Raw genomic sequence first — 45,625 nt, 5'->3', positions numbered from 1 at the left:
CGCCCCGGTCCGTCGCCGCGCCCGGCCCGCGCGTCCGCCGCGGGACTATCCGTCGAGCGCCTCGCCGATCCGTTCCAGATCGCGCAGCCAGACCGCCGCGTTGCCGTCGGACGGCGCGCGCCAGTCGCCGCGCGGCGAGAGCGAACCCCCCGCCGAGACCTTCGGCCCGTTCGGCATGGCGGACCGCTTGAACTGGGCGAAGGCGAAGAAGCGGCGGCAGAAGACCTCCAGCCAGCCCCGGATCTCCGCCAGGTCGTAGGCGACCCGCTTGGCCGCGGGGAAGCCCGGCGGCCAGGCCCCGCCGTCCGCCGCGTGCCAGGCGTGCCACGCCAGGAACGCGATCTTCGACGGCCGCATGCCGTACCGCAGGACGTGGAACAGCGTGAAGTCGTGCAGCGCGTACGGGCCGATCCTGGACTCCGTCGACTGCATCTCCTCGCCCGGCACCAGCTCCGGGCTGATCTCGGTGTCGAGGATCGCCGCGAGCGTCCGGCCGGTCTCCTCGTCGAACTGGCCGCTGCCGATGACCCAGCGGATCAGGTGCTGCATCAGCGTCTTGGGCACCCCGCCGTTGACGTTGTAGTGGCTCATCTGGTCGCCGACGCCGTACGTGGACCAGCCGAGCGCCAGCTCCGAGAGGTCACCGGTGCCGAGCACGATGCCGCCGCGCTGGTTGGCCAGCCGGAACAGGTAGTCGGTGCGCAGGCCCGCCTGGACGTTCTCGAAGGTGACGTCGTACACCGGCTCGCCGGAGGCGAACGGGTGGCCCATCTCCTCCAGCATCAGCCGCGCGGTCGGCGTGATGTCCAGCTCGGCGGCGGTGACCCCCAGCGAGCTCATCAGCCGGTGCGCGTTGCCCTTGGTGTGGTCGCTGGTCGCGAAGCCCGGCAGGGTGAAGGCGAGGATGTCGCTGCGCGGCCGGCCCGCGCGGTCCATCGCGCGCGCGGCGACGATCAGCGCGTGCGTGGAGTCCAGGCCGCCCGACACCCCGATGACCACCTTGGGGCCGCCGATCGCGGCCAGCCGCTGCTGGAGCCCCGCGACCTGGATGTTGTACGCCTCATAGCAGTCCTGGGCCAGGCGGCCGGCGTCGGCCGGCACGAACGGGAAGCGCTCCACCCGGCGCTTGAGGCCGAGGTCCGCCGACGGCGGCTCCAGCAGGAAGGGCACCCGCCGGAAGTCACCGGTGCGGGCGCCGTGGGTACGGCGGTTGTCGTCGAACGTCCCCGTCCGGTGCCGCTCCTGGCGCAGCAGGTCCAGGTCCACGTCGGCCACCGCGTACTGGTCGTCGAGCGGGAAGCGGTCCGACTCGGCCAGCAGCGCGCCGTTCTCGTAGATCATGGTCTGGCCGTCCCACGCCAGGTCGGTCGTGGACTCGCCGAGTCCGGCCGCCGAGTAGACGTACGCCGCCAGGCAGCGCGAGGACGCCGCCCGGCACAGCAGCCGCCGGTCCTCGGCCCTGCCGACCGTGATCGGGCTGCCGGAGAGGTTGGCGAGCACGGTCGCGCCCGCCAGCGCCGCCTCCGCGCTCGGCGGCACCGGCACCCACATGTCCTCGCAGATCTCCGCGTGCAGCACGAGGCCCGGCACGTCCCGCGCCTCGAACAGCAGGTCCACGCCGAACGGGACCTCCTCGCCGCCGACCAGGATCGTCCCGCCGCGCTCGCCGTCGCCGGAGGCGATCTGCCGCTGCTCGTAGAACTCGCGGTAGTTCGGCGGGTACGACTTCGGCGCCACGCCGAGGACGCGGCCCCGGTGCACGACCACCGCGCAGTTGTAGATCCGGTGGCGGTGGCGCAGCGGGGCGCCGACGACCAGCACCGGCAGCAGCTCGGCCGACCCGGCCACCACCGTGCGCAGCGCCCGCTCCACGTCGTCGAGGACCGCGTCCTGGAGCAGCAGGTCCTCGATCGAGTAGCCGGTCAGGCCCAGCTCGGGGAAGACGGCGACCGCCACTCCCTCCTGCGCGCACGCGCGCGCCTGGCGCAGCACGGTCCCGGCGTTGGCGTGCGGATCGGCGATGACGGTGTGGCCCGTGCACGCGGCGACCCGCGCGAAGCCGTGCTGGTAGATCGACCAGAAGTTCAATGGACCGCGGCTTTCTGCTGTGGCTTTCTCCGGCGTGGCAGGCATCTCCACCACCGTCTCCTCCGCCACCGAGCATAGATCCCCTGCTCAGGACGGCCGCTCCCCGTCCGTCGCGGACGGCGCGGCGATCCTGGAGTTGTCGCGGACGGTGCCGAGCGGTGCCGCCGGAGCCCGGGAATCCGCGGTGTCCGGCACGGGGCGGGGTGTGAAGCCCGGTTCTGGGCGGCGTAGTCGACGAAGTCGTGCCACGCGGTGGGGGAGAGGGCGGGTTCGGGCCCCGCCGGTCCTTGGAGTCCCGGACGTGGATCGCCCGTCGCGCGCGCCGTCACCCCGTACCGCTTCTGACGCGCCCCATGGTCACTCTCGGCGACATGTACTGTCCGCTGTCCGCTGTCCGCTGTCCGCTGTCCGCTGTCCGCTGTCCGCTGTCCGCTGTCCGCTGTCCGTGCGCGGACGCTGACTCGGCGTACGCGGCGCGTGGCTGGTGAACGGCCCGGACCGGCGCCGGACCGGGCGCATGGCGCGACCGCCCGGCCCGAGCCCGTCACCGTACGTGTGTTCCCCAGCGGTTGGGCTCCGCCCCGTGCGGGGCCCGCCGTCGCGCGTGACGGTGCCGCGTGGGCTGACACGGTGCCGTCAGCGCGGGGTGTCACCCGCCAGGATCTTCGCGAGGTGTTCCAGCGTCGTGTGGGTGTCGTGCTGGAGGCGGTTCAGGTCCAGGCCGTCGTCGCCCAGGATGGTGAGCAGGGCCCGGTCGTTGATCGCCTGGACGACCACGTGCCGGTCCGCGCTGCGGGTGGTGACGTCCCGCAGGCCGGTACCGCCAGCCTCGTGGGCCATGCGGAGCGCGAGGCTGTGAGTGGCGGCCGACAGGGCCGCGATGGACTCCGCGTGCACGGCGTCGACGTCGGCGGCGACCAGGAGTCCGTCGACGGTGGAGACGACTGTCTCGCTGACCCCCATCACGCCTTCACGCAGTGCCGTGAGCACCTCGACGAGCGGTTCGGGCTGGTGGATCTCAGGCATGGGCTTCCCCGGTTTGTGGGCGGTGGCGTGGTCCAGCGTGGTTCAGAGCAGTCCTGCGAGACCCGCGCGGACGCGCAGGAGGAGGTCTGTCTCGGGTTGATCGGTGGGATTCGTCGCGAGGGGCGGTCGGTCGAGTGCCGTGCCGGGTCGGCGCGTGGGCAGCGGCGCCGGCGGTGGGTCGGCGCCTGGTCGGTGCGCGGGTGGCGGTGGGCCGGCGCCGGGTCGGTGCGCGGGTGGCGGTGGGCCGGCGCCGGGTCGGTGCGCGGGTGGCGGTGGGCCGGCGCCGGGTCGGTGCGTGGGCGGCGGTGTCAGCGGTGGGCGCGGACCCGCACGGGTGCGGGCGAGCCTCAGCCGCCGGGCCAGGGCGAGGTTGCGCCGCTTGGAGGCCCTGCGCCGCCGCGGGTTCACGCGGTGGCCGATCGGGGCGGCTGGTGCGTTCCGGGTGAGCGCTGCGGAAGCGGTGCCGGGGCCGCCGGCTCCGGGGACTCCGTCCGCGCGTCGGGCACGCGCGGGGCGGTGCTGGGCCGCCCCGGCGGCGGCGGTGGCGCGTCCTGGCCGACCAGCCCGAGGGAGCGCAGATGGGCGAGGTCGAGCATCACGGCGTACGTGCCGCGTCCCAGGGCGAAGGCGATGTCACGGGGGGTGCGGCGGCCGTTCGCGGCCTCCAGGACGGCCGCGTGCCTCGGGAGGAGGCGCGCCGCGGGGGCCTTGGTCCTGCGGACGCGGGTGCGGGCCAGGTCCGTGGCCGATCCCCAGAGTTCGTTGACGACGGCGAGGCGGCGGGTGGTCTCGGAGGTGACGAGGTGCGGGGGGAACGCGCGGGCCGCGACGAGGAGCCGGGACGGCTCGCGTACCTCCCACTCGGCCGCGGCGCCCAGGGCGAGTGCGAAGGCGCCGTCGAACAGGGCCGCCGTACAGCTGACCTCGAACTCCTCCTGGCTCAACAGGCCGCGCCGGCTCACCTCTTCGGACAGCGTGCCGCCGCCGGAGCCGACCGCCGCGCATGCCGCCGCCCAGGCACTGTCCTCGACTCGCCCTGATTTCAGCAGAGTCGACTCCGCGCTGGGAGCGCCGGGGGTGTCCACCGCGACGACCCCGCCGCGGCGCAGGTGGATGACGCCGCCCGGGGTGCCCTCGACGGTGACCGCCGCGTCGCGCTCCTCCTCGTGCAGTGCGGCGAGGAGCGCGGGGAGATTGCGCGGGACGGTGTTCGCGGCCTTCATCCGGTCACCTCGGCGGCGTAGTTGTTCAGACGGCGCAGGACCAGGGCCAGATTCGCCCGCCCGCGCTCCAGCACCGCGGTCAGCAGCAGGGGATCGCCCTGCCGGGGCACGGTGGCGATGACGAGCTGGCGGTCGGACCCCGTGATGACGATGCTCTCCAACTCACCTTGCGCGCCCGCCGCGTTCAGCCCGTTGCCGACGACGGCCGTGATGCGGCCGCACTCGACGGGATCCGGGGCGTTCGTCCCGGCGCCGCCGTAGGTCAGTCCCGTGACCGAGTCGATGAGCATGACTCCGGTCACGCCCGGCAACTCCAGCAGGCCGCCCAGGGAGGTCTCAACTGATGACAACAGGACTCACCTTCACCAATGCTTCACAGGACAACAAAAAGCACAGTACTTTAAGCCGAAAGGATCAGGACAGGGTGCAGGTCGCTCAAATTCTGAACTTTCCATGAAATTGCGCCATCGCACGAACGAAGGGCTTGACCATGAACATCGAGACCGCGCTCAAGGAAGCCATGGCTATCGAGGGCGCCCTCGGCGTCACGCTGGTCGACTACGAGAGCGGCATGTCGCTGGGCGTTCTCGGCGGTGGCCAGGGGCTGGACCTGGAAGTGGCGGCGGCGGGCAACACCGAGGTGGTCCGCGCCAAGACCCGTACGCTCGAACTGCTCGGGATGGAGGACTCGATCGAGGACATGCTCATCACCCTCGGCGCGCAGTACCACGTGATCCGCCCCCTGAGCAGCAGCGAGGGAAGCTTCTTCCTCTACCTCGCGCTGGACCGTTCGCGCGGCAACCTGGCGCTGGCCCGGCACGCGCTCAAGCGCATAGAGGGCGCGCTGGAGATCTGAGCGGAGCCGCCCCCTGTGACGTGCCGCCGGGATTCGCCCGTACCGTGCTCAGGGTCGCGCGCGGCCACGTTCCCCGCGCGGCGGCGGACACCCGACGAGCGGTTCCGCCAGGGCGTGTCGAGCGGGTCCGACGCGGTGTCCGGCACGGCGAGAGCGCAACGCCGGACACCGCGGGACTCGCGCGTCCTCCCTAGTGCGGTGGCCGGCAGGGCGAGCCGGTGAACCCTCCCGGCCACAGCCCTAGGCCAGGCTGTCGCGCCACGCGCGGTGCAGGTCGGCGAATCTGCCCGTGCCCGCGACGAGTTCGGCCGGGGGGCCGTCCTCGACGATCCGGCCGTGCTCCATCACCAGCACCCGGTCCGCGATCTCCACGGTCGACAGCCGGTGCGCGATGACCACGGCCGTACGCCCGTGCAGGACCGTCGACATCGCGCGCTGCACGGCCCGCTCGCCGGGGATGTCCAGCGAACTGGTCGCCTCGTCGAGGATCAGCACCGCCGGATCGGCGAGCAGCGCCCGCGCGAACGCGACCAACTGGCGCTGCCCCGCGGAGATCCGGCCGCCCCGCTTGCGCACGTCGGTGTCGTAGCCGTCGGGCAGCGCGCTGATGAAGTCGTGCGCGCCGATGGCCTTCGCCGCCGACTCGACCTCCGTGCGGGTCGCGTCGGGGCGCCCGAGGGCGATGTTGTCGGCGACCGTGCCGGAGAACAGGAACGCCTCCTGCGTCACCATCACCACCCCGCGCCGCAGTTCCGGCACGGCCAGCTCGCGCAGGTCGGCCCCGTCCAGCAGGACCCGCCCGTCGGTCGGGTCGTAGAACCGGGCGAGCAGCTTGGCCAGCGTCGACTTGCCGGCGCCCGTGGAGCCGACCACCGCGACCGTCTGCCCGGCCGGCAGCGTGAGGTCGAAGCGCGGCAGCACCTCCCCGCCGGTGCGGTACGCGAAGCGGACACCGTCGAAGACCACCTCGCGCCCGGGGTGCTCGCCCTCCCGCTCCGGGAGCCGCCGCGGCCGCGCCGGCTCGGGCACGGACGGCGTCTGGGCGAGCAGCCCGGCGATCTTCTCCAGGGAGGCCGCCGCCGACTGGTAGGAGTTGAGGAACATGCCGAGCCGGTCGATCGGGTCGTACAGCCGCCGCAGGTACAGCACGGCCGCCGCCAGCACACCGAGCGCCAGCGTGCCGCCCGCGACCCGGTAGGCGCCCCAGAGCACGATCGCGGCGACGGCCGTGTTGGCGACCAGCCGCGAGCCCACGACGTAGCGGGCCATCTCCAGCAGGGCGTCGCCGTTGGTGCGCTCGTGCCGGGAGTTCAGGACGCGGAACCCGGCGTCGTTGGCGGCCTCGCGGCGGAACGCGCGCACCGGCCGGATGCCGTTCATCGTCTCGACGAACTTCACGATCACCGCGGCGATCGCCGTGGAGCGCAGTGTGTACACGCGCCCGGCCCGCCGCCGGTAGAGCCGCACCAGGAGGTACAGCGGCACGAACGACGCCACGGCGACCGCGCCGAGCCCCAGGTCGAGCCACAGCAGCAGCGCCGCGATGTAGACGAACGACAGGACGACGGTGACCAGTTCCTGGAGGCCCTCGTCGAGGAGTTCGCGCAGCGACTCCACGTCCGTGGTGGAGCGCGAGATCAGCCGCCCCGAGGTGTAGCGCTCGTGGAAGTCGACGCTGAGGGCCTGCGCGTGCCGGAAGATGCGGCCGCGCAGGTCGAGCAGCACGTCCTGGTTGACCCGGGCGGAGGCCAGGATGAACGCGTACTGCAGTGCGCCCGAGGCCAGCGCGCACACGAGGTAGCCGATCGCGACCGCGAGCAGCGGACCCATGTCGTCGCGGCGGAACGCGGGGACGGCCGCGTCGATGGCGTACGCCACCAGCAGCGGGCCCGACTGCACGGCCGCCTGCTGGAGCAGCAGCAGCAGGACGGTCAGGGCGACGCGTGCCTTCATCGGCGCCAGCAGCGAGCGCAGCAGCGCGCCCGTGGCGCCCGGGGGAGTGGGCAGGACGTCGTGGTCGAACGGGTCCTGCGGTCCGCGGGGCTCCTCGGCCGGCTGTTCCCGGTCCGGTGCGGTGGCGGTCGTCGCCGTCATCGGTGGGCCTCCTCGGTCCCGGCCATGAGATGGGCGTACTCGGTGCTGGTGCGCAGCAGTTCGCGGTGGGTGCCCACCGCGGTGATACGGCCCCCGGACAGCAGGGCGACCCGGTCCGCGAGCAGGACCGTGGACGGGCGGTGGGCGACGATCAGGGCGGTGGTCTCCGCGAGCACGTCCCGCAGGGCGGCCTCGACCGCGGCCTCGGTGTGCACGTCGAGCGCGGACAGCGGGTCGTCCAGGACGAGGAACCGGGGGCGGCCCACGACCGCCCGCGCGAGCGCGAGCCGCTGGCGCTGGCCGCCGGAGAGGCTGAGGCCCTGCTCGCCGACCTGGGTCGCGGCGCCCTCGGGCAGGTCGTGGACGAAGGCGGCCTGTGCGACGCCGAGCGCGCGCTCCAAATCCGCCTCCCCGGCGCCCTCGGCGGCCCCCATGAGAACGTTGTCCGCCACGCCGGCCGAGAACAGGGTGGGCTCCTCGAACGCGACCGCCACCAGGGTCCGCAGCTCCTCGCGGGGCATGGCGGCGATGTCCCGGCCGTCCAGGGTGATCCGCCCGGAGGTCACCTCGTGCAGGCGGGGGACCAGCGCCGTGAGCGTCGTCTTGCCGCTGCCGGTGGCGCCGACCAGGGCCATCGACTCGCCGGGACGGATGTGGAGGTCGACCCGCTCCAGCAGCGGCGCGGAGTCGCCGGGCGCGTCCGGGTAGCGGAACGCCACGTCGTGGAAGCGCAGTCCGAGGTGCCCGCCGTCCCCGCCGTCCGCGCGCTCCTCGCCGTCCGCGCGCGCGGGCTGGTGCCCGTCGCTCTCCGGCGCGGCGTCCATGACCTCGAAGTACCGCTCGGTGGCCGTCGCCGCCTCCTGGCTCATCGCCAGCAGGAACCCGATCGAGTCCACCGGCCAGCGCAGCGCGAGCGCCGTCGACAGGAACGCCACCAGGGTGCCCGCCGACAGCTCGCCGTCCGCGACCCGCACCGTGCCGAGCACCAGGGCCGCGCCGATGGCCAGCTCCGGCAGCGTCACGATGACGCCCCAGATCGCCGCGAGCAGCCGGGCCTTGCGCAGCTCCGTCCCGCGCAGCGTCCGCGACAGCTCCCGGAACGCCCGCGCCTGACTGCGGTGGCGCCCGAAGCCCTTGATGACGCGGATGCCGAGGACGCTCTCCTCGACCACCGTCGTCAGATCGCCGACCTGGTCCTGCGCGCGGCGCGCCACCGACGCGTACCGCCGCTCGAAGATCACGCAGGTCACGATCACCGGTACCGCCGGGACCAGGATCACCAGACCCAGCGTCCAGTCCTGGATCAGCATGATGATCACACCGACGAGGATCGTCACACTGTTGACCAGCAGGAAGGTCAGCGGGAACGCCAGGAACATGCGCAGCAGCATCAGATCGGTCGTCGCCCGCGACAGCAGCTGCCCCGACGCCCAGCGGTCGTGGAACGCCACCGGCAGCCGCTGCAGACGCGCGTAGAGCGCGGCCCGCATCGACGCCTCGACCCCCGCCAGCGGCCGGGCGACCAGCCAGCGCCGCAGCCCGAACAGCAGCGCCTCGACGATGCCGAGCAGCAGCAGGTACAGCGCCCCCAGCCACACGCCGGCCGGGTCGCGGTCGGCGACCGGCCCGTCCACCATCCACTTCAGCACGAGCGGGATGACGAGCGCCAGGCAGGAGGCGACGACGGCCACCGCCGCCGCGCACACCATCCGCGCGCGCACGGGCCGTACGTAGGGCCACAGCCGCAGCAGCGTGCGCACGGCGGACCGGTCGGGGCTGTCCTCGGGGGTCGCATGTGTCGTCACCATCAGCAGCGAGCCTACGGACCGCCACTGACACTGCCCACCGAGTTTCGGCCGGGCCGCACTCGGCCGCTGGTCCTACGACCTGCGTGTTCGAGCGCGTGTACGACCGCGGGGGCCGGGCCCGGCCCGGTTCACGGGCCCGCCGCGCCCCGCTCCAGCACCCTCAGCAGCACCACCGCCCGCGCCGGCACGGTCACCGTCACACCCGCCGGGTGCTCCACGCCCGGCGCCCGGTCCTGCTCCTCCCGGGAGGTGTCCACGACCACCTCGTACGCGTGCGCCCACGGCGGACCCGGCAGGACGAAACCCACCGGCCCGTCACCGGTGTGCAGCACCGCGAGGAAGCTGTCGTCGACGACCGGCGCCCCCCGTTCGTCCCGGCCCGGGATGTCCCGGCCGGACAGATACATGCCGAGCGTGGCCGCGGGCGCGTACCAGTCCCGCTCGGTCATCTCCGCGCCCTCCGCCGTGAACCAGGCCAGATCCCGCAGACCGTCCGCCGAGTGCGCCCGCCCCGAGAAGAACGCCCGCCGCCTGAGCACCGGATGGCGGTGGCGCAGCCCGATCAGCCGCGCCGTCAGGTCGAACAGCGCCCGCCAGCCCGGCTCCTCCAGCAGCCCCCAGTCCAGCCAGCTGACCTCGTTGTCCTGGCAGTAGGCGTTGTTGTTGCCCCGCTGGGTGCGCCCGAGCTCGTCGCCCGCGACCAGCATCGGCACCCCCGTCGACAGCAGCAGCGTCGTCAGCAGGTTCCGCAGCTGCCGCCGCCTGAGCGCCAGCACCTCCTCGTCCGCGGTGCCGCCCTCGGCCCCGCAGTTCCAGGAGCGGTTGTCGTGGGTGCCGTCCCGGTCGCCCTCGCCGTTGGCCTCGTTGTGCTTGCGCTCGTACGACACCAGGTCGCGCAGCGTGAAGCCGTCGTGCGCGGTGACGAAGTTGACCGAGGCGTACGGCCGCCGCCCGCCCCACGCGTACAGGTCGCTCGACCCCGACAGCCGGTACCCGAGGTCGCGCACATCGGGCAGCGCGCCGCGCCAGAAGTCCCGCACGGCGTCCCGGTAGCGGTCGTTCCACTCCGTCCACAGCGGCGGGAAGGCGCCCACCTGGTAGCCGCCCGAGCCCACGTCCCACGGCTCGGCGATCAGCTTCACCCGGCGCAGCACCGGGTCCTGCGCGATCACCGCCAGGAACGGCGACAGCATGTCGACGTCGTGCAGGGAGCGGGCCAGCGCCGCCGCCAGGTCGAAGCGGAAGCCGTCCACCCCCATCTCGGTCACCCAGTACCGCAGCGAGTCCGTGATGAGCCGCAGCACCTGCGGCTGCACGACGTGCAGGGTGTTGCCGCAGCCCGTGTAGTCGGCGTACCGGCGGGCGTCCGGCTGGAGCCGGTAGTACCCCCGGTTGTCGATGCCCTTCAGCGACAGCGTCGGGCCCAGCTCGCCCGCCTCCGCCGTGTGGTTGTAGACCACGTCGAGGATGACCTCGATCCCGGCCGCGTGCAGGGCCCGCACCATGCGCCGGAACTCGCCGACCTGCTGGCCGGCCGTCCCGGAGGCGGCGTAGCCGGCGTGCGGGGCGAAGTAGCCGATGGAGTTGTAGCCCCAGTAGTTGCGCAGGCCCCGGCGCAGCAGGTGGTCCTCGTGCGCGAACTGATGGACCGGCAGCAGCTCCACCGCCGTCACGCCCAGCTTCACCAGGTGCGCGACCGCCGCCGGATGCGCCAGACCCGCGTAGGTCCCCCGCAGCTCCTCGGGGATGCCCGGGTGCAGCTTGGTGAACCCCCGCACATGCACCTCGTAGATCACGGAGTCGGCCCACGGCGTCTTGGGCCGGCGGTCCTCCCGCCACTCGTCGCCCGGCGCCTCGTCGTGCACGACCACGCCCTTGGGGACGTACGGGGCCGAGTCCCGCTCGTCGCGCACGGTGTCCGCGACCTGCTGCTGCGGCCAGTCGCGCACATGCCCGTAGACCTCCGGGGGCAGCCCGAAGTCGCCGTCCACCGCCCGCGCGTACGGGTCGAGCAGCAGCTTCGCCGGGTTCCAGCGGGCCCCGGTCCACGGGTCCCAGCGGCCGTGCACCCGGTAGCCGTAGCGCTGCCCCGGCATGACACCCGGCACGAACCCATGCCAGATCTCGTGCGTCAGCTCGCCCAGCCGGGCCCGGGTCTCCCTGCCCCGCTCGTCGAACAGGCACAGGTCGACCGCCTCGGCCCCACCCGCCCACAGCGCGAAGTTGGTGCCCGCCACGCCGTCCGGCCCGACCCGGAAGCGGGCGCCCAGCGGCGTCTGCGCACCCGGCCACACGGGCATCGCGGGCACCCTGCGCCGCGCCCCGTTCACCGCGGCGGCCGGGCGCTCCTGATCGGCGGCGACCGCCCCGGCCACCGCCTCCTGCTCGGCTGCGCTCGACACCTGACGGCCTCCCACGGCTCAGGGACCCCACACGAAGGGCGGGAAGCAGCGGTCGTCCCTGGCCGCGGCTCCCCGTCGCGTCGTCCTCCCCCATGTTCTGCCCACCGCGTGGCTCGCACTCACGTTTCCCCGGGGCCGCCCCGGTCGTTGGGGTCCCCGTGAGGCATGCACAAGGGCGCGCGCGGCGCGCGGGGGCCGTACTGGCCGCCGTACTGACATGGGCGGCACTGCTGGCCGGCTGCACGGCGGACGGCGGCGGCGCCGGGCTCGGCCGGATGCTGGGCGGGGCCCCGGCCCCCGAGGACGTCATCCGGGTCACCCCCGGCGACGGCGCGAAGGGCGTCCGCCCCGGCGACCCCCTGCGCGTCCGGGTCGCCGGCGGACGCCTGGAGTCGGTGCGGGTGTCCAGGTCGCAGGACGCCCGGGAGACCCCGGTCCCCGGGCGGCTGTCCGCGGACGGCCTGCGCTGGGAACCCGACGGCTCCGCGCTGGCGCTGGCCGCCCGGTACACCGTCGACGTGGTGGCCCTCGACGGCCGGGGGCGGCGCAGCGCCCGGCACACCACGTTCACCACGTACGTCCCCGACGAGCGGTTCATCGGCTACGTCACCCCCGAGAACCGCTCCACCGTCGGCACCGGCATGATCGTCTCCCTGGGGTTCAACCGGGAGATCGCGAACCGGGCCGCCGTGGAGCGCGCGGTGCGCGTCACCGCCGAACCGGCCGTGGAGATCCGCCCGCACTGGTTCGGCCGGACCCGCCTCGACTTCCGCCCCCGGACGTACTGGAGACCCGGCACCCGGGTCACCGTCGCCCTCGGCCTGCGCGACGTCGAGGGCGCGCCCGGGGTGTACGGGGCGCAGTCCAGGACGTTCTCCTTCACCGTCGGCCGCCACCAGGTCTCCGTCGTCGACGCGGCACGGCGCACCATGGAGGTCCGCCGCGAGGGCGAACTGCTGACGACCGTGCCGGTGACCGCGGGAGCGCCGAGCACGACCACGTACAACGGCAAGATGGTGATCAGCGAGATGCTGGAGCTGACCCGGATGAACGGCGCCACCGTCGGCTTCAAGAAGGCCGACGGCAAGGGCGAGTACGACATCCCCGACGTTCCGCACGCCATGCGCCTGACCGACTCCGGCACCTTCCTGCACGGCAACTACTGGGCGGACGCCTCCGTGTTCGGCCGCAGCAACGTCAGCCACGGGTGCGTGGGCCTCCGGGACGTCAAGGGCGGCGCCTCGGACACCCCCGCCGGCTGGTTCTTCGACCGCAGCCTCGTAGGCGACGTGGTCGAGGTCGTGCGCAGCAAGGACAAGAAGGTCGCTCCCGACAACGGCCTCGGGGGCTGGAACATGGGCTGGACGCGGTGGAAGGCGGGAAGCGCGGTGAAGTAGCCGCACGGGCGGGCGCGTTGCGCGCTCGCCCGACCCCCCGTGGATGTTGGAACGGAACGGTGACAAACGCGCCGCGCCGGACGCGTCCGACCTGTGCTTAATATGCGCCGACGAGCGCGGCTCACGCGCGGGGGAGCGGGTCGGAGCGGCCCGGGGAGGGGTGTGCGACGTGAACGTGCGGCCGATATCGGGGGCGTCGGTTGACGCGCGCGGGAGGCGTGGACGGCAAGGGAGGGCGCTGCTCGCCGGGGTGCTGCTGCTCGCCGTCACGGCCTGTGGCGGGGGCGGCGGTTCGGACGCGCCGGGCGGCGACAAGGACGGCGACTCCTCCGCGGCGCGGGCCGAGGCGCCCCGCGCGGTGGTGTCCATAGCGCCGGAGGACGGCGCGAAGTCGGTCGGCACCAGCGGCGCGCTGAAGGTCACGGCCGCCCGCGGCCGGCTGACCGAGGTCCAGGTCGAGGACGGCAAGGGCAGGGCGATAGCCGGGAAGATATCCGGCGACGGCGCCACCTGGACGCCGTCCACGCACCTGGCCGCCGCGGCCGCGTACACCGTGCGCGCGGTGGCCGAGAACGCCGACGGCACACGGACCGCCGAGAAGTCCGGCTTCACGACCCTCACCCCGAAGAGCACCTTCACCGGCCGGTTCACCCCCGAGGACGGAGCGAAGGTCGGCGTGGGAATGCCGTTCTCCGTCCGCTTCGACCGGGGCATCACCAACCGCGAGGACGTCGCCGCGGCGATCACCGTCAAGACCGACCCGCCCGTCGAGGTCGCGGGCCGCTGGTTCGGCGACGACCGGCTGGACCTGCGCCCCGAGAAGTACTGGAAGCCCGGGACCAAGGTCACGGTCGACCTCAACCTCGACGGCGTCGAGGGCCGCCCCGGCGTCTACGGCGAGCAGGCCAGGAAGACCACCTTCACCGTCGGCCGCAGCCAGGTCTCCGTGGTCGACGTGAAGACCAAGAAGATGAAGGTCACGCGCGACGGCAAGGTCATCAGGACCATCCCGATCTCCGCGGGCGCGCCCGGGTACGACACCTGGAGCGGCCAGATGGTGATGACGGAGAAGCTCCTCGAGACCCGGATGAACGGCGCGACGGTCGGCTACGCGGGCCAGTACGACATCCCGGACGTGCCGCACGCGATCCGCCTGACCGAGTCCGGCACCTTCATCCACGGCAACTACTGGGGCGGCGACGCCTTCGGGAAGACCAACGCCAGCCACGGCTGCGTGGGCCTGCGTGACGTCAAGGGCAGAGGGGACCCGAAGACCCCGGCCGCGTGGTTCTTCCGGAACTCGATCATCGGCGACGTGGTGGTCGTGAAGAACAGCAAGGAGCGCACGGTCGCCCCGGACAACGGCCTGAACGGCTGGAACATCCCCTGGAAGCAGTGGAAGTCGTAGCCCGCGACAGCCCTGCCCCCGCGAACGGCCCCGGCGCCCTCCTCACCGCGAGGCGGGCGCCGGGGCCGTTCGCGCGGACGCCGCCCGCCCTGTGACGGACCGCACCCCGGCCGACCCCGTTAGCCCCCGTTAACCTGCTCGCATGACCGTGAATCTCGAAGTCGCCGACGGCGTCGGAACCCTCCGCCTCGACCGCCCGCCCATGAACGCCCTGGACGTCGCCACCCAGGACCGGCTCAGGGAGCTCGCCGAGGAGGCGACCCGGCGCGAGGACGTACGGGCCGTGGTGATCTACGGCGGGGAGAAGGTGTTCGCCGCGGGCGCGGACATCAAGGAGATGCAGGCGATGGACCACACGGCGATGGTCCTGCGCGCGCGGGGACTTCAGGAGTCGTTCACCGCCGTGGCCCGCATCCCGAAGCCGGTGGTGGCGGCCGTCACGGGCTACGCGCTCGGCGGCGGCTGCGAGTTGGCGCTGTGCGCGGACTTCCGGATCGCCGCGGACAACGCCAAGCTGGGCCAGCCGGAGATCCTGCTCGGCCTGATCCCGGGCGCCGGCGGCACCCAGCGGCTGGCCCGGCTGATCGGCCCCTCCAAGGCGAAGGACCTGATCTTCACCGGCCGGATGGTGAAGGCGGCCGAGGCCCGTGAACTCGGCCTGGTGGACCGGGTGGTGGCGCCGGAGGAGGTCTACACCGAGGCGCACGCCTGGGCGGCGAGGCTCGCGCGGGGACCGGCGCTCGCGCTGCGCGCCGCGAAGGAGTCGGTCGACACCGGTCTGGAGACGGACATCGAGACGGGCCTCGCCGTGGAACGCGGCTGGTTCGCGGGCCTGTTCGCGACCGAGGACCGTGAGCGGGGCATGCGCAGCTTCGTCGAGGAGGGGCCCGGGAAGGCGACGTTCCGCTGAGGTCCGGCGTCGCGGGGCCGCGGTCGCGGGGGCGCGGGGGCACGGGGCTGAGCGGCTGAGGTCCCGTGCCCCGCGCGCGGGGCCGCTGGGCGGGGGATCGCTGGGTGCGGGGCGCTGGGCGGGTGATCGCTCGGCGGGGTGGGACGGCGGCGGACGGGCCGTACCCCGGACCGGTGAAATGTCATCCCGGAAAGTCGGCCGGACCCCCTTGCAATTGACGGCGTGTATGACCCGGGCCCGGCGGCGCGGCGACTTATGGCAGCCTTAACGCAACCTTAAGCGTCGTAGGTCAGGGACTTCGCCGATGGCGGTGAACGGCCCCTTCGCCGCAGGTCGGACGGGTTGTCCCGTCCTCCGAACTGCCTCTGTCATATGCCAGAGGGTCGCCGCGGAATGACCGCTTCCGGGGGGTGTATTCCCCCGGAACGGCCCCGCGGCCCGGTGCGGGCGGCCATGATGGGGGCATGGCGGGGCTGGAGGATATCGAACAGCCGCGGGGACACAGCCGTGCTGCCGCGGCGCGCTGGTCGCCCGCGGTCGAGGACGAAACGGCCGCGAAGGCGCTGGAACTGTTCGGCAATCCCACGGAGGCGGAGGTTCCGCTGCCGTCCCGCCCCGAGTCCGCGGCCACCGCCCGCCGGCTGGCCCAGGTGGTCGTGCTGCGCCACTGGGGCCTGTCCCCCAGGATGACCGAGGACGTCGTCCTGCTCGTCTCCGAACTCGTCGGCAACGCCGTCCGGCACACCGGGGCCCGGGTGTTCGGCCTGCGGATGCGCCGCCGCCGCGGCTGGATCCGCGTCGAGGTCCGGGACCCCTCCCGCGGTCTGCCCTGCCTGATGCCGGTCCAGGAGACGGATGTCAGCGGCCGGGGCCTGTACCTGGTCGACAAGCTGGCCGACCGCTGGGGCGTCGACCTGCTGCCGCGCGGCAAGACCACCTGGTTCGAGATGAGGGTCTCGGACCGCTGACCGACCGCCGGCCGACCGCCGGCCGACCCGCCGGCCGACCCGCCGTGCGCGCCGCCGTGCGCGCCGCTCGGCGGGACGGGCGCCGCACCGGCCGGATCGGCGGGCGGTTAATCTGACCTGCGGCAGTGAGCCGGCACCGCACGACGGACCGGCACGACAGACCAGCACGACACGACAGACGCGAGCAGACGCGAGTAAAGGGGCGGACCGGTGGCGCACATCGACATCGAGGAAGCACGCAAGCAGTTCGAGCGCATCGATGCGGACGGTGACGGCACCATCACCGCCGCCGAGTTCAAGACGGCCCTCGCGCAGGGCGGCGACTGGAACGTCACCGAGTCCGTGGCGGAGGCGATCATCCGCAGCCGCGACCTCGACGGCGACCAGCTGCTGTCGTTCGACGAGTTCTGGGCGTTCCTGAACAAGTGACGGCCCGCGAAGGGGCTGTTCTCCGGCCGGGAGGACAGCCCCTTCGCCGTGCGCGGCCTCACGCGCTGCGCGCCCACTCCCGCAGCGCGTCCTTGCCGCCGAAGTCGGCTACGTTCTTGTCCAGCGGGTCGTCGGTGTACTGGTGGAAGCGCCACTTGGCCTTGATCCGGGGCTTGCCCGCCGGGACGTAGTCGGCGATCCAGAGACCGTCGCCGGCATAGGACGTGGTGTCGACGTTGAGCCAGTAGTTGCGGTTGCAGTACAGCAGGACCGGGTTGTCCGGCCGCTTCTCCTTGAGCGTGCGGATGAAGCGGTCCTTCTCCGCGTTGCTCGCGCGCGTGCCCTCGCCCGTCGTCTCCCAGTCGACGGCCAGCATGTCGCCCGCCCGCTCCGGGGCCCTGCCGACGAAGTGGTCCGCCTGGGCCGAGAGGTTGCCCGGCCACAGGAAGTGGTAGAAGCCGACGACCAGTCCGGCTTCACGGGCCCGCTTGGTCTGGGCGGCGAGCTTGGGGTTCACGTAGGAACGGCCCTCGGTCGCCTTGATGAAGACGAACGACAGGCCCTCGGTGCTGTAGGACGAGGACTGGTACGCGCTGACGTCGATGCCGCGGAGCATGGGGGGACTCCCTGGAGTGCCGGTGGGGGGAGAGGAGTGGGACCTCCTGTATGCCCCACCGCGGCACGGCTGACGCGCGCCTGACGGGGAATTGTCACCTTCCGGTGACACCGCGAGGCTCGCGGGCGGCGCACACCCCGGCACTTCCTCACCCCGCGCACGCGGTCCTGCTCGCCCGGCGCACGGCCCGCGAAAAGGACCGGTGTTCGCCTGCTCTGGCGGACGCCCCTACGCCAGGGGCGGAGCGCGGTGGAAGCCTGCGTGGAGTCGTCCTCATGGTGGAGCAAGGACATCCCAGGGACATCCCAGGGACATGCCAGGGGCCTTCGCAACTGCCCGGGGATTCCAGGTACTTTCCGCCGCGTGAGCACGCAAGGCCCTGACAGCGCCGAAAGTGAACGCGCTGGTCAGGGCCTATGCCGTCAGCACTCGATGATGTTCACCGCGAGCCCCCCGCGCGCCGTCTCCTTGTACTTGACCGACATGTCGGCGCCCGTGTCCTTCATGGTCTTGATGACCTTGTCCAGGGACACCTTGTGGGAGCCGTCGCCGCGCAGGGCCATCCGCGCGGCCGTGACCGCCTTCACCGCGGCCATGCCGTTGCGCTCGATGCAGGGGATCTGGACGAGGCCGCCCACGGGGTCGCAGGTCAGGCCGAGGTTGTGCTCCATGCCGATCTCGGCGGCGTTCTCCACCTGCTCGGGGGAGCCGCCCATCACCTCCGCCAGCGCGCCCGCCGCCATCGAGCAGGCCGAGCCGACCTCGCCCTGGCAGCCGACCTCCGCCCCGGAGATCGAGGCGTTCTCCTTGAAGAGCATCCCGATCGCGCCGGCGGCCAGCAGGAAGCGGACCACGCCCTCCTCGTCGGCGCCGGGCACGAAGTTGACGTAGTAGTGCAGGACCGCGGGGATGATGCCCGCCGCCCCGTTCGTCGGCGCGGTGACGACCCGGCCGCCGGCCGCGTTCTCCTCGTTCACCGCCATCGCGTAGAGCGTGATCCACTCCATGGACAGGGCCTGCGCGTCGCCCTCGGAGCGCAGCTTGCGGGCCGTGGTCGCGGCCCTGCGGCGCACCTTCAGCCCGCCGGGCAGGATGCCCTCGCGCGACATCCCGCGCGCCACGCACGCGCGCATCACCTGCCAGATCTCCAGCAGGCCCGCGCGGATCTCCTCCTCGGTGCACCAGGCCCGCTCGTTCTCCAGCATCAGCGACGCGATCGACAGGCCCGTCTCCCGGGTCAGCCGCAGCAGCTCGTCACCCGTGCGGAAGGGGTACTTCAGCACCGTGTCGTCGAGCTTGATCCGGTCCTCGCCGACGGCGTCCTCGTCGACGACGAAACCGCCGCCGACCGAGTAGTACGTCTTCGACAGCAGCTCTGCGCCCTGGGCGTCGTACGCCCACAGGGTCATGCCGTTGGCGTGGTACGGGAGCGTCTTGCGGCGGTGCAGGACCAGGTCGTCGTCGAAGGAGAAGGCGATCTCGTGGTCGCCGAGCAGCCGCAGCCGGCCGGCCGCCCTGATCGCCTCCACCCGCTCGTCCGCGCCCTCCACGTCCACCGTGCGCGGTGAGTCGCCCTCCAGGCCCAGCAGCACGGCCTTGGGGGTGCCGTGGCCGTGCCCGGTGGCGCCGAGGGAGCCGTACAGCTCCGCCCGTACGGAGCCGACCGACTCCAGCAGGGCCTCGTTGCGCAGCCTGCGGGCGAACATGCGGGCAGCTCGCATCGGGCCGACCGTGTGGGAGCTGGACGGGCCGATGCCGATCGAGAACAGGTCGAAGACCGAAATGGCCACGGGGAACTCCTCGAATGCGGGGTGGTGCAGGGGGCTTCTCGTGGGGTGTCCCGCCTCCTTCGAGTGTGCGGGACACCCCACGAAAAGGAACTACGCGTCTCTGCGACCGGGCGTCAGCCCGACGTCGCCAGACCGGTGTACAGCGGGTGCCGCTCGGCGAGTGCCTTGACCCGGGCGCGGAGCGCGACCGCGTCGTGGACCGGCTTCAGCGTCTGCGCGATCACGTCGGCGACCTCGGTGAAGTCCTCCGCGGTGAAGCCGCGGGTGGCCAGCGCCGGGGTGCCGATGCGCAGACCCGAGGTGACCATCGGCGGCCGCGGGTCGTTCGGTACGGCGTTGCGGTTGACGGTGATCCCGACCTCGTGGAGACGGTCCTCGGCCTGCTGGCCGTCGAGCTCCGACTCCCGCAGGTCGACCAGGATCAGGTGCACGTCGGTGCCGCCCGACAGGACGTTGACCCCGGCCTCCCGCGCGTCCGGCGCGGTCAGGCGCTCGGCGAGGATGCGGGCCCCCTCCACCGTACGGCGCTGGCGCTCTCGGAACTCCTCCGTGGCGGCGATCTTGAACGAGACCGCCTTGGCCGCGATCACGTGCTCCAGCGGACCGCCCTGGAAGCCGGGGAAGACCGAGGAGTTCAGCTTCTTCGCGAACTCCTTGCCGCGCGCGAGGATGATCCCGCCGCGCGGTCCGCCCAGCGTCTTGTGGGTGGTGGAGGTCACCACGTCCGCGTACGGCACCGGGTTGGGGTGCAGCCCGGCCGCGACCAGGCCCGCGAAGTGGGCCATGTCGACCCACAGGTAGGCGCCCGTCTCGTCGGCGATCCGGCGGAACTCCGCGAAGTCCAGCTGCCGCGGGTACGCGGACCAGCCGGCGATGATCACCTTCGGCCGGTGCTCCTTGGCCAGCCGCTCCACCTCGGCCATGTCGACCAGGCCCGAGCCCTCGTCCACGTGGTAGGCGACGACCTCGAACTGCTTGCCGGAGAAGTTCAGCCGCATCCCGTGGGTGAGGTGGCCGCCGTGGGCCAGGTCCAGGCCGAGGATCGTGTCCCCGGGCCGGGCCAGCGCGAACAGCGCGGCCTGGTTGGCCGAGGCGCCCGAGTGCGGCTGCACATTGGCGTACTCCGCGCCGAACAGCTCCTTGACCCGGTCGATCGCGATCTGCTCGGCCACGTCCACGTGCTCGCAGCCGCCGTAGTAGCGGCGGCCCGGGTAGCCCTCGGCGTACTTGTTCGTCAGGACCGAGCCCTGCGCCTCCATGACGGCGACCGGGGCGAAGTTCTCCGACGCGATCATCTCCAGCGTCGACTGCTGGCGCTCCAGCTCGGCGTCCAGGGCCGCGGCCACCGCCGGGTCCAGCTCGTGCAGGGGGGTGTTCAGAAGAGAGTTGTCAGACATGGGGATCACGGCTCCTCAGCCGGCGGTGTGGGCGGCGTACTCGTCGGCGGAGAGCAGGTCGGCCGGCTCCTGCGTGATCCGGACCTTGAAGAGCCAGCCGCCCTCGAAGGGGGCCGAGTTCACGAGCGCCGGGTCGTTCACCACGTCCTCGTTGATCTCGGTGATCTCGCCGGAGACCGGGGAGTACAGGTCGGAGACGGACTTCGTCGACTCCAGCTCGCCGCAGGTGTCACCCGCGGCCACGGTCGAGCCGACCTCGGGGAGCTGGGCGTAGACGACGTCACCGAGCGCGTTGGCCGCGAACTCCGTGATGCCGACCGTCGCGACGCCGTCCTCGGCGCTCGACAGCCACTCGTGCTCCTTGCTGTAACGCAGCTGCTGGGGGTTGTTCATGGCCTGGATTCTCCTGTACGCGCGGGAGTGGTGGGGAAAGGGGGACCGGAGGACGGGCGGGTGAGCGGCGCACACGTGCGCGGCGTCACACGCCGCCCGCTGCCAGTCTGTACGCGCGGCACTGCGCGTGCCGCTCGTGCCGGCACCGCGGCGGGCGGCGTTCGCCCGGCCGCGGTACGGGCTACTTCTGCCGCTTGTAGAACGGCAGAGCGACGACCTCGTACGGCTCGTGGCTGCCACGGATGTCCACGCCGACCCCGGCCGTGCCCGGAGCGGCGTGCGCGGCGTCGACGTACGCCATGGCGATCGGCCTGCCCAGGGTGGGGGAGGGCGCGCCGGAGGTGACCTCGCCGACGACCTCGCCGCCGGCCACGACCGGGTACCCGGCGCGCGGCACCCGGCGCCCCTCGGCGACCAGGCCGACCAGGACGCGCGGCGGGGCGGTCTGCGCGCGGGCGGCGGCCTCCCGCAGCGCCTCGCGCCCGACGAAGTCGCCCTCCTTCTCGAACTTCACCACCCGGCCGAGCCCGGCGTCGAAGGGGGTGAGCGAGGTCGACAGCTCGTTGCCGTACAGCGGCATGCCCGCCTCCAGCCGCAGCGTGTCCCGGCAGGACAGCCCGCAGGGGACGAGGCCGACGCCCGCGCCCGCCTCGGTGAGCGCCTGCCACAGCGCGACGGCGTGCTCCGGCTTCACGAACAGCTCGAAGCCGTCCTCGCCGGTGTAGCCGGTGCGCGCGATGAGGGCGGGCACGCCGGCGACGGTGCCGGGCAGCCCGGCGTAGTACTTCAGGCCGTCGAGGTCGGCGTCGGTCAGCGCCTTCAGGATGCCCGGCGACTCGGGGCCCTGGACGGCGATGAGCGCGTAGGCGTCCCGGTCGTCGCGGACCTCGGCGTCGAACCCGGCCGCCCGCTCGGTCAGCGCGTCCAGCACCACCTGGGCGTTGGAGGCGTTGGCCACGACCAGGTACTCGGTCTCGGCGAGCCGGTAGACGATCAGGTCGTCCAGGATGCCGCCGTCGGCCCGGCAGATCATGGTGTACCGGGCGCGGCCGACGCCCACCGAGGCGATGTTGCCGACGAGCGCGTGGTTCAGCAGCGCGGCGGCCTGCGGTCCGGTGACGGCGATCTCGCCCATGTGGGAGAGGTCGAACAGGCCGGCCCGGCCGCGGACGGCGTTGTGCTCGTCGCGCTCGGAGCCGTAGCGCAGGGGCATGTCCCAGCCGGCGAAGTCGGTCATCGTCGCGCCGAGCGCGCGGTGCAGCGCGTCGAGCGCGGTGTGGCGCGGACCCGTGGGTTCGGTACTGCTCATCGGTCGGTCTTCTCCAGAGGCAGACGGGCGAGGAACGTTCCTCCCCATCTGTCATCGGAACCTGAGAGGTTCGCCGCGAGCCCCGGACGGGGGCGGTCACGGCTTGCACCTTGGGTGGGGCCGCCGGAGGGCGGCCCGCTTTTCAGATGTGCCTCGCCCGCGCGGTAACGGGGGCCTGAGAGATTCAAGGGAGGGACTTGCTCCTTCGGCGCCCCGGCGCTGTGCTGCCGGGGACTCTCCCGCGCGGATTCAAACGGCCGGTATGCAGTTGGCGCCGCCATCATTGCACGCCCGGCCGCCCGGCGGCAGGGCCGAGTCTGTAACCGGGCTGTGGCAGGAAACGAACGAAAACAATGGAGATCGTCCATTACCTTCTCTTTACGCTCAGTGGGCATGGGGAACCCTGTACCCGGAGGAGGACGATGACGGTGAAGCGCACCACGGCGTACGCCACGACGTCTGGCATCGCGCTGCCCGAGCAGCCCGCGGCCCCCGTGGTCAAAGCCCGCGCCACCTGCCCCGGTGCCGTGGTCCGCGACCTGCGGGACCGCTCCGGGCACAGCCCGCACGCCCTGGTCTTCGGCCCCCGGGACCTCGTCGTGATCACCGGCCTGCCCGGCAGCGGCAAGTCGACCCTGATGCGGCGGACCGTCACGGGCCCGCGCATCGACTCCCAGGACACCCGGGACCGCTGGGACGCGCGCATGCCGCGCTTCGTGCCCTACGGCGTCTACCGCCCCCTGGTGCGGCTCGCGCACTACGCCGGACTGCGCCGCGCCCTGCGCACCGGCGAGGGCGTCGTCGTGCACGACTGCGGCACCCAGACCTGGGTGCGCGGCTGGCTGGCCCGCGAGGCCCGCCGCCGCGGCGGCACCCTGCACCTCCTGCTGCTCGACGTCGCCCCGGGTACGGCCCTTGAGGGCCAGCGCGAGCGCGGCCGGGGCGTCTCCCGGTACGCGTTCCTGCGGCACCGCGGAGCCGCGGCCCGGCTGGTCGGCTCGGTCGCCGGGGGCGTGCTGCCGCGCGGCTGCGGCTCGGCCGTGCTGCTCGACCGCCCGGCCGCCGACGTGCTGCGCCGGATCGGCTTCACCGCCTGAGCGGCCGGCCGCCGCGGCCCGGAGTCCGGTCCGCGGCCCCGGCCGGACCGCGGACCGGCTAGCCTCTTGGGCCTCAGAGATGGTTCCCAGCAGGCGGTCAGACAGATGGACTTCGCAGCGGATCCCCCCGCGGACTACCCGGCACCCGCACAGCTCCACGCACACGGCGGCTGGCCGGGCAACGAACTGGAGGAGGTGCTCTCGGCCTCCCTCGGCGTACCCGGGGCCGGCGGCCGGATCGTCGAGGTACTGGCGCGCAGCTTCCTCTGGGTGCCCCTGCCCGGCGGCGGCGGCCCGCACAGCGGCCCCCTCGACCTGCCCACGCTGGAGATCGACGGACAGGGGTACGTCCCCGTCTTCAGCTCCGAGGAGCAGTTCCGGCAGGTCGTCGGCGCGCACCTGTCGTACACCGTGGCGCCCGCCGTGGAGTTCGCGCGCGGACTGCCCTCGCACGTGGGCATCGCGGTCAACCCCGACGGGGTGGTCGGCGTCCCGCTGCCGCCGGAGGCGGTGGCCGACCTGTGCGCCGCGGGCCGCACCCCGCTGGACGGCCCCGCGTCCGGGGGCCGCGTCCGCCTCTACGAACCGGACTGGCAGGACGACCCCGTCGACTTCCTGGCCGCCGCCGGCGCGGAGTTCGCCGCGACCGGCGTGGTCAGCACGGCCCGCCGCTGCCTCGCCACGATCGAGACGGCCGCGCCGGTGATGTTCGTCGGCGTGGAACTCTCCCACTGGGACGGCGACCTGAGCGCGGTGCCCTCCGACGCCCTGGCCCGCGCCCTGGGCCGCGTCCCCGCCCCGTGGCCGGTCAACCTCGTGCTCATGGACGTCGCCCAGGACCCGGTGATCGAGTGGATGAGGACGAGGGTGCGGCCCTTCTACGCCCGTGAGCCCTGAGAGGCGGCCCCGGCGGCCCGCGGGAGCGCAGCGGACCGGTGCCCGCGGGCCGTGCGCAGGCGCCGAGCGCTCCCCGGCCTTCCCGGTGGAGCGCCTAAGCTGGGCGCACAACCATGTTTCCCGAAGGGGCGGTAAAAGGTGAGCGCGAGCGGCACCACCTCGACCGGACAGGTCGAGCACATGCTGCGCCAGGTGACCCCCGGGCGCTACGACGCCTACGAGGCACTCCTGCGCGCGCTCGCGGCGCCCTCGACCGGCCAGGTCTGGATGCTGCTGTGGCACGGCCAGGCGGGCGCCCCGGACGCCCGGTACGGCAAGATGGACGTCGGCGGCTACGGCTACGCCCCGTGCGTCACCTCGGCCCAGGAACTGTCGGCCAGCGGCTGGAACCGCGGTTACGAGGTCGTCGACGGGCTCGACGTGGCCCGCACCCTCTACCCCGACCACTACGGCCTCTGGCTCAACCCGCACGTCCCGGGGGGCGGCGTCGGCATCCCCTGGCTCGATCTGCGGCGCGTCGCCACGGGCCTGGACCGCCAGCCCGCGGGCCCGCTGCGGCTGTCGGAGCCCGCGGTCGAGATCCCGCAGTTCTACGCCCTGCTCACGCAGAACGCCCACCGCACGCCGGCCCTGCGCGCGCTGCGCCGCGCCTGGGTCCAGCCGGCCCTCGGCGCCCCGTACCTGGCTATCGGACTCGACGTCTACGAGGCCAGCCCGCCGGCCGTGGACTCGGTGCGCTCCATGATGACGCAGTCCATCTCCGCGGTCCCCGACGGGCTGCCGGTCTCGACCGTGGCGATGTCCGACGAGGACGACCCGGTGGCGATGTGGATGCGGGCCAACACCCGCCCCTTCTACGACCGCGAGGCCCACGGTCCGTCACCCGCGGCGGGGTACGGCTACCCACCGGTACCAGGTCGTCACTGATCACACACGGGATGACACGAGGTCAGGTCCGCATCCCCGATGTCGCAGGCGGCGGCGGTCGATGACTGCGGTTTCGTAGGCCAATCTTCGCGCGTAGATGCGATCGGAAGGTCCCGGTCCGCCCTCATACGCCCCAACTCACCCCTGTCCGGGGTCCGTTACCCACTGTTCGGATAACGGAACACCTCAAACAGCATCACGGTTGCGCATCCTTTCCCCGTCAGCTCTGGCAACAGATCGCCGAAGCGTTGAAGACTCCCGCTCCAGGGGTTTGTCGCCCCTGTGTACGACGGACTATGACGCCGCCACCGCGGCAAGTGCGGGCCGGCCACCGCCGGTCGAGAAGAGGGGTCCCTGCCAGATGACGGCACCATTGCACGAGCCGACTGCGGAAGCGGCCCCGAGCGCGGCTGAGGAAGCGGCGATAGCCACGACCGGTGAGAAGGCCGTTCAAGGACGCTCGCTCGGCCGGATCGCCTGGGAGCGTCTCAAGCGGGACAAGCTCGCCCTGTCGGGCGGCGTCGTCGTACTCGTGCTCATCGTGGTGGCCCTGCTCGCGCCGGTGATCACCAACCTGGTCGGCCAGGACCCCGAGGCGTACAACGAGAGCCTGATCGACCCGCTGTTCGGCACCCCCAAGGGCGCGTTCGGCGGCATCAGCGGCGAGCACCTGCTCGGCGTCGAGCCGGTCAACGGCCGCGACATCTTCGCGCGCATCGTCTACGGCGCCCAGATCTCCCTGCTGGTGGGCTTCCTGTCGGCCCTCGTCGCCGTCGTCCTCGGCACCTTCCTCGGTGTGCTCGCCGGCTTCTTCGGCGGCTGGGTCGACGCCGTCGTCAGCCGCGTCATGGACGGCCTGCTCGCCTTCCCGCAGCTGCTGTTCATCATCGCCCTGGTCTCCGTGATGCCCAACGAGATGCTCGGTCTGAGCGGCACCGGTGTGCGCCTCTTCGTGATGATCCTGGTGATCGGCTTCTTCGGCTGGCCCTACATCGGCCGCGTGGTGCGCGGTCAGACGCTCTCCCTGCGCGAGCGCGAGTACGTCGAGGCGGCACGCTCCCTCGGCGCCGGGCGGTTCTACATCCTCTTCAAGGAACTGCTGCCCAACCTCATCGCGCCGATCATCGTCTACACCACGATGATGATCCCCACCAACATCCTCACCGAGGCGGCGCTCAGCTTCCTGGGCGTGGGCGTCAAGCCGCCCACCGCCTCCTGGGGGCAGATGCTCTCGAGCGCGATCGACTACTACGACTCGGACCCCATGTACATGGTGATCCCGGGTGTGGCGATCTTCGTCACCGTTCTTGCCTTCAACCTCTTCGGCGACGGCGTGCGTGACGCGCTCGACCCGAAGGGCTCCCGCTGACATGCCGTTCCCACGGCGACCCGTGGCACCAGGCACGGTGTCTCTCATCTATCCCGGAGGATCCGAGATCGTGACTACCCAACGCACCTCAGGGCGGCGCAAGCAGGCCGCGGCCGCTGCCGCGGTGGTCGCCGCGCTGCTGACCACCGCTGCGTGCGGCGGCGGCGGCAACGACGACAAGGGGTCGAAGGCCGGCGCGCCCGGCTACGACGCCGCGAACAACAAGGTCGCCCAGGCGTCCCTCGCCAAGAAGGGCGGCACGCTGAAGTTCGCCGGCGCCCAGGACGCCGACTCGTGGGACACCACGCGTGGCTACTACGGCTTCATGTGGAACTTCTCCCGCTACTACAGCCGTCAGCTCGTCACGAGCAAGACGGCCCCGGGTCAGGACGGCACGACGCTGACGCCCGACCTCGCCGGCGGCCTCGCCAAGATCTCGGACGACGGCAAGACCTACACGTACACCCTGCGCGACGGGATCACGTGGGAGGACGGCAAGCCGATCACGTCCAAGGACGTCAAGTACGGCATCGAGCGCGTGTGGGCGCAGGACGTGCTGTCCGGCGGTCCGGTCTACCTGAAGGACGTGCTCGACCCCAAGGGCGAGTACGCGGGTCCCTACAAGGACAAGTCGGCCGACAAGCTGGGTCTGAAGGCCATCCAGACGCCGGACGACAAGACCATCGTCTTCAAGCTCCCGACGGCCAACTCGGACTTCGAGGAGATGCTGGCCCTGACGTCGGCCTCGCCGGTCCGCCAGGACAAGGACACCAAGTCCAAGTACGGCCTGAAGCCGTTCTCCTCGGGCCCGTACAAGTTCGACTCGTACAACCCCGGCAAGGACCTGACGCTCGTCCGCAACACCGAGTGGAAGCAGGCTTCCGACCCGGTCCGCAAGGCGTACCCGGACAAGATCACGGTCAAGTTCTTCTCCAACGCCAACGACATGGACGCGCGTCTGATCGCGGGCGACTACGACCTGGACCTCAACCAGACCGGCATGTCGCCGCAGGGCCGCACCACGGCGCTGAAGAAGTACAAGGCCAACCTGGACAACCCGGTCTCCGGCTACATCCGCTACGCGGTCTTCCCGCAGAGCGTCAAGCCGTTCGACAACATCGAGTGCCGCAAGGCCGTCATCTACGGCGCCGACCACGTCTCGCTGCAGAACGCGCGCGGTGGCCCCGTCGCCGGCGGTGACATCGGCACCAACATGCTGCCCCCGGCCGTCCCGGGCGCCGAGGGTCAGAAGTACGACCCGTACGAGCTCGCGGGTGCCAACAAGAACGGCAACGCGGCCAAGGCCAAGGAAGCGCTGAAGGCCTGCGGTCAGCCGAACGGCTTCAAGACCACCATCGCCGTCCGCAACAACAAGCCGTCCGAGGTCGCCACCGCCCAGTCGCTGCAGGCGTCGCTGAAGAAGGTCGGCATCACCGCCGACATCGACCAGTACGACGGCTCGCAGACCGCCGGCATCATCGGCAGCCCCTCGAACGTCAAGAAGAAGAACTACGGCATCATCGTCATGGGCTGGGGTCCCGACTTCCCGTCCGTGCAGGGCTACGGCCTGCCGCTGTGGAACAGCAAGTACATCCTGCAGAGCGGTAACAACAACTACGCCCTGATCAAGGACAAGTCGATCGACGGCCTGTTCGACAAGTACACCACCACGCTGGACGACAGCGGCAAGACCGACATCGCCAAGCAGATCAACCGGAAGGTCATGGAGGGCGGCTACTACCTGCCCTTCGTCTTCGAGAAGTTCATCAACTGGCGTGGCAGCAACCTGGCCAACGTGTACACGACGGACGCGTACAGCGGTATGTACGACTTCGTCAACCTCGGCCTGAAGAACGCGAAGTAGATCCGGCGCACCAGCCGAACGGCACGAAAGGCAGGTGAAGGCCGGCGTGGCGTGACCGCGGGCCACCGGAAGACCTCCGGTGGCCCGCGTCCCGCGGCGGGCCGAGAGCTGTGCTCGCATACCTCATCAGGCGGCTGTTCGCCGCCGTAGTGATGCTGGTGGTCATCGTCATGGTGGTCTTCGGCATCTTCTTCCTCGTCCCCAAGTGGGCGGGGGTCGACATCGCCACCAGCTTCGTCGGCAAGCAGGCCGACCCCGCCGCGGTCGAGGCCGTACGACAGAAGCTGGGCCTCGCTGAGCCGATCTACGTTCAGGTCTGGGAGTTCTTCAAGGGCATCTTCGTCGGCCGCACCTACGCGGGCGGAGGCGACGTCACCCAGTGCGCCGCGCCCTGCTTCGGATACTCCTTCCGCAGCGAGCAGGCCATCTGGCCGGTGCTGACCGACCGCTTCCCGGTCACCCTGTCCCTGGCGCTCGGCGCCGCCGTGCTGTGGCTGCTCTTCGGGGTCGCGGCGGGCGTGCTCTCCGCGCTCAAGCGGGGCACGCTGTGGGACCGCGGCGCGATGCTCGTCGCGCTCGCCGGCGTCTCGCTGCCGATCTACTTCACCGGTCTGCTCAGCCTGGCGGTGTTCTCGTACGGCCTCGGCTGGCTGGACGCGGAGTACGTGCCGTTCAGCGACGGCATCGGCACCTGGTTCGGCGGCATGATCCTTCCCTGGGTCACCCTCGCGTTCCTCTACGCGGCCATGTACGCCCGGATCACCCGCGCCACCATGATGGAGATCCTCGGCGAGGACTACATACGCACCGCCCGCGCCAAGGGCCTGCGTGAGGGCGTCGTCATTCGCAAGCACGCGATGCGTTCGACGATGACGCCCCTCCTCACCATGCTCGGCATGGACCTCGGCGCCCTCATCGGCGGCGCCATCCTGACCGAGACCACGTTCAGCCTGCCCGGCCTCGGCCAGGCGGTGCTCAACGCCATCAAGAACCAGGACCTGCCCATCATCCTGGGCGTCACCCTGATCACCTCCGTCGCGGTGCTCATCGCCAACCTCGTGGTGGACGTGCTGTATGCCGTGATCGACCCCCGAGTGAGGCTCACATGACCGAACTCAGCAAGACCGGAGCTGCCGTGGGCGAACCCACGGGAACCTCGCCGGCCCCGACCTCCTTCCTCGAAGTGCGCGACCTGCGCGTGCACTTCCCCACCGACGACGGTCTCGTCAAGTCCGTCGACGGGCTGAGCTTCCAGCTGGAGAAGGGCCAGACCCTCGGCATCGTGGGCGAGTCGGGCTCCGGCAAGTCGGTGACCTCGCTCGGCATCATGGGCCTGCACACCGCCGGCCAGTACGGCAAGCGCAAGGCCCGGATATCCGGCGAGATATGGCTCGACGGCACCGAACTGCTGACCGCGGACCCGGACCACGTGCGCAAGCTGCGCGGCCGGAACATGGCGATGATCTTCCAGGATCCGCTGTCGGCGCTGCACCCGTACTACACGATCGGCCAGCAGATCGTGGAGGCGTACCGCGTCCACCACGACGTCGACAAGAAGACCGCCCGCCGCCGGGCGGTCGAGATGCTGGACCGGGTGGGCATCCCCCAGCCGGACAAGCGCGTCGACAGCTATCCGCACGAGTTCTCCGGCGGTATGCGCCAGCGCGCCATGATCGCGATGTCGCTGGTGAACAACCCCGAACTGCTCATCGCCGACGAGCCGACCACGGCCCTGGACGTGACGGTCCAGGCGCAGATCCTGGACCTCATCCGCGATCTGCAGAAGGAGTTCGGCTCCGCGGTCGTCATCATCACCCACGACCTGGGCGTCGTCGCCGAACTGGCCGACAACATCCTGGTGATGTACGGAGGCCGCTGCATCGAGCGCGGACCGGCCGAGAAGGTGTTCTACGAGCCGCGTCACCCCTACACCTGGGGCCTGCTCGGCTCGATGCCGCGTCTGGACCGTGAGCAGCAGGACCGCCTGATCCCGGTCAAGGGCTCCCCGCCCTCGCTGATCAACGTCCCGTCCGGCTGTGCCTTCCACCCCCGCTGCCCGTACGCGGACCTCCCGAAGGACAACGCCACCCGCACCGTCCGCCCCGAGCTGGAGCTGACCGAGGCCGGCAGCCGGCACTGGGCCGCCTGCCATCTCACCACGGAGCAGCGGGAGCGTATCTGGACCGAAGAGATTGCGCCGAAGCTGTGAGCGAAGACAAAGCCGTGACGACCCCCGCGAAGAGCGGCGGTGCCACCCTCACCCGTGACACCGCCCCCGGCGAGGTCCTGCTGAAGGTCACCGGGCTGCAGAAGCACTTCCCGATCAGGAAGGGCCTGCTGCAGCGCCAGGTCGGCGCGGTGCACGCGGTCGACGGCATCGACTTCGAGGTCAGGTCCGGCGAGACGCTGGGCGTGGTGGGCGAGTCGGGCTGCGGCAAGTCCACCATGGGACGGCTGATCACCCGGCTGCTCGAACCGACCGCGGGCAAGGTCGAGTTCGAGGGCCAGGACATCACGCACCTCGGTGTCGGCGGGATGCGCCCGCTGCGCCGCGACGTGCAGATGATCTTCCAGGACCCGTACTCGTCGCTGAACCCGCGCCACACCATCGGCACGATCGTCGGCGCCCCCTTCCGCCTCCAGGACGTCACGCCCGCCGGCGGCATCAAGAAGGAGGTGCAGCGGCTGCTGGGGGTCGTGGGCCTCAACCCCGAGCACTACAACCGCTACCCGCACGAGTTCTCCGGCGGTCAGCGCCAGCGCATCGGCATCGCCCGCGCACTGGCCCTCAACCCCAAGCTCGTGGTGGCGGACGAGCCGGTCTCGGCGCTGGACGTCTCCATCCAGGCGCAGGTCGTCAACCTCCTCGACGACCTCCAGCAGGAGCTGGGCCTGACGTACGTGATCATCGCGCACGACCTCTCGGTCGTCCGGCACGTCTCGGACCGCATCGCGGTGATGTACCTGGGCAAGATCGTGGAGCTGGCCGACCGCGACCAGCTCTACAAGTCGCCGATGCACCCGTACACCAAGGCCCTGCTGTCGGCGGTGCCGATCCCGGACCCGAGGCGCAAGGAGGCCAAGAGCGAGCGCATTCTGCTCAAGGGCGACGTGCCCTCGCCGATCGCCCCGCCCAGCGGCTGCCGCTTCCACACCCGGTGCTGGAAGGCGACGCAGATCTGCACGACGGCCGAGCCGCCGCTGGTCGAGCTGCGGCCGGGCCAGCAGGTCGCCTGCCACCACCCGGAGAACTTCGAGGACCAGCAGCCGCAGGACACCGTGCTCCTGACCGTCGCCAAGGAGGCGGCGGAGCTGGTGGCCGACGAGGTGCTGGCCGAGTCCGCGCAGACGTCGGCCGCGCTGGCCGCGGAGGTGCGGACCGACGAGGACGCCGCGGGCAGCGGGACCGGGGAGGCGGCCGAGCCGGCCGCGGCCGCGGACGACGCCACCGGGCCGGCCGGGTCCACCGAGTCGGCCGGGTCCACCGGGCCGGCCGAGGAGCCCGACGAGCCCGCCAAGGGCGACGCCAAGGGCGACGACAAGTAACCGCGCTCCGGCCCCCGCCTTGTATTGCAAGGCGGGGGCCTTTCGTTGCGTAAGAATGTGCGGGTGCTTCAGCAACTGTTCAGCCCGTCCGTCCAGCACACGCTCGACCTGATCGGCATCTTCGTCTTCGCCATCTCCGGCGCCCTTCTGGCGGTGCGCAAGAACTTCGACGTCTTCGGCATCGCCGTGCTCGCCGAGGTCACCGCGCTGGGGGGCGGGCTGTTCCGGGACGTGGTCATCGGCGCCGTGCCCCCGGCCGCCTTCACCGATCTCGGCTACTTCCTCACCCCGCTGCTCGCCACCGCCCTCGTCTTCTTCCTCCACCCGCACGTCGAGCGCATCCAGACCGGGGTGAACGTCTTCGACGCGGCGGGCCTCGGGCTGTTCTGCGTCGCCGGGACCACGAAGGCGTACGACTACGGCCTGAACCTCACCGCGTCGGCCACCCTGGGCCTCGCGACCGCCGTCGGCGGCGGTGTGCTGCGCGACGTCCTCGCCAACGAGGTGCCCTCGCTGCTGCGCTGGGACCGCGACCTGTACGCGGTGCCGGCGATCGTCGGCGCCACGATGGTCGTCCTGTTCATCCGCTACGACGCCCTGACGCCGTTCACCAGCGCGCTCGCCGTCGTCACCGCCTTCGTGCTGCGGCTGCTCGCGATGCGCTATCACTGGCGGGCTCCGCGTGCGTGGAACCGGCGGTCGACGGTCCGCGAGGAATAGCCCCGGGACCGGAACCCGCCCCCGCGACGTCCCCGCCCGTGTCCGGGCCCGCGGGAGCCCCGCCCCGCGGGCCCATCACCCCGCTCAGCCAGCGGAAGGCCGGAAGCACCTGCGGCTTCCAGAGCGCCATGGTGTGGCCGCCCGCGGACTTCGGGACGAACACCGGGTCCACGCGCGTGGGCGCCGTCGCGATCCGGTCCAGGTCGAGCGCCGCCTCGTACCCGTCGCCCGGCTGCCCCGACAGGTACAGCGCGACGCGCGGCGGCGCGGCGGCCGCCTTCAGCAGCACGTACGGGTTGTTCGCGGCCCGCAGGGCGGGGGTCCTCGCGGCGATGGAACCGGCCTGGGCGATCGGGTCGTTGTAGCCGGACAGGCCGACCGCGGCCCGGTAGCGGTCGGGGTGGGCGACGGCCAGCTTCGCCGCGCAGTGCGCGCCGGCCGAGTACCCGGCGACCGCCCAGCCGTCCGGTGCGGCCTGCGCGCGGAAGTTGTCCCGGACCATCCTCGGCACGTCGACGCTGAGCCAGGTGTCGGCGTTCACCCGGCCGGGGACGTTGGCGCAGCCGGTGTCCGCGCCCGGCAGCAGATTGGTGCGCGGCGAGACCAGGATGAACGGCCGGATCCGCCCGCTGCGCATCAGCGGCGCCAGCCGCTCGGTGACGTCCAGGGACCCGAACCACGCCTTCGACGAGCCCGGATAGCCCGGCAGCAGCTCGACCACCGGGAACCGGCGGTCCCGCCAGGCCGGGTCGTCGTACTGCGGCGGCAGCCAGACGTTGACCTCGGCCCGCACCCCGGAGACCCGCCCGGTGAGCCGGGTCACCCGCACACCGCCCTCCGCGCGCATCCCCGGTCCCTTGGCCTGCCTGAAGGTCTGGCGGACCGCGGGCAGGCTCTCCGGCACCACCCCGCCGGTGCCGCTCGCCCCGAGGTCGGCCGCGGTGCGCACATGGTTGCCCGTGCCGAGCAGATCGCCCCAGTTGTCGTAGAGCTGGTTGGAGTTGTTGACCATGGTGAAGACCAGGGCGACCGCGGTGACCTGCGCGAAGAGCAGCATCAGCATCCTGGCGGCGCCCCGCGCCATCCGCGGTCCGCGCACCCGCGACCAGAGCAGCAGCGGCAGCGCGGCCGCGGCGACGCACAGCGCGACGAGCGTGGCGAGGAACGGGGTCCCGGTGAGACTCATGCCCTCCAAGAGGGGATCGGCGGCCCCCGGGTTTCGGGCGAGCCGGGACACGTGCCGAAAGTCGCCCTTGTCCCGGTGTGCGGAGCGTGCGGGCCGGGGGTCGTCAGCCATGAAAAGCTACCGCTTAGTAGTCGTCTGTTGTACCGTTCACGCATGCCAGAAGCAGCCCCCGCCCCGACGGCCCCGCGGGCCACCGTCGGCGACAGCGAGTTCGACCGCGACACCGCGCTCACCCGGCGCGCGCCCGGCGTCTACGACATCGACCTCTCCGCCGGCTGGACCATCATCAGCGCCGTCAACGGCGGCTATCTGCTGGCCGTCCTCGGCCGTGCCCTCGCGGACGCCCTGCCGCACGGTGACCCGTTCACGGTCTCGGCGCACTACCTCACCGCCTCCCGGCCGGGCCCCGCGGTCGTCCGCACGGAGGTCGTGCGCACCGGCCGCACCCTCTCCACCGGCCAGGCGTCGCTCCTGCAGTACGACGAGCGGGGAGGCGAGGTCGAGCGCATCCGCGTCCTCGCCTCCTACGGCGACCTCGACGCCCTCCCGGACGACGTCCGCACGACGGCCGAGCCCCCGGCGCTGCCGCCCATGGAGCACTGCTTCGGCCCCGGCGACGGCCCCGCCCCCGTCTCCGGCAGCTCGGCCATCGCCGACCGCCTGATGCTGAAGCTGGACCCGGCCACCCTCGGCTGGGCGCTGGGCCGGCCGTCCGGCAAGGGGGAGATGCGGGCCTGGTTCGGCCTCGCCGACGGCCGTGACGCCGACCCGCTCTCCCTGCTCCTCGCGGTGGACGCGCTGCCGCCCACGGCCTTCGAGATCGGCGTCTCCGGCTGGGTGCCCACGGTCGAGCTGACCGTCCATGTGCGCTGCCGCCCGGCCCCCGGCCCGCTGCGGGTGTCGATCACCACCCGCAACCTCGCGGGCGGCTTCCTGGAGGAGGACGCCGAGGTCTGGGACAGCGCGGACCGCCTGGTCGCCCAGTCGAGGCAGCTCGCGCGGGTGCGGCTCGGGGGCTGAACCACCCGGCCCGGCGGGCGCGTGCGCGGCTGGACGCCGCAGGGGTTTGTGACGGTACTGCACCCGGCCCGGCGGGCGCGTACGCGACGGCCCGACGCCGCCACCCCTCGCCCGCCGGACGGGGCCTCAGTCCAGCCAGTGCTCCCGTCCGATGCCGATCAGCCGCATCCGGCGGGTCGCGGCCCGCGTCACCCGCTGCCGCTCCTCCTCGGACGCCTCCAGGGCGTCCAGGAACAGCGAGGCGGTGATGAGCATCTGGTCCACGTAGAGATGGGCCAGCATCAGCAGGTCGTCGTCGCTCCAGCCGGCCGAGACCTGGTCCTTCGCGAGCGCGGCCCGCACCTCGTCGGCGAAGAGGTCCAACTGCTCCCGGATCGCCTCGCGCACCGGCTGCACGCCGCCGTGCCGCTCCCGGGCGACGAAGCGCACATGGGCGGGGTGCGCCGCCACGTGTCCGGCGATCAGCTCCACCGCCCGCGCTGTGCGCAGGTCACTGTCGCCGACCGACGAGACGATCGTGCGGATCGTCGGGTGCAGACTGCCGAGCGCCTCCTCGACGAGGGCGGCCCCGAGGTCGGCGGTGGAGCGGAAGTGCCGGTAGAAGGCGGTCGGCGCGACACCGACGGCGCGGGTGACCTCGCGCAGGCCCAGGCTGCTCAGGCTCTGCTCCTCCAGCAGTCCCAGCGCCGCGTCCAGCAGGGCCTGCCGGGTCTTCCGCTTCCGGGCCTGCCGTACGCCGGGGGTGTGACTCATGCCATGCAGTTAACAACTGTTCTCCGGAATTGAAAAGCCGTGCGCCGCGCTAGACTCAGAGTCAGTGAACGACTGTTGCCACAACTGTTCACCGAACTGGACATGAGAGACCGACACCGGAGATCTCGGAGGGGGATCCGACCATGATGTTCCTCGTTGCCGCGCTCCTGCTGCTGGGCGTGCTGCTGGGTGCCGTGGCCCACGCGCCGCTCGCGTTCACCGCCGTCACCGCCGCGGTGATCGCCGCCTGGCTCGGCGTCTTCGCCGCCCGGGAGCGCCGGGCCCGCCGCGGCTGACGCCGCCGACGCGGCGACCGCCCACCGGCCCGCCGCGACCGCCCGCCCGTTCTCCAGGGAGCTGACACCCATGCACCTCACCGCACCGGCCACCGGCCGCGCCGCCGCCCGCACCAGGGGCCGCGACGCCGACGGCACGGCCGTCGCGTCCTTCGTCCTCGGCCTGCTCGGCCTCCTCGTCCTCAACGCCGTCCTCGGCCCGGTCGCCATCGTCCTGGCCGCGACCGCGCTGTGGCGGGGCACCGCCCGCAAGGGCCGCGCGTACCTCGGCATGGGCCTCGGCGTCGCCGACCTGGCGGTCCTGCTGGTCCTCGTGCAGCTGGACGGCACGCTCTCCTGGAGCTTCTGAGCGGCGGCCGTGCGCTCGGGCGGCCGCGGCGGGGTCCCTCGGCGCCGCCCTCTAGAATCGGCCCCACCATGGCTTACCTCGACCACGCCGCGACGACCCCCATGCTCCCGGAGGCGGCGGCGGCGCTGACCGCCCAGCTGGGCGTCGTCGGCAACGCCTCCTCGCTGCACGCGTCCGGCCGCCGCGCCAGGCGCACCGTCGAGGAGGCCCGCGAAACCCTCGCGGACGCCCTCGGCGCCCGCCCCAGCGAGGTCGTCCTCACCTCCGGCGGCACCGAGGCCGACAACCTCGCGGTCAAGGGCCTGTACTGGTCCCGCCGGGACGCCGACCCCGCCCGGACCCGGGTCCTCGCCAGCCCCGTCGAGCACCACGCCGTCCTCGACGCCGTGCACTGGCTGGGCGAGCACGAGGGCGCCACGGTCGAGTACCTTCCCGTCGACGCCCACGGCCGGGTCCACCCCGAGGCGCTGCGCGAGGCCCTCGCCCGCAACCCCCGCGACGTCGCCCTGGCCACCGTGATGTGGGCCAACAACGAGATCGGCACGCTCATGCCGGTCCGTGAACTGGCCGACGTGGCCCAGGAGTTCGATGTCCCGCTGCACGCCGACGCCGTCCAGGCGTTCGGCCAGGTCCCCGTCGGCTTCGCCGACTCCGGCCTCGCCGCGATGACCGTCTCCAGCCACAAGATCGGCGGCCCCTACGGCATCGGCGCGCTGCTCCTCGGCCGCGACCGGAGCCCCGTACCCGTCCTGCACGGCGGCGGCCAGGAGCGCCACGTCCGCTCCGGCACCCTCGACGTGCCCGCCGTCGCCTCCTTCGCCGTCGCCGGACGGCTCGCCGCCGAGCGGCGCGAGTGGTTCGCCCGCGAGATCGGCGGCCTGCGCGACGCCCTGGTCGACGCGGTCCGTGCGGCCGTCCCCGACGCGATCCTCGGCGGCGACCCGGCCCCGGGCGGCCGGCTGCCCGCCAACGCCCACTTCACCTTCCCGGGCTGCGAGGGCGACTCCCTGCTCCTGCTGCTGGACGCCCAGGGCATCGAGTGCTCCACCGGCTCCGCCTGCACCGCGGGCGTCGCCCAGCCCAGCCATGTGCTGCTGGCCACCGGGACCGACCCCGACCTCGCCCGCGGCACCCTGCGCTTCTCGCTCGGCCACACCTCCACACGGGCCGACGTCGACGCGGTCGCCGCGGCGATCGGTCCGGCGGTGGAACGCGCCCGTGCGGCGGGCCTGACCTGACGCCGCGCCGGGCGGCGTCCGCCCCGTCGCGACACCGCCAGGGCCTGGAGACCTTCCGCGGGTCTCCGCCGCGCCCCGGCGCGCGGGCGCCGCGCCCCGGAAGGCCGGCCCCTCCGGCCGCCGCGTCCGGGCCCTACGCGCGCGGTGCGGGCAACTCACCCCGTTCCGCGGCCTGCGGTACGACCCCGGGCCCTACGCGCGCGCGGTGCGGGCGACCTCATCAAAGAGGTGCGGCAGCAGTGGGCCCCGGGCCCTACGCGCGCGCGGTGCGGGCCCGGCGCACCAGTCTCAGATACCGGTCCCAGTCCCAGTCCCCACCGGGGTCGGTGTGGTCGGTGCCGGGCACCTCCGCGTGCCCGACGATGTGCTCGCGGTCGACCGCGATGCCGTACCGCGCGCATATCCGGGCCGTCAGCCGCGCCGACGCCTCGTACATCTCGTCCGTGAAGTCCTGCGGCCGCTCCACGAACCCCTCGTGCTCGATGCCGACACTGCGCTCGTTGTAGTCGCGGTTGCCCGCGTGGAACGCCACGTCCAGCTCGCGGATCATCTGCGTGACCCGGCCGTCCTTGCGGACGATGTAGTGCGCGGCTGCGCCGTGCTCCGGGTCCTGGAACACCTGCACCGCGCTGGCGAAGCTGCCCTGGGTGACATGGACGACCACCCGGTCGATGCCGTAGTCGGCGGGGCGGTCCGCCCGCCGCCAGTTCGCCTCCGAGGCCGCCACCCAGCGCGCGCCCGCGTAGTCGACCTCGCCCGGCCTGCGGGGCTTGTCCACGCCCGGCACCCGCCACCACGCCCGCGCCAGCTCGTCGCGGGCCAGCACCGCCGAGCCCACCGCCGCCGCCGTCCCGCCGATCAGCAGCGCGCGGCGCCCGACCCTGCGGTCACCGTCCTTCGGAGCGTCACGCCGTCCCATGTGATCGTCAACGGATACCCGGGGTCCCTGGTTCCCGCGCCCCCTTACCCTGGAGGGGCTATGACTGACACCGCGCAGCCCCTCCGCCCCCTCCGCGTCCTCGCCGCCATGTCCGGCGGGGTCGACTCCGCCGTCGCCGCCGCCCGCGCCGCCGAAGCGGGCCACGACGTGACCGGCGTCCACCTCGCGCTCTCCGCGAACCCGCAGTCGTTCCGCACGGGCGCGCGGGGCTGCTGCACCATCGAGGACTCCCGCGACGCCCGCCGCGCCGCCGACGTCATCGGCATCCCGTTCTACGTGTGGGACCTCGCCGACCGCTTCCGCGAGGACGTCGTGGAGGACTTCGTCGCCGAGTACGAGGCCGGCCGCACCCCGAACCCGTGCCTGCGCTGCAACGAGAAGATCAAGTTCGCGGCGCTGCTGGACAAGGCGCTCGCGCTCGGCTTCGACGCGGTCTGCACCGGCCACTACGCGACGGTCGTGCTCCGCGAGGACGGCACCCGCGAACTGCACCGCGCCTCCGACATGGCCAAGGACCAGTCCTACGTCCTCGGCGTCCTCGACGACAGGCAGCTCGCGCACGCGATGTTCCCGCTCGGCGACACCCTGACGACCAAGGACGAGATCCGCGCCGAGGCGGAGCGCCGCGGTCTCGCCGTCGCCAAGAAGCCCGACTCGCACGACATCTGCTTCATCGCCGACGGCGACACCCAGGGCTTCCTCGCCGACCGCCTCGGCAGGGCCGAGGGCGACATCGTCGACGAGTCCGGCGCCCGGATCGGCACCCACGACGGCGCCTACGGCTTCACCATCGGGCAGCGCAAGGGGCTGCGCATCGGCACCCCGGCCCCCGACGGCAAGCCGCGCTACGTCCTCGACATCTCGCCGGTGGACAACACCGTGACGGTCGGCCCGGCCGCCGCCCTCGACGTCACCGCCCTCAGCGCGATCAAGCCCCGCTGGTGCGGCGCCGCCCCGACGGGCCCCGGCACCTACACCGCGCAGCTGCGCGCCCACGGCGGCGAGACCGAGGTGCACGCCGAACTGCTCGACGGCGCACTGGAGGTGACCTTCGCCGAGCCGGTGCGCGGGGTCGCCCCGGGCCAGGCGATCGTCCTGTACGACGGCACGCGCGTGGTGGGCTCGGCGACGATCGCGTCCACCGTGCGGGCCACCCCCACGGCGGTCTGACCCCCGCAGGGCCGCGCCGGCGCGCAGCCACCCGCGCCACCCCCCGTCCGGCCGGTGAGCGCGCCCGTCCGGTCCTCGTGGACGGCCGCCCGCGCGCGGGACCGCGTCAGTGCGCGAAGAACTCCGCGAGCACCGGCCCCAGCACGTCCGGTTCCACCATGTGGGTCTGCCCCTCCAGGCCGCGGTACGTCCCCTCGGGCACGGCCGCCGCGACCGCCCGCGCGCCCTCGCGCATCCACGCGGGGGAGGCGCCGCCCGCCAGGACCAGCACCGGGACCGGCACCGAGGCCAGCCGCGCGCGGGGCACGAGTCCGTCGCCCATCACGGCGTCGTCGTGGGCGAGGCTCGGCGCGACCGCCTCCATCCCGGCCCACATGGGGGACTGGCGCGCCCCCTGGATCGTGCGCTCGGCCATGCCGGTCAGCCGCAGGAACAGCTCCACCGCGTCCCCGCGCCGCCCCGCGCCCAGCGCCTCGGACAGCTCCCGGGAGTAGGCCGCGTACCGCTCGCCGCCGCCCTGGAGGAAGTCGGCGTACGGAGCCTCGTACACCGCGACCCGGCGCACCGGCAGCCCGGCCGCGGCGGCCGCCAGGGCCAGCGCGCCGCCCGAGGAGACCCCGCACAGCGCCCCCTCGCCGCCCTCCGCCCCGATCAGCGCGGCGAGGTCCTCCACCTCCCGCTCCACCGCGTACGGGGCGGTGTCGCCGCTCCCGCCGCGCCCGCGCCGGTCGTACACGACCACGCGGAACCGCTCCGCCAGGGGCACCGCGAGCGGCGCCAGGGTGCCCCCGGTGGACATCGCCCCGCTGACGAGGACCACCAGCGGTCCCTCGCCGCCGGTGTCGTAGGCGAGAGACGTGCCGTCGGCCGAAATGGTGTTCTTGTCCATGCCACAGGAGACTGCCGTACGGCGCGGGAGTCATCGCTCAGGACACTTCGGCGTCGTAGAAGCAGAGGTGGTCCTTGATCGCGGCCACGTCCGGCTTCGGGTCCGGGTACGCCCAGACGAGGTCCGCCGCGTCCGGCAGCGACCAGTAGGACGCCGTGCCCTTGAACGGGCAGTAGGTGCGCGTCGCGGAGGGGGTCAGCAGGTCCAGCCGTACGTCCTCGGGCGGGAGGTAGTACCGGTCGGGGCAGCCCGTCTCGCGCAGCACGAGGGGCCGCTCGCTCCGCGCGAGCACCCGGTCGCCGTGCACGACCCGTACCCGCCGGTCCACCTGTTCGATCGTGATCGTGTGTCCGTCAGCCATGACAGGGAAAGCGCCCGCCGGGCGCCGGTTCTTCCCGCGTACGGTGGCCGCATGCGTATCTGCGTCTTTCTCTCCGCCGCCGACCTCGACGACCGCTACACGCGCCCCGCGCGCGAGTTCGCGGAACTGCTCGGCAAGGGCGGCCACACGCTCGTGTGGGGCGGCTCGGACGTCGGGCTGATGAAGGTCGTCGCCGACGGCGTGCAGGAGTCCGGCGGCCGGCTGGTCGGGGTCTCCGTGGAGTTCCTTGCCGCCACGGTGCGCGACGGCGTCGACGAGATGGTCGTCGCCAAGGACCTCGCCGAGCGCAAGCGGCTCCTCCTGGAGAAGGCCGACGCCGTGGTGGTCATGGTCGGCGGCACCGGCACCCTCGACGAGGCGACCGAGATCCTGGAGCTGAAGAAGCACGGCCACACCGACAAGCCGGTGGTCCTGCTGAACACCGAGGGTTTCTACGACGGCCTCAAGGAGCAGTTCCGCCGCATGGAGGACGAGGGCTTCCTGCCCCGCCCGCTGACCGACCTGGTCTTCTTCGCCGAGGAGCCGGTGGGCGCGCTGGCCCACCTGGAGGAGAGCCGGGGCATCGGGTGAGCCCGCGCTGATGCGAGCATGGCGGGCATGGCTACCCATGTGATCACCGGAGCGGGCTCCGGCATCGGCGCGGCCGTCGCCCGCCGCCTGCACGCGCGCGGGGACGACCTCGTCCTGCACGTGCGCGACGCGAGCCGCGCGAAGGAACTGGCCGCCCGGTTCCCCGGGGCGAGGACCCTGGTCGGCGACCTCGCGGACCCGGACAGGCTCTCCTGGGCCTTCTCCCACCAGTCGCTCCCGGACCGGGTGGACTCCCTGCTGCACATCGCCGGCGTCGTCGACCTCGGCCCGGTGGGCGACCTGACCGCGAAGTCCTGGCGCCACCAGCTCAACGTCAACCTGATCTCCCCGGCGGAACTCACCCGCCACCTGCTGCCGTCCCTGCGCGCGGCCCGCGGCCATGTGCTCTTCGTGAACTCCGGCGCCGGTCTGAGCGCGCACGCCGACTGGTCCGCGTACGCCGCCTCCAAGCACGGTCTGAAGGCCCTGGCCGACTCGCTGCGCCACGAGGAGCACGGCAACGGCGTCCGGGTCACCTCGGTCTACCCCGGGCGCACGGCCGGCCCGATGCAGGCCAAGGTGCACCAGCAGGAGGGCAGGGAGTACGACCCCGCGCGCTGGATCGACCCCGAGTCGGTGGCGACGACGATCCTGATGGCCCTGGACCTGCCGGGCGACGCCGAGGTCAACGACCTGACGGTGCGGCCCGGACGCTGAGCGGCCCGCTCGGTTGGGGGCTCGCGCGCGCGGTTGCATAGGCTTCCCGGGTGAGTGACAACAGCCCGTCCACCTTCGCCCCCGCCACCGGTGTCGGCTCGATGCCCGGCGGCGACGCCCGGGAAGCCGCCAAGACCGTCACCGGCTCCTTCGACGACTTCCCCCACCTCGCCGAACTGCCCGCCCGCGGCCCCGGCGCCGACATGACCGGCCGGACCGCCGGGATGCTCGTGGAGCTCTACGCGCGCGTGGAGCCGAGCGGTTGGCGGCTCGGCGACCGGCCGGGGCGCGACACCAGGCGGGCCCGGTCCTGGCTGGGGGAGGACCTCGACGCCCTGGAGGAGTTCACCCAGGACTACACGGGGCTGCTGAAGGTGCAGGCCGTCGGCCCCTGGACGCTCGCCGCCGCCCTGGAGCTCAGGAACGGCGAGGCCGTCCTGTCCGACGCAGGCGCCTGCCGCGACCTGGCGGCCTCGCTCGCCGAGGGGCTGCGGCAGCATCTCGCGGAGGTCGCACGCCGCGTGCCCGGCGCCCGGCTCGTCCTCCAGCTCGACGAACCCTCCCTGACCGCCGTCCTGCGCGGCCGGGTCAGGTCCGCCAGCGGCTACCGCACCCACCGCGCGGTCGACCGGCAGATCGCCGAGGCCGCGCTCCGCGACGTCGTCGGCGCGCACCGCGAGGGCGCCGTCGTGGTGCACTCGTGCGCCCCGGACGTCCCGTTCGCCCTGCTGCGCCGGGCGGGCGCGGCGGCGGTCTCCTTCGACTTCTCGCTCCTCACCGAGCGTGACGACGAGACGATCGGCGAGGCGGTGGAAGCGGGGATGCGGCTCTTCGCCGGTGTCGTCCCCGGCACGGACGGCCCGTTGTCGGACCCTGCCGGTAGCGTCATGGGTGTCAGGACGCTGTGGCGCAGGCTGGGGCTGTCGCCGGGGCTTCTCGCGGAGGCGGTCACCCTCACCCCGTCGTGCGGACTCGCGGGGGCCTCCCCGCAGTACGCCCGTGCGGCTCTCGCCCACTGCGTCCGGGCGGCGAGATCCCTCGCGGACGACCCTGAGTGACGGGAGGACCACACGGTGGCCGGCGACAAGCAAGCGGAGACGACGGTGCCCGCCGAGGCACGGGAGAAGCACGCGCAGCTCGCTGAGCGGATCGAGGAGCACCGCTTCCGGTACTACGTGAAGGACGCCCCGGTCGTCAGCGACGCGGACTTCGACAGGCTGCTGCGCTCGCTCGAAGCGCTGGAGGACGAGTATCCGGAGCTGCGCACCCCGGACTCGCCCACCCAGAAGGTCGCGGGCGCCTACGAGACGGAGTTCACGGCCGTCCAGCACCACGAGCGCATGCTCTCCCTGGACAACGCCTTCGACGACCCGGAGCTGGCAGCCTGGGCCGAGCGCGTCCACAAGGACGTCGGCTCGCTCGCGCACCACTTCCTGTGCGAGCTCAAGGTCGACGGTCTCGCCGTCAACCTCACCTACGAGCGCGGCCGCCTCACCCGCGCCGCGACCCGCGGCGACGGCCGCACCGGCGAGGACATCACGCCCAACGTCCGTACGATCGCCGGCATCCCGGACCGGCTGCACGGCGAGCGCGTACCGGACCTCGTGGAGATCCGCGGCGAGGTCTACTTCCCGATGGAGCGGTTCCAGGAGCTCAACGCCCGCCTGCTGGAGGCGGGCGACAAGCCCTTCGCCAACCCGCGCAACGCCGCGGCCGGTTCGCTGCGCCAGAAGGACCCGCGCGTCACCGCGGGCCGCCCGCTGCACATGGTCGTCCACGGCATCGGCGCCCTGGAGGGCTACGAGGGCATGGACCGCCTCTCCGGGGCCTACGACCTCCTCAAGGGCTGGGGCCTGCCCACCTCACCGCACAACAGGGTCGTCGACGACCTCGACGGCGTACGGCGGTTCATCGCCCACTACGGCGAGAACCGCCACTCCGTCGCCCACGAGATCGACGGCGTCGTGGTGAAGCTCGACGAGATCCGCCTCCAGGGCCGGCTCGGCTCCACGGCCCGCGCGCCGCGCTGGGCGATCGCGTACAAGTACGCGCCGGAGGAGGTCAACACCAAGCTCGTCGACATCCGTGTGGGAGTGGGCCGTACGGGCCGCGTCACGCCGTACGCCCAGGTGGAGCCGATCACCGTGGCGGGCTCGGAGGTCGAGTTCGCCACCCTGCACAACCAGGAGGTCGTCAAGGCCAAGGGCGTCCTCATCGGCGACACGGTGGTGCTGCGCAAGGCCGGTGAGGTCATCCCGGAGATCCTCGGCCCGGTCGTCGACCTGCGCGACGGCAGCGAGCGGGAGTTCGTGATGCCCGCCGAGTGCCCCGAGTGCGGCACACCGCTGCGGGCCATGAAGGAGGCGGACATCGACCTGCGCTGCCCCAACGCCCGCAGATGTCCCGCCCAGTTGCGCGAGCGGCTGTTCTATCTGGCCGGCCGCAAGGCGCTGGACATCGAGCAGTTCGGCTACGTCGCGGCGGCGGCCCTCGTCCGGCCGCTGGAGCCGGCCGACCCGCCCCTGGTGGACGAGGGCGACCTCTTCGACCTCACCGTCGACCAGTTGCTGCCCATCCGGGCGTACGTCCTCGACCAGAACAGCGGGCTGCCCAAGCGGGACCCGAAGACCGGCGAGGAGAAGATCGCCACGGTCTTCGCCAACCAGCAGGGCGAGCCCAGGAGGAACGCGCTGGCGATGCTGGAGAACATCGCCGCGGCCAAGGAGCGCCCGCTGGCGCGGGTCCTGACCGGACTGTCGATCCGGCACGTCGGGCCGGTCGCCGCGGAGGCGCTGGCGCGCGAGTTCCGCTCCGTCGACCGCATCGAACAGGCCACGGAGGAGGAGCTGGCGACGACCGCCGGGGTCGGTGGCATCATCGCCGCCTCCCTCAAGGAGTGGTTCGCCGAGGAGTGGCACCAGGAGATCCTGCGCAAGTGGAAGGCCGCCGGCGTCCGCATGGAGGAGCACGGCTCGGGGGAGGACGAGGGCCCGCGCCCGCTGGAGGGGCTCACCGTCGTCGTCACCGGCACCCTGGAGCGTTTCACTCGCGACGGCGCAAAGGAGGCCCTCCAGAGCCGCGGGGCGAAGGTCACCGGTTCCGTCTCGAAGAAGACGTCCTTCGTCGTCGTCGGGGACAGCCCCGGCTCCAAGTACGACAAGGCGATGCAGCTCAAGGTGCCCGTCCTGGACGAGGACGGCTTCGTCGTCCTGCTGGAGCAGGGGCCCGGCGCCGCGGCCGAAGTCGCCCTGCCCGCGGAGGAGTAGCGGTTGAAGGACCCCCGATCGGCGCATACCAGATGCATACGGGTGGCTGGGGCGCATTCGGGCAACCGTCGACGACCGCTGCCCCTGGAAGCCATCCGCGGCCTACTGTTGGGATGTGCGCCTGCCGTGCCCAGCTGCGGTCGGGGCAACCCCCTGCTCCACGAGAACCGTCGAGGGCGGGGGGAGGAGTTTTCCAACGCGGGGCCGCCCGGGGTCGTCGTCGGGCGGTGGGCCGCGTGGCGTGGGCACCGCCGGCTGTGAGAGGGACGGGAATGGAACCGACCGAGAGCGCCGCCCCGCACTCGCGGCTGCGCC

General features: G+C 72.6%; 41 protein-coding genes and 2 riboswitches. Of the genes, 24 read left to right on the top strand and 17 right to left on the bottom strand.

Annotated features, from left to right (window positions below):
• Positions 1-45: 45 nt before the first annotated feature.
• The 4 genes from SZN_RS14935 to SZN_RS14920 all read right to left on the bottom strand — a co-directional run bounded on the left by SZN_RS14935 (position 46) and on the right by SZN_RS14920 (position 4,687).
• Positions 46-2,133 carry an NAD(+) synthase gene (locus SZN_RS14935; RefSeq protein ID WP_208865804.1) on the bottom strand — a complete coding sequence of 696 codons (2,088 nt, stop codon included), beginning with the start codon at positions 2,131-2,133 and terminating at the stop codon, positions 46-48.
• A 591-nt stretch (positions 2,134-2,724) separates the two neighbouring features.
• The gene (locus SZN_RS14930; RefSeq protein ID WP_007495794.1) at positions 2,725-3,114 is read right to left on the bottom strand and encodes a roadblock/LC7 domain-containing protein; all 390 of its coding nucleotides are present in this window, start codon (positions 3,112-3,114) and stop codon (positions 2,725-2,727) included.
• Between the two features lie 404 nt (positions 3,115-3,518).
• Positions 3,519-4,337, bottom strand: a complete 819-nt coding sequence (locus tag SZN_RS14925) for a hypothetical protein (protein ID WP_007495793.1) — start codon at positions 4,335-4,337, stop codon at positions 3,519-3,521.
• On the bottom strand, positions 4,334-4,687 hold the full coding sequence (locus SZN_RS14920) for a roadblock/LC7 domain-containing protein (RefSeq protein ID WP_043730708.1): 354 nt from the start codon (positions 4,685-4,687) through the stop codon (positions 4,334-4,336). The genes SZN_RS14925 and SZN_RS14920 overlap by 4 nt, the downstream gene beginning before the upstream one ends.
• A 140-nt stretch (positions 4,688-4,827) precedes the next feature.
• Between SZN_RS14920 and SZN_RS14915 the strand changes: the two genes are divergently transcribed.
• Positions 4,828-5,193: a hypothetical protein gene (locus tag SZN_RS14915; RefSeq protein WP_007495791.1), complete on the top strand. Its 366-nt coding sequence runs from the start codon at positions 4,828-4,830 to the stop codon at positions 5,191-5,193.
• Positions 5,194-5,433: 240 nt separating this feature from the next.
• Here the strand turns inward: SZN_RS14915 and SZN_RS14910 are convergent, their stop codons facing one another.
• The 3 genes from SZN_RS14910 to glgX form a co-directional block, all read right to left on the bottom strand.
• Entirely contained in the window at positions 5,434-7,287 is a 1,854-nt protein-coding gene (locus SZN_RS14910; protein WP_007495790.1) for an ABC transporter ATP-binding protein, read from the bottom strand.
• The gene (locus SZN_RS14905) at positions 7,284-9,095 is read right to left on the bottom strand and encodes an ABC transporter ATP-binding protein (protein WP_007495788.1); all 1,812 of its coding nucleotides are present in this window, start codon (positions 9,093-9,095) and stop codon (positions 7,284-7,286) included. Before SZN_RS14905 ends, SZN_RS14910 begins: the two co-directional genes overlap by 4 nt.
• Before the next feature lie 128 nt (positions 9,096-9,223).
• Positions 9,224-11,497 (bottom strand): glycogen debranching protein GlgX, encoded by a 2,274-nt coding sequence (gene glgX / locus SZN_RS14900; protein WP_007495786.1) that lies wholly within the window; start codon positions 11,495-11,497, stop codon positions 9,224-9,226.
• A 158-nt stretch (positions 11,498-11,655) separates the two neighbouring features.
• Between glgX and SZN_RS14895 the strand changes: the two genes are divergently transcribed.
• The 5 genes from SZN_RS14895 to SZN_RS14875 all read left to right on the top strand — a co-directional run bounded on the left by SZN_RS14895 (position 11,656) and on the right by SZN_RS14875 (position 16,609).
• Positions 11,656-12,894 carry a L,D-transpeptidase gene (locus SZN_RS14895; RefSeq protein WP_007495784.1) on the top strand — a complete coding sequence of 413 codons (1,239 nt, stop codon included), beginning with the start codon at positions 11,656-11,658 and terminating at the stop codon, positions 12,892-12,894.
• A 169-nt stretch (positions 12,895-13,063) separates the two neighbouring features.
• Positions 13,064-14,302 carry a L,D-transpeptidase gene (locus SZN_RS14890; protein WP_208865805.1) on the top strand — a complete coding sequence of 413 codons (1,239 nt, stop codon included), beginning with the start codon at positions 13,064-13,066 and terminating at the stop codon, positions 14,300-14,302.
• Between the two features lie 142 nt (positions 14,303-14,444).
• The gene (locus SZN_RS14885; RefSeq protein WP_007495780.1) at positions 14,445-15,212 is read left to right on the top strand and encodes an enoyl-CoA hydratase/isomerase family protein; all 768 of its coding nucleotides are present in this window, start codon (positions 14,445-14,447) and stop codon (positions 15,210-15,212) included.
• Between the two features lie 464 nt (positions 15,213-15,676).
• A complete protein-coding gene (locus tag SZN_RS14880; protein ID WP_007495778.1) occupies positions 15,677-16,180 on the top strand; it encodes an ATP-binding protein in 504 nt (167 codons plus the stop codon).
• Positions 16,181-16,390: 210 nt separating this feature from the next.
• A complete protein-coding gene (locus SZN_RS14875; protein ID WP_007495777.1) occupies positions 16,391-16,609 on the top strand; it encodes an EF-hand domain-containing protein in 219 nt (72 codons plus the stop codon).
• 58 nt (positions 16,610-16,667) lie between these two features.
• Here SZN_RS14875 and SZN_RS14870 read toward each other — a convergent pair whose 3' ends face one another.
• From SZN_RS14870 to gcvT, 5 genes are all read right to left on the bottom strand, one after another.
• Entirely contained in the window at positions 16,668-17,225 is a 558-nt protein-coding gene (locus tag SZN_RS14870; RefSeq protein WP_007495774.1) for a glycoside hydrolase family 25 protein, read from the bottom strand.
• Between the two features lie 422 nt (positions 17,226-17,647).
• Positions 17,648-19,015 carry an L-serine ammonia-lyase gene (locus SZN_RS14865; protein WP_007495772.1) on the bottom strand — a complete coding sequence of 456 codons (1,368 nt, stop codon included), beginning with the start codon at positions 19,013-19,015 and terminating at the stop codon, positions 17,648-17,650.
• Between the two features lie 113 nt (positions 19,016-19,128).
• Complete coding sequence (gene glyA / locus SZN_RS14860; RefSeq protein ID WP_007495770.1) at positions 19,129-20,412, bottom strand: serine hydroxymethyltransferase; 1,284 nt, start codon at positions 20,410-20,412, stop codon at positions 19,129-19,131.
• Between the two features lie 15 nt (positions 20,413-20,427).
• A complete protein-coding gene (gene gcvH, locus SZN_RS14855) occupies positions 20,428-20,805 on the bottom strand; it encodes a glycine cleavage system protein GcvH (protein ID WP_007495768.1) in 378 nt (125 codons plus the stop codon).
• Positions 20,806-20,986: 181 nt separating this feature from the next.
• Entirely contained in the window at positions 20,987-22,114 is a 1,128-nt protein-coding gene (gcvT, locus tag SZN_RS14850; protein WP_007495766.1) for a glycine cleavage system aminomethyltransferase GcvT, read from the bottom strand.
• Positions 22,115-22,152: 38 nt separating this feature from the next.
• Positions 22,153-22,266, bottom strand: a riboswitch (glycine riboswitch).
• Positions 22,267-22,366: riboswitch (glycine riboswitch) on the bottom strand.
• A 170-nt stretch (positions 22,367-22,536) separates the two neighbouring features.
• On the opposite strand from gcvT, the gene SZN_RS14845 reads away from it, so the two are divergent.
• The 9 genes from SZN_RS14845 (at position 22,537) to SZN_RS14805 (ending at position 32,534) form a co-directional block, all read left to right on the top strand.
• Entirely contained in the window at positions 22,537-23,211 is a 675-nt protein-coding gene (locus SZN_RS14845) for an AAA family ATPase (RefSeq protein ID WP_007495765.1), read from the top strand.
• A 105-nt stretch (positions 23,212-23,316) separates the two neighbouring features.
• The gene (locus SZN_RS14840; protein ID WP_007495763.1) at positions 23,317-24,108 is read left to right on the top strand and encodes an enhanced serine sensitivity protein SseB; all 792 of its coding nucleotides are present in this window, start codon (positions 23,317-23,319) and stop codon (positions 24,106-24,108) included.
• A 138-nt stretch (positions 24,109-24,246) separates the two neighbouring features.
• The gene (locus SZN_RS14835) at positions 24,247-25,035 is read left to right on the top strand and encodes an enhanced serine sensitivity protein SseB C-terminal domain-containing protein (protein ID WP_007495761.1); all 789 of its coding nucleotides are present in this window, start codon (positions 24,247-24,249) and stop codon (positions 25,033-25,035) included.
• A 361-nt stretch (positions 25,036-25,396) separates the two neighbouring features.
• Positions 25,397-26,404, top strand: coding sequence for an ABC transporter permease (locus tag SZN_RS14830; protein WP_043730702.1), 1,008 nt, complete (start codon positions 25,397-25,399; stop codon positions 26,402-26,404).
• A 70-nt stretch (positions 26,405-26,474) separates the two neighbouring features.
• Positions 26,475-28,268: an ABC transporter substrate-binding protein gene (locus SZN_RS14825; protein WP_007495757.1), complete on the top strand. Its 1,794-nt coding sequence runs from the start codon at positions 26,475-26,477 to the stop codon at positions 28,266-28,268.
• Positions 28,269-28,378: 110 nt separating this feature from the next.
• A complete protein-coding gene (locus SZN_RS14820) occupies positions 28,379-29,377 on the top strand; it encodes an ABC transporter permease (protein WP_007495755.1) in 999 nt (332 codons plus the stop codon).
• Positions 29,374-30,477: an ABC transporter ATP-binding protein gene (locus SZN_RS14815; protein WP_007495753.1), complete on the top strand. Its 1,104-nt coding sequence runs from the start codon at positions 29,374-29,376 to the stop codon at positions 30,475-30,477. Before SZN_RS14820 ends, SZN_RS14815 begins: the two co-directional genes overlap by 4 nt.
• Positions 30,478-30,491: 14 nt before the next feature.
• Positions 30,492-31,814 (top strand): ABC transporter ATP-binding protein, encoded by a 1,323-nt coding sequence (locus tag SZN_RS14810; RefSeq protein WP_043730714.1) that lies wholly within the window; start codon positions 30,492-30,494, stop codon positions 31,812-31,814.
• A gap of 63 nt (positions 31,815-31,877) precedes the next feature.
• Entirely contained in the window at positions 31,878-32,534 is a 657-nt protein-coding gene (locus tag SZN_RS14805) for a trimeric intracellular cation channel family protein (protein ID WP_007495749.1), read from the top strand.
• Here the strand turns inward: SZN_RS14805 and SZN_RS14800 are convergent.
• Positions 32,443-33,720, bottom strand: coding sequence for an alpha/beta hydrolase (locus tag SZN_RS14800; protein WP_007495747.1), 1,278 nt, complete (start codon positions 33,718-33,720; stop codon positions 32,443-32,445). The genes SZN_RS14805 and SZN_RS14800 overlap by 92 nt on opposite strands.
• A gap of 153 nt (positions 33,721-33,873) precedes the next feature.
• Here SZN_RS14800 and SZN_RS14795 point away from each other — a divergent pair, with 153 nt between their 5' ends.
• The gene (locus tag SZN_RS14795) at positions 33,874-34,740 is read left to right on the top strand and encodes a thioesterase family protein (RefSeq protein ID WP_007495745.1); all 867 of its coding nucleotides are present in this window, start codon (positions 33,874-33,876) and stop codon (positions 34,738-34,740) included.
• A gap of 126 nt (positions 34,741-34,866) precedes the next feature.
• Here SZN_RS14795 and SZN_RS14790 read toward each other — a convergent pair whose 3' ends face one another.
• Positions 34,867-35,493, bottom strand: coding sequence for a TetR family transcriptional regulator (locus SZN_RS14790; RefSeq protein WP_007495742.1), 627 nt, complete (start codon positions 35,491-35,493; stop codon positions 34,867-34,869).
• A gap of 143 nt (positions 35,494-35,636) precedes the next feature.
• Between SZN_RS14790 and SZN_RS41385 the strand changes: the two genes are divergently transcribed.
• The 3 genes from SZN_RS41385 to SZN_RS14775 all read left to right on the top strand — a co-directional run bounded on the left by SZN_RS41385 (position 35,637) and on the right by SZN_RS14775 (position 37,376).
• Complete coding sequence (locus SZN_RS41385; RefSeq protein WP_007495740.1) at positions 35,637-35,789, top strand: hypothetical protein; 153 nt, start codon at positions 35,637-35,639, stop codon at positions 35,787-35,789.
• 70 nt (positions 35,790-35,859) lie between these two features.
• A complete protein-coding gene (locus SZN_RS14780; protein WP_007495738.1) occupies positions 35,860-36,138 on the top strand; it encodes a hypothetical protein in 279 nt (92 codons plus the stop codon).
• 68 nt (positions 36,139-36,206) lie between these two features.
• Positions 36,207-37,376: a cysteine desulfurase family protein gene (locus SZN_RS14775; protein WP_007495736.1), complete on the top strand. Its 1,170-nt coding sequence runs from the start codon at positions 36,207-36,209 to the stop codon at positions 37,374-37,376.
• Between the two features lie 253 nt (positions 37,377-37,629).
• On the opposite strand, the gene SZN_RS14770 is transcribed toward SZN_RS14775, so the two are convergent.
• Positions 37,630-38,295: an N-acetylmuramoyl-L-alanine amidase gene (locus SZN_RS14770; protein ID WP_007495734.1), complete on the bottom strand. Its 666-nt coding sequence runs from the start codon at positions 38,293-38,295 to the stop codon at positions 37,630-37,632.
• Positions 38,296-38,355: 60 nt separating this feature from the next.
• On the opposite strand from SZN_RS14770, the gene mnmA reads away from it, so the two are divergent.
• Entirely contained in the window at positions 38,356-39,486 is a 1,131-nt protein-coding gene (gene mnmA, locus SZN_RS14765; RefSeq protein ID WP_007495732.1) for a tRNA 2-thiouridine(34) synthase MnmA, read from the top strand.
• A gap of 106 nt (positions 39,487-39,592) precedes the next feature.
• On the opposite strand, the gene SZN_RS14760 is transcribed toward mnmA, so the two are convergent.
• Both SZN_RS14760 and SZN_RS14755 read right to left on the bottom strand, forming a co-directional pair.
• Positions 39,593-40,375, bottom strand: coding sequence for an alpha/beta fold hydrolase (locus SZN_RS14760; protein WP_007495730.1), 783 nt, complete (start codon positions 40,373-40,375; stop codon positions 39,593-39,595).
• A 37-nt stretch (positions 40,376-40,412) separates the two neighbouring features.
• Positions 40,413-40,736, bottom strand: coding sequence for a DUF427 domain-containing protein (locus tag SZN_RS14755; protein ID WP_007495728.1), 324 nt, complete (start codon positions 40,734-40,736; stop codon positions 40,413-40,415).
• Between the two features lie 51 nt (positions 40,737-40,787).
• Between SZN_RS14755 and SZN_RS14750 the strand changes: the two genes are divergently transcribed.
• The 4 genes from SZN_RS14750 (at position 40,788) to ligA (ending at position 45,310) form a co-directional block, all read left to right on the top strand.
• A complete protein-coding gene (locus SZN_RS14750) occupies positions 40,788-41,327 on the top strand; it encodes an LOG family protein (RefSeq protein WP_007495727.1) in 540 nt (179 codons plus the stop codon).
• Positions 41,328-41,354: 27 nt separating this feature from the next.
• Positions 41,355-42,044: an SDR family oxidoreductase gene (locus tag SZN_RS14745; RefSeq protein WP_244313360.1), complete on the top strand. Its 690-nt coding sequence runs from the start codon at positions 41,355-41,357 to the stop codon at positions 42,042-42,044.
• A gap of 101 nt (positions 42,045-42,145) precedes the next feature.
• On the top strand, positions 42,146-43,102 hold the full coding sequence (locus SZN_RS14740; RefSeq protein ID WP_425274439.1) for a methionine synthase: 957 nt from the start codon (positions 42,146-42,148) through the stop codon (positions 43,100-43,102).
• A gap of 15 nt (positions 43,103-43,117) precedes the next feature.
• Entirely contained in the window at positions 43,118-45,310 is a 2,193-nt protein-coding gene (gene ligA / locus SZN_RS14735) for an NAD-dependent DNA ligase LigA (RefSeq protein ID WP_007495721.1), read from the top strand.
• Positions 45,311-45,625 lie beyond the last annotated feature (315 nt).

Origin of the sequence: Streptomyces zinciresistens K42, from assembly GCF_000225525.1 — a bacterium.
Classification (GTDB): Bacteria; Actinomycetota; Actinomycetes; order Streptomycetales; family Streptomycetaceae; genus Streptomyces; species Streptomyces zinciresistens.
This window is presented reverse-complemented; position numbering and strand designations above follow the sequence as displayed.

Coding starts and splice junctions, on each gene's coding strand:
- SZN_RS14935 (WP_208865804.1), bottom strand. CDS start 2,133: ATGCCTGCCACGCCGGAGAAAGCCACAGCAGAAAGCCGCGGTCCATTG.
- SZN_RS14930 (WP_007495794.1), bottom strand. CDS start 3,114: ATGCCTGAGATCCACCAGCCCGAACCGCTCGTCGAGGTGCTCACGGCA.
- SZN_RS14925 (WP_007495793.1), bottom strand. CDS start 4,337: ATGAAGGCCGCGAACACCGTCCCGCGCAATCTCCCCGCGCTCCTCGCC.
- SZN_RS14915 (WP_007495791.1), top strand. CDS start 4,828: ATGAACATCGAGACCGCGCTCAAGGAAGCCATGGCTATCGAGGGCGCC.
- SZN_RS14910 (WP_007495790.1), bottom strand. CDS start 7,287: ATGACGGCGACGACCGCCACCGCACCGGACCGGGAACAGCCGGCCGAG.
- SZN_RS14905 (WP_007495788.1), bottom strand. CDS start 9,095: ATGGTGACGACACATGCGACCCCCGAGGACAGCCCCGACCGGTCCGCC.
- SZN_RS14885 (WP_007495780.1), top strand. CDS start 14,445: ATGACCGTGAATCTCGAAGTCGCCGACGGCGTCGGAACCCTCCGCCTC.
- SZN_RS14880 (WP_007495778.1), top strand. CDS start 15,677: ATGGCGGGGCTGGAGGATATCGAACAGCCGCGGGGACACAGCCGTGCT.
- SZN_RS14870 (WP_007495774.1), bottom strand. CDS start 17,225: ATGCTCCGCGGCATCGACGTCAGCGCGTACCAGTCCTCGTCCTACAGC.
- glyA (WP_007495770.1), bottom strand. CDS start 20,412: ATGTCTGACAACTCTCTTCTGAACACCCCCCTGCACGAGCTGGACCCG.
- gcvH (WP_007495768.1), bottom strand. CDS start 20,805: ATGAACAACCCCCAGCAGCTGCGTTACAGCAAGGAGCACGAGTGGCTG.
- gcvT (WP_007495766.1), bottom strand. CDS start 22,114: ATGAGCAGTACCGAACCCACGGGTCCGCGCCACACCGCGCTCGACGCG.
- SZN_RS14845 (WP_007495765.1), top strand. CDS start 22,537: ATGACGGTGAAGCGCACCACGGCGTACGCCACGACGTCTGGCATCGCG.
- SZN_RS14840 (WP_007495763.1), top strand. CDS start 23,317: ATGGACTTCGCAGCGGATCCCCCCGCGGACTACCCGGCACCCGCACAG.
- SZN_RS14830 (WP_043730702.1), top strand. CDS start 25,397: ATGACGGCACCATTGCACGAGCCGACTGCGGAAGCGGCCCCGAGCGCG.
- SZN_RS14815 (WP_007495753.1), top strand. CDS start 29,374: ATGACCGAACTCAGCAAGACCGGAGCTGCCGTGGGCGAACCCACGGGA.
- SZN_RS14800 (WP_007495747.1), bottom strand. CDS start 33,720: ATGAGTCTCACCGGGACCCCGTTCCTCGCCACGCTCGTCGCGCTGTGC.
- SZN_RS14795 (WP_007495745.1), top strand. CDS start 33,874: ATGCCAGAAGCAGCCCCCGCCCCGACGGCCCCGCGGGCCACCGTCGGC.
- SZN_RS14790 (WP_007495742.1), bottom strand. CDS start 35,493: ATGAGTCACACCCCCGGCGTACGGCAGGCCCGGAAGCGGAAGACCCGG.
- SZN_RS41385 (WP_007495740.1), top strand. CDS start 35,637: ATGATGTTCCTCGTTGCCGCGCTCCTGCTGCTGGGCGTGCTGCTGGGT.
- SZN_RS14780 (WP_007495738.1), top strand. CDS start 35,860: ATGCACCTCACCGCACCGGCCACCGGCCGCGCCGCCGCCCGCACCAGG.
- SZN_RS14775 (WP_007495736.1), top strand. CDS start 36,207: ATGGCTTACCTCGACCACGCCGCGACGACCCCCATGCTCCCGGAGGCG.
- SZN_RS14770 (WP_007495734.1), bottom strand. CDS start 38,295: ATGGGACGGCGTGACGCTCCGAAGGACGGTGACCGCAGGGTCGGGCGC.
- mnmA (WP_007495732.1), top strand. CDS start 38,356: ATGACTGACACCGCGCAGCCCCTCCGCCCCCTCCGCGTCCTCGCCGCC.
- SZN_RS14760 (WP_007495730.1), bottom strand. CDS start 40,375: ATGGACAAGAACACCATTTCGGCCGACGGCACGTCTCTCGCCTACGAC.
- SZN_RS14755 (WP_007495728.1), bottom strand. CDS start 40,736: ATGGCTGACGGACACACGATCACGATCGAACAGGTGGACCGGCGGGTA.
- SZN_RS14750 (WP_007495727.1), top strand. CDS start 40,788: ATGCGTATCTGCGTCTTTCTCTCCGCCGCCGACCTCGACGACCGCTAC.
- SZN_RS14745 (WP_244313360.1), top strand. CDS start 41,355: ATGGCTACCCATGTGATCACCGGAGCGGGCTCCGGCATCGGCGCGGCC.
- SZN_RS14740 (WP_425274439.1), top strand. CDS start 42,146: ATGCCCGGCGGCGACGCCCGGGAAGCCGCCAAGACCGTCACCGGCTCC.